58 protein-coding genes, 1 tRNA gene and 2 pseudogenes (1 of these 61 only partly in view) are annotated in these 52,419 nt (G+C 68.1%); 43 read left to right on the top strand and 18 right to left on the bottom strand.

Going from position 1 to position 52,419, the window contains the following annotated elements:
- A protein-coding gene (locus BVI061214_RS07080; RefSeq protein WP_053767797.1) for a lipocalin family protein crosses the window boundary here: on the bottom strand, positions 1–235 show its start. It extends 752 nt beyond the left edge of the window; 235 of the gene's 987 nt are visible here — the first part of the coding sequence; the start codon lies at positions 233–235; the stop codon falls past the left edge of the window.
- A gap of 64 nt (positions 236–299) precedes the next feature.
- Between BVI061214_RS07080 and BVI061214_RS07075 the strand changes: the two genes are divergently transcribed.
- Both BVI061214_RS07075 and aspS read left to right on the top strand, forming a co-directional pair.
- Positions 300–1,055: a TatD family hydrolase gene (locus BVI061214_RS07075; RefSeq protein ID WP_053767796.1), complete on the top strand. Its 756-nt coding sequence runs from the start codon at positions 300–302 to the stop codon at positions 1,053–1,055.
- A gap of 172 nt (positions 1,056–1,227) precedes the next feature.
- Positions 1,228–2,496: an aspartate--tRNA(Asn) ligase gene (aspS, locus tag BVI061214_RS07070; protein WP_053768611.1), complete on the top strand. Its 1,269-nt coding sequence runs from the start codon at positions 1,228–1,230 to the stop codon at positions 2,494–2,496.
- A gap of 127 nt (positions 2,497–2,623) precedes the next feature.
- Here aspS and BVI061214_RS07065 read toward each other — a convergent pair whose 3' ends face one another.
- From BVI061214_RS07065 to sdhC, 4 genes are read right to left on the bottom strand one after another with little or no spacing between them, the layout of a single operon-like run.
- Positions 2,624–3,322, bottom strand: coding sequence for a succinate dehydrogenase iron-sulfur subunit (locus BVI061214_RS07065; protein ID WP_003046102.1), 699 nt, complete (start codon positions 3,320–3,322; stop codon positions 2,624–2,626).
- A 17-nt stretch (positions 3,323–3,339) separates the two neighbouring features.
- Positions 3,340–5,073, bottom strand: a complete 1,734-nt coding sequence (sdhA, locus tag BVI061214_RS07060) for a succinate dehydrogenase flavoprotein subunit (RefSeq protein WP_053767795.1) — start codon at positions 5,071–5,073, stop codon at positions 3,340–3,342.
- 2 nt (positions 5,074–5,075) lie between these two features.
- Entirely contained in the window at positions 5,076–5,471 is a 396-nt protein-coding gene (locus BVI061214_RS07055; RefSeq protein WP_003046106.1) for a succinate dehydrogenase hydrophobic membrane anchor subunit, read from the bottom strand.
- Positions 5,461–5,826, bottom strand: a complete 366-nt coding sequence (gene sdhC, locus BVI061214_RS07050) for a succinate dehydrogenase, cytochrome b556 subunit (RefSeq protein WP_003046108.1) — start codon at positions 5,824–5,826, stop codon at positions 5,461–5,463. Before sdhC ends, BVI061214_RS07055 begins: the two co-directional genes overlap by 11 nt.
- 281 nt (positions 5,827–6,107) lie before the next feature.
- Here sdhC and speD point away from each other — a divergent pair, with 281 nt between their 5' ends.
- From speD to BVI061214_RS07030, 4 genes are all read left to right on the top strand, one after another.
- Entirely contained in the window at positions 6,108–6,542 is a 435-nt protein-coding gene (gene speD, locus BVI061214_RS07045; RefSeq protein WP_040684329.1) for an adenosylmethionine decarboxylase, read from the top strand.
- A gap of 84 nt (positions 6,543–6,626) precedes the next feature.
- Complete coding sequence (locus BVI061214_RS07040; RefSeq protein ID WP_053767794.1) at positions 6,627–7,772, top strand: NEW3 domain-containing protein; 1,146 nt, start codon at positions 6,627–6,629, stop codon at positions 7,770–7,772.
- 1 nt (position 7,773) lies between these two features.
- Positions 7,774–8,697 carry an ABC transporter ATP-binding protein gene (locus BVI061214_RS07035; protein WP_053767793.1) on the top strand — a complete coding sequence of 308 codons (924 nt, stop codon included), beginning with the start codon at positions 7,774–7,776 and terminating at the stop codon, positions 8,695–8,697.
- Positions 8,687–9,643, top strand: a complete 957-nt coding sequence (locus tag BVI061214_RS07030) for an ABC transporter permease (protein ID WP_053767792.1) — start codon at positions 8,687–8,689, stop codon at positions 9,641–9,643. Before BVI061214_RS07035 ends, BVI061214_RS07030 begins: the two co-directional genes overlap by 11 nt.
- Before the next feature lie 3 nt (positions 9,644–9,646).
- On the opposite strand, the gene BVI061214_RS07025 is transcribed toward BVI061214_RS07030, so the two are convergent.
- Positions 9,647–10,024 (bottom strand): cupin domain-containing protein, encoded by a 378-nt coding sequence (locus BVI061214_RS07025; protein ID WP_040684309.1) that lies wholly within the window; start codon positions 10,022–10,024, stop codon positions 9,647–9,649.
- Positions 10,012–10,638, bottom strand: coding sequence for a phosphoribosyltransferase (locus BVI061214_RS07020; RefSeq protein ID WP_003046120.1), 627 nt, complete (start codon positions 10,636–10,638; stop codon positions 10,012–10,014). Before BVI061214_RS07020 ends, BVI061214_RS07025 begins: the two co-directional genes overlap by 13 nt.
- 86 nt (positions 10,639–10,724) lie before the next feature.
- Here BVI061214_RS07020 and BVI061214_RS07015 point away from each other — a divergent pair, with 86 nt between their 5' ends.
- Positions 10,725–12,398: a long-chain-fatty-acid--CoA ligase gene (locus BVI061214_RS07015; RefSeq protein WP_053767791.1), complete on the top strand. Its 1,674-nt coding sequence runs from the start codon at positions 10,725–10,727 to the stop codon at positions 12,396–12,398.
- Positions 12,399–12,452: 54 nt separating this feature from the next.
- Here the strand turns inward: BVI061214_RS07015 and BVI061214_RS07010 are convergent, their stop codons facing one another.
- The 4 genes from BVI061214_RS07010 to BVI061214_RS06995 all read right to left on the bottom strand — a co-directional run bounded on the left by BVI061214_RS07010 (position 12,453) and on the right by BVI061214_RS06995 (position 15,671).
- Positions 12,453–13,571 carry a cysteine desulfurase family protein gene (locus BVI061214_RS07010; RefSeq protein WP_053767790.1) on the bottom strand — a complete coding sequence of 373 codons (1,119 nt, stop codon included), beginning with the start codon at positions 13,569–13,571 and terminating at the stop codon, positions 12,453–12,455.
- Between the two features lie 98 nt (positions 13,572–13,669).
- A complete protein-coding gene (locus tag BVI061214_RS07005; RefSeq protein ID WP_003046125.1) occupies positions 13,670–14,116 on the bottom strand; it encodes an RrF2 family transcriptional regulator in 447 nt (148 codons plus the stop codon).
- A 15-nt stretch (positions 14,117–14,131) separates the two neighbouring features.
- A complete protein-coding gene (locus BVI061214_RS07000; RefSeq protein ID WP_003046127.1) occupies positions 14,132–14,938 on the bottom strand; it encodes a metal ABC transporter permease in 807 nt (268 codons plus the stop codon).
- Entirely contained in the window at positions 14,931–15,671 is a 741-nt protein-coding gene (locus BVI061214_RS06995; protein ID WP_053767789.1) for a metal ABC transporter ATP-binding protein, read from the bottom strand. The genes BVI061214_RS07000 and BVI061214_RS06995 overlap by 8 nt, the downstream gene beginning before the upstream one ends.
- Positions 15,672–15,755: 84 nt before the next feature.
- Between BVI061214_RS06995 and acpP the strand changes: the two genes are divergently transcribed.
- The 6 genes from acpP (at position 15,756) to BVI061214_RS06965 (ending at position 22,059) form a co-directional block, all read left to right on the top strand.
- Complete coding sequence (gene acpP, locus BVI061214_RS06990; protein WP_003046131.1) at positions 15,756–15,998, top strand: acyl carrier protein; 243 nt, start codon at positions 15,756–15,758, stop codon at positions 15,996–15,998.
- 64 nt (positions 15,999–16,062) lie between these two features.
- Complete coding sequence (fabF, locus tag BVI061214_RS06985) at positions 16,063–17,289, top strand: beta-ketoacyl-ACP synthase II (RefSeq protein WP_053767788.1); 1,227 nt, start codon at positions 16,063–16,065, stop codon at positions 17,287–17,289.
- The gene (locus tag BVI061214_RS06980; protein WP_053767787.1) at positions 17,290–18,417 is read left to right on the top strand and encodes a deoxyguanosinetriphosphate triphosphohydrolase; all 1,128 of its coding nucleotides are present in this window, start codon (positions 17,290–17,292) and stop codon (positions 18,415–18,417) included. It abuts the gene before it with no gap.
- Positions 18,418–18,432: 15 nt separating this feature from the next.
- A complete protein-coding gene (lysN, locus tag BVI061214_RS06975; protein ID WP_053767786.1) occupies positions 18,433–19,623 on the top strand; it encodes a 2-aminoadipate transaminase in 1,191 nt (396 codons plus the stop codon).
- Positions 19,624–19,776: 153 nt separating this feature from the next.
- Entirely contained in the window at positions 19,777–20,913 is a 1,137-nt protein-coding gene (locus BVI061214_RS06970; RefSeq protein WP_053767785.1) for a phenylacetate--CoA ligase family protein, read from the top strand.
- 225 nt (positions 20,914–21,138) lie between these two features.
- Positions 21,139–22,059 carry a carbohydrate kinase family protein gene (locus BVI061214_RS06965; protein ID WP_003046142.1) on the top strand — a complete coding sequence of 307 codons (921 nt, stop codon included), beginning with the start codon at positions 21,139–21,141 and terminating at the stop codon, positions 22,057–22,059.
- On the opposite strand, the gene hisH is transcribed toward BVI061214_RS06965, so the two are convergent.
- From hisH to BVI061214_RS06950, 3 genes are read right to left on the bottom strand one after another with little or no spacing between them, the layout of a single operon-like run.
- Positions 22,030–22,626 carry an imidazole glycerol phosphate synthase subunit HisH gene (gene hisH, locus BVI061214_RS06960; protein ID WP_003046144.1) on the bottom strand — a complete coding sequence of 199 codons (597 nt, stop codon included), beginning with the start codon at positions 22,624–22,626 and terminating at the stop codon, positions 22,030–22,032. The two genes, BVI061214_RS06965 and hisH, sit on opposite strands and share 30 nt — an antisense overlap.
- A complete protein-coding gene (gene hisB, locus BVI061214_RS06955; RefSeq protein ID WP_053767784.1) occupies positions 22,623–23,207 on the bottom strand; it encodes an imidazoleglycerol-phosphate dehydratase HisB in 585 nt (194 codons plus the stop codon). Before hisB ends, hisH begins: the two co-directional genes overlap by 4 nt.
- Positions 23,200–24,243, bottom strand: a complete 1,044-nt coding sequence (locus tag BVI061214_RS06950) for a pyridoxal phosphate-dependent aminotransferase (protein WP_053767783.1) — start codon at positions 24,241–24,243, stop codon at positions 23,200–23,202. The genes hisB and BVI061214_RS06950 overlap by 8 nt, the downstream gene beginning before the upstream one ends.
- Positions 24,244–24,486: 243 nt before the next feature.
- Here BVI061214_RS06950 and BVI061214_RS13805 point away from each other — a divergent pair, with 243 nt between their 5' ends.
- The 3 genes and pseudogenes from BVI061214_RS13805 to BVI061214_RS12555 all read left to right on the top strand — a co-directional run.
- A complete protein-coding gene (locus tag BVI061214_RS13805) occupies positions 24,487–24,678 on the top strand; it encodes a hypothetical protein (protein ID WP_248841736.1) in 192 nt (63 codons plus the stop codon).
- Between the two features lie 429 nt (positions 24,679–25,107).
- Positions 25,108–25,449 (top strand): annotated as a pseudogene (locus tag BVI061214_RS13800) (IS200/IS605 family accessory protein TnpB-related protein); the annotation flags it as partial.
- A 14-nt stretch (positions 25,450–25,463) separates the two neighbouring features.
- A pseudogene (locus tag BVI061214_RS12555) lies at positions 25,464–25,817 on the top strand (nucleotidyltransferase domain-containing protein); the annotation flags it as partial.
- On the opposite strand, the gene BVI061214_RS06935 reads toward BVI061214_RS12555, so the two are convergent.
- Positions 25,809–26,750: a thiamine-phosphate kinase gene (locus tag BVI061214_RS06935; protein ID WP_053767780.1), complete on the bottom strand. Its 942-nt coding sequence runs from the start codon at positions 26,748–26,750 to the stop codon at positions 25,809–25,811. The pseudogene BVI061214_RS12555 and the gene BVI061214_RS06935 overlap by 9 nt on opposite strands.
- A gap of 27 nt (positions 26,751–26,777) precedes the next feature.
- Here BVI061214_RS06935 and BVI061214_RS06930 point away from each other — a divergent pair, with 27 nt between their 5' ends.
- The 3 genes from BVI061214_RS06930 to BVI061214_RS06920 are packed head-to-tail and all read left to right on the top strand — an operon-like array spanning position 26,778 to position 30,181.
- Complete coding sequence (locus BVI061214_RS06930; protein WP_053767779.1) at positions 26,778–27,494, top strand: 2-phosphosulfolactate phosphatase; 717 nt, start codon at positions 26,778–26,780, stop codon at positions 27,492–27,494.
- Positions 27,482–28,186: a WecB/TagA/CpsF family glycosyltransferase gene (locus BVI061214_RS06925; protein WP_053767778.1), complete on the top strand. Its 705-nt coding sequence runs from the start codon at positions 27,482–27,484 to the stop codon at positions 28,184–28,186. Before BVI061214_RS06930 ends, BVI061214_RS06925 begins: the two co-directional genes overlap by 13 nt.
- A 9-nt stretch (positions 28,187–28,195) precedes the next feature.
- The gene (locus BVI061214_RS06920) at positions 28,196–30,181 is read left to right on the top strand and encodes a tetratricopeptide repeat protein (RefSeq protein WP_248841734.1); all 1,986 of its coding nucleotides are present in this window, start codon (positions 28,196–28,198) and stop codon (positions 30,179–30,181) included.
- Between the two features lie 40 nt (positions 30,182–30,221).
- Here the strand turns inward: BVI061214_RS06920 and BVI061214_RS06915 are convergent.
- Together BVI061214_RS06915 and BVI061214_RS06910 are read right to left on the bottom strand one after the other, a co-directional pair.
- Positions 30,222–30,297, bottom strand: a tRNA-Ala gene (locus BVI061214_RS06915).
- Positions 30,298–30,334: 37 nt separating this feature from the next.
- Positions 30,335–30,673: a hypothetical protein gene (locus BVI061214_RS06910; RefSeq protein WP_053767777.1), complete on the bottom strand. Its 339-nt coding sequence runs from the start codon at positions 30,671–30,673 to the stop codon at positions 30,335–30,337.
- Positions 30,674–30,735: 62 nt separating this feature from the next.
- On the opposite strand from BVI061214_RS06910, the gene BVI061214_RS06905 reads away from it, so the two are divergent.
- The 18 genes from BVI061214_RS06905 to BVI061214_RS06820 all read left to right on the top strand — a co-directional run bounded on the left by BVI061214_RS06905 (position 30,736) and on the right by BVI061214_RS06820 (position 47,552).
- Positions 30,736–31,377: a Rad52/Rad22 family DNA repair protein gene (locus BVI061214_RS06905; protein ID WP_053767776.1), complete on the top strand. Its 642-nt coding sequence runs from the start codon at positions 30,736–30,738 to the stop codon at positions 31,375–31,377.
- Entirely contained in the window at positions 31,374–32,117 is a 744-nt protein-coding gene (locus BVI061214_RS06900; protein WP_053767775.1) for a metallophosphoesterase, read from the top strand. The genes BVI061214_RS06905 and BVI061214_RS06900 overlap by 4 nt, the downstream gene beginning before the upstream one ends.
- On the top strand, positions 32,110–32,928 hold the full coding sequence (gene rsmA / locus BVI061214_RS06895; RefSeq protein ID WP_053767774.1) for a 16S rRNA (adenine(1518)-N(6)/adenine(1519)-N(6))-dimethyltransferase RsmA: 819 nt from the start codon (positions 32,110–32,112) through the stop codon (positions 32,926–32,928). The genes BVI061214_RS06900 and rsmA overlap by 8 nt, the downstream gene beginning before the upstream one ends.
- A gap of 158 nt (positions 32,929–33,086) precedes the next feature.
- Positions 33,087–33,446 (top strand): NADH-quinone oxidoreductase subunit A, encoded by a 360-nt coding sequence (locus tag BVI061214_RS06890; RefSeq protein ID WP_053767773.1) that lies wholly within the window; start codon positions 33,087–33,089, stop codon positions 33,444–33,446.
- Positions 33,437–33,982, top strand: a complete 546-nt coding sequence (locus BVI061214_RS06885) for a NuoB/complex I 20 kDa subunit family protein (RefSeq protein WP_053767772.1) — start codon at positions 33,437–33,439, stop codon at positions 33,980–33,982. Before BVI061214_RS06890 ends, BVI061214_RS06885 begins: the two co-directional genes overlap by 10 nt.
- 3 nt (positions 33,983–33,985) lie before the next feature.
- Positions 33,986–34,606 (top strand): NADH-quinone oxidoreductase subunit C, encoded by a 621-nt coding sequence (locus BVI061214_RS06880; RefSeq protein WP_053767771.1) that lies wholly within the window; start codon positions 33,986–33,988, stop codon positions 34,604–34,606.
- Entirely contained in the window at positions 34,603–35,823 is a 1,221-nt protein-coding gene (gene nuoD, locus BVI061214_RS06875; RefSeq protein WP_053767770.1) for an NADH dehydrogenase (quinone) subunit D, read from the top strand. The genes BVI061214_RS06880 and nuoD overlap by 4 nt, the downstream gene beginning before the upstream one ends.
- A gap of 8 nt (positions 35,824–35,831) precedes the next feature.
- Positions 35,832–36,377 (top strand): NADH-quinone oxidoreductase subunit NuoE, encoded by a 546-nt coding sequence (gene nuoE, locus BVI061214_RS06870; RefSeq protein WP_053767769.1) that lies wholly within the window; start codon positions 35,832–35,834, stop codon positions 36,375–36,377.
- A complete protein-coding gene (nuoF, locus tag BVI061214_RS06865; RefSeq protein WP_053767768.1) occupies positions 36,374–37,687 on the top strand; it encodes an NADH-quinone oxidoreductase subunit NuoF in 1,314 nt (437 codons plus the stop codon). The genes nuoE and nuoF overlap by 4 nt, the downstream gene beginning before the upstream one ends.
- A gap of 2 nt (positions 37,688–37,689) precedes the next feature.
- The gene (gene nuoG, locus BVI061214_RS06860; protein ID WP_053768609.1) at positions 37,690–40,041 is read left to right on the top strand and encodes an NADH-quinone oxidoreductase subunit NuoG; all 2,352 of its coding nucleotides are present in this window, start codon (positions 37,690–37,692) and stop codon (positions 40,039–40,041) included.
- A 23-nt stretch (positions 40,042–40,064) separates the two neighbouring features.
- Complete coding sequence (nuoH, locus tag BVI061214_RS06855; RefSeq protein ID WP_156303301.1) at positions 40,065–41,129, top strand: NADH-quinone oxidoreductase subunit NuoH; 1,065 nt, start codon at positions 40,065–40,067, stop codon at positions 41,127–41,129.
- Positions 41,126–41,674, top strand: a complete 549-nt coding sequence (nuoI, locus tag BVI061214_RS06850; RefSeq protein WP_003046191.1) for an NADH-quinone oxidoreductase subunit NuoI — start codon at positions 41,126–41,128, stop codon at positions 41,672–41,674. Before nuoH ends, nuoI begins: the two co-directional genes overlap by 4 nt.
- Entirely contained in the window at positions 41,671–42,204 is a 534-nt protein-coding gene (locus BVI061214_RS06845) for an NADH-quinone oxidoreductase subunit J family protein (protein ID WP_003046194.1), read from the top strand. The genes nuoI and BVI061214_RS06845 overlap by 4 nt, the downstream gene beginning before the upstream one ends.
- Positions 42,201–42,488, top strand: a complete 288-nt coding sequence (nuoK, locus tag BVI061214_RS06840; protein ID WP_003046196.1) for an NADH-quinone oxidoreductase subunit NuoK — start codon at positions 42,201–42,203, stop codon at positions 42,486–42,488. Before BVI061214_RS06845 ends, nuoK begins: the two co-directional genes overlap by 4 nt.
- A 1-nt stretch (position 42,489) precedes the next feature.
- Entirely contained in the window at positions 42,490–44,310 is a 1,821-nt protein-coding gene (nuoL, locus tag BVI061214_RS06835) for an NADH-quinone oxidoreductase subunit L (RefSeq protein WP_053767766.1), read from the top strand.
- Positions 44,304–45,713, top strand: coding sequence for a complex I subunit 4 family protein (locus tag BVI061214_RS06830; protein WP_053767765.1), 1,410 nt, complete (start codon positions 44,304–44,306; stop codon positions 45,711–45,713). Before nuoL ends, BVI061214_RS06830 begins: the two co-directional genes overlap by 7 nt.
- Positions 45,710–46,990 (top strand): NADH-quinone oxidoreductase subunit N, encoded by a 1,281-nt coding sequence (locus tag BVI061214_RS06825; protein WP_053767764.1) that lies wholly within the window; start codon positions 45,710–45,712, stop codon positions 46,988–46,990. The genes BVI061214_RS06830 and BVI061214_RS06825 overlap by 4 nt, the downstream gene beginning before the upstream one ends.
- A 199-nt stretch (positions 46,991–47,189) precedes the next feature.
- On the top strand, positions 47,190–47,552 hold the full coding sequence (locus BVI061214_RS06820; RefSeq protein WP_053767763.1) for a hypothetical protein: 363 nt from the start codon (positions 47,190–47,192) through the stop codon (positions 47,550–47,552).
- Between the two features lie 76 nt (positions 47,553–47,628).
- Here the strand turns inward: BVI061214_RS06820 and rocF are convergent, their stop codons facing one another.
- On the bottom strand, positions 47,629–48,495 hold the full coding sequence (gene rocF / locus BVI061214_RS06815) for an arginase (protein ID WP_156303237.1): 867 nt from the start codon (positions 48,493–48,495) through the stop codon (positions 47,629–47,631).
- 87 nt (positions 48,496–48,582) lie between these two features.
- Here rocF and BVI061214_RS06810 point away from each other — a divergent pair, with 87 nt between their 5' ends.
- From BVI061214_RS06810 to BVI061214_RS06785, 6 genes are all read left to right on the top strand, one after another.
- Positions 48,583–49,119 carry a DUF177 domain-containing protein gene (locus BVI061214_RS06810; protein ID WP_053767761.1) on the top strand — a complete coding sequence of 179 codons (537 nt, stop codon included), beginning with the start codon at positions 48,583–48,585 and terminating at the stop codon, positions 49,117–49,119.
- Between the two features lie 60 nt (positions 49,120–49,179).
- Entirely contained in the window at positions 49,180–49,362 is a 183-nt protein-coding gene (gene rpmF, locus BVI061214_RS06805; RefSeq protein WP_053767760.1) for a 50S ribosomal protein L32, read from the top strand.
- A gap of 91 nt (positions 49,363–49,453) precedes the next feature.
- A complete protein-coding gene (locus tag BVI061214_RS06800; protein ID WP_053767759.1) occupies positions 49,454–50,422 on the top strand; it encodes a beta-ketoacyl-ACP synthase III in 969 nt (322 codons plus the stop codon).
- A complete protein-coding gene (gene fabD, locus BVI061214_RS06795) occupies positions 50,422–51,339 on the top strand; it encodes an ACP S-malonyltransferase (protein ID WP_053767758.1) in 918 nt (305 codons plus the stop codon). Before BVI061214_RS06800 ends, fabD begins: the two co-directional genes overlap by 1 nt.
- Positions 51,332–52,069 carry a 3-oxoacyl-[acyl-carrier-protein] reductase gene (gene fabG, locus BVI061214_RS06790; RefSeq protein ID WP_053767757.1) on the top strand — a complete coding sequence of 246 codons (738 nt, stop codon included), beginning with the start codon at positions 51,332–51,334 and terminating at the stop codon, positions 52,067–52,069. The genes fabD and fabG overlap by 8 nt, the downstream gene beginning before the upstream one ends.
- A 33-nt stretch (positions 52,070–52,102) precedes the next feature.
- On the top strand, positions 52,103–52,419 hold a 317-nt coding region (locus tag BVI061214_RS06785), incomplete at its 3' end, for an IS5 family transposase (protein WP_053767756.1).

Below are 52,419 nucleotides of genomic sequence, written 5' to 3'. Positions count from 1 at the left end.
AGGCCCCGAAGAGGCTTCCCGGTAGGCCCAGGATGCGGTAGGAGGGCGGGGCGTAGGCCTTGAAGAAGGCGAAGTGGAAGGCGTAGGGGTACGCCCACCCCGAGGCGTACCACCACTCCAGCGGGGCGGGTTTGGGGTCCCAGTCCCCGGGGTCGGGGAGGCGGGCCGGGTCCACGCCCAGAAGGGCGGGAGCGCAGGCGGCGAGGAGGAACGCCAGGAGGGAGAGGCGCTTCATACCCTGCCCTGATTCTACCCACAAGCCCCGACGCCCCTCTGGCCCCTGGGTTACAGTGAGGCCCATGACCGACACCCACGCCCACCTGGACTTCCTGGAGCCCGAGGAGCTTCTGGAGGTAGAGGCCCACCTGGGGGAGCTCAGGGCCGTCCTCACCCTGGGCGTGGACCCAGGGCGCTGGGAGAAGACCCTGGCCCTGGCCCAGGGAAACGTCCACGCCGCCATCGGCCTCCATCCCACCAGCGCCCACCTCCTCTCCCCCGAGGTGGAAGCGGCCCTCCGGCACTACGCCCGGGCGGAGAGGGTGCGGGCCATCGGGGAGACGGGCCTGGACTACCACTGGACCCCGGAGACCAAAGGCGCCCAGTTCCGGGCCCTGGACCTCCAGGCGGCGCTGGCGGAGGAGCTTGGGCTCCCTTTGGTCCTCCACGTGCGGAGCAAGGACGGGAAGGCGGAAGAGGACCTGGCGGCCTGGCTTCGCCTCCACCGGCCTAAAAAGGTGGTCCTCCACGCCTATGGCGGCCACCCGGCCCTCGAGGAGGCGGGCTTGGAGGTGGGCGCCTACTTCAGCTTCGCCGGGCCCCTCACCTACAAGAAGAACGAGGCCTTGAGGGAAGCGGCCAGGCGGCTTCCCAAGGAGAAGCTTCTGGTGGAGACCGACACCCCCTTCCTCCCCCCGGAACCCTTCCGGGGCCAAAGGAACCGCCCCCACTACGTGCGCTACACCCTGGAAAGGGTGGCCCAGGTCCTAAGCCTCCCCTTCTCTGAGGCCGAGGCCCTCACCGACGAAAACGCCAGGGCATGCTTTGGCTGGACATGAAGCCCCTTTCCCTCCCCGGGAGGCCACCGGCTCGGCTTGACCCCAGGGGGAGAAGCCCCTAAACTGAGGGCCAGCATGTGCCCGCGTTCCCGTAATAACACCTAGCAGGGGGGCCAGGGTCTAGCCCCCCCGGCGCCCTATGGCCGGGGGGGCTTCGCTTAAGGAGGAGAGGATGCGCATCTTGGTCAAGGACTTGCAAGCTCACGTGGGCGAGGAGGTGGAGCTTTTGGGGTTTCTGCACTGGCGCAGGGACCTGGGCAAGGTGCAGTTCCTCCTCCTCAGGGACCGAAGCGGCGTGGTCCAGGTGGTGACGGGGGGGATGCGGCTACCCCTGCCCGAGTCCTCCTTGAGGGTCCGGGGTCTGGTGGTGGAAAGCCCCAAGGCCCCGGGGGGCCTCGAGGTCCAGGCCAAGGAGGTGGAGGTCCTCTCCCCCGCCCTGGAGCCCACCCCGGTGGAGATCCCCAAGGAGGAGTGGCGGGCCCACCCCGACACCCTCCTGGAGTACCGCTACGTGACCTTGAGGGGGGAGAAGGCCCGGGCCCCCCTCAGGGTGCAGGCCGCCTTGGTGCGGGGCTTCCGCCGCTATCTGGACCGGCAGGACTTCACCGAGATCTTCACCCCCAAGGTGGTGCGGGCCGGGGCGGAGGGGGGGTCTGGCCTCTTCGGGGTGGACTACTTTGAGAAGCGGGCCTACCTGGCCCAGTCCCCTCAGCTTTACAAGCAGATCATGGTGGGGGTCTTTGAACGGGTCTACGAGGTGGCCCCCGTGTGGCGCATGGAGGAGCACAACACCAGCCGCCACCTGAACGAGTACCTCTCCCTGGACGTGGAGATGGGCTTCATTGGGAGCGAGGAGGACCTCATGGCGCTGGAGGAGGAGCTCCTAGGGGAGATGCTGGAGGAGGCCCTCTCCTCGGCGGGGCGGGAGATCGCCCTTCTAGAGGCAGAGTGGCCCTCCCCTCCCCACAACATCCCCCGCCTCACCCACGCCGAGGCCCGCAGGATCCTCAAGGAGGAGCTGGGCTACCCCGTGGGCCAGGACCTCTCCGAGGAGGCGGAAAGGCTTCTTGGGCAGTACGCCAGGGAACGCTGGGGGTCGGACTGGCTCTTCCTCACCCGCTACCCCAGGGCCATCCGCCCCTTTTACACCTACCCCGAGGATGACGGCACCACCCGGAGCTTTGACCTGCTCTTCCGGGGCCTGGAGATCACCTCCGGCGGCCAGCGCATCCACCGGTACGGGGACCTCTTGGAAAGCCTGAAGGCCAAGGGGATGGACCCGGAGGGCTTCCAGGGCTATTTGGAGGTCTTCAAGTACGGCATGCCCCCCCACGGGGGCTTCGCCATCGGGGCGGAGAGGCTCACCCAGAAGCTTCTCGGACTCCCCAACGTGCGCTATGCCCGGGCCTTTCCCCGGGACCGGCACCGCCTCACCCCCTAATGCCCTTGTTTCCTTCGGCCTACCATGCCTGGTAGCTTCCCCAGGAAGCTTTTACTGGGGCGCAAGCCAGCATGGGGTGGTATAAAACACCGTCCTGGCCTAGGCCAGGACAGGGACCCCAAGGTTCTCAGAACCGGTCAAAGAGGATGGCCCGCTTGACCTCCTCAATGAGCTGGGTCACGGGGATCTCCCGGGGGCAGGCCTCAGTGCAGTTGTAGGCGGTGCGGCACCGCCAGACCCCGCTCCCCGAGCCCAGGGCCTTGAAGCGCTCCCTCTTTCCCCGGTCCCGGGAGTCAAAGATGAAGCGGTGGGCCTGGACGATGGCGGCGGGGCCGATGTAGGCGCCGTTCACCCAGAAGACGGGGCAGCTGGTGGTGCAGGAGGCGCAGAGGATGCACTTGGTGCCGTGGTCAAAGCGTTCCCTTTCCTCCGGGGACTGGAGCCTCTCCCGCTGGGGCGGGGGCTCGTCGTTGATGAGGTAGGGCTTCACCGCCCGGTAGGCGGCGAAGAAGGGCTCCATGTCCACGATCAGGTCCTTCTCCACGGGAAGCCCCCGGATGGGCTCCACGGTGATGACGCTCCCCAGGTCCTTGACCAGGGTCTTGCAGGCCAGGCGGTTTCGGCCGTTGATGAGCATGGCGTCGGAACCGCAGATGCCGTGGCCGCAGCTCCGCCTAAAGGCCAGAGTGCCGTCCTGGTCCGCCTTCACCTTGTGCAGAAGGTCCAGGACTCGGTCCCAGGGCTCGGCCTCCACCTGGTAGGTCCGCCACTCGGGCTTTCCGTCCTTGTTGGGGTCAAACCGGAGCACCTTGAGGGTAACCTGCATGCCGCCTCCTCTACCTCCTAGTAGGTGCGGGCCTTGGGCTCAAAGCGGCCCAGGACCACGGGCTTGTAGCGGAAGGCCACCTTGCCGTCTTCCACCTTGTAGGCCAGGGTGTGCTTGAGCCAGTTCCGGTCGTCCCGCTCGGGGTAGTCCTCCCGGGCGTGGGCCCCTCGGGACTCCGTGCGGTTCAGGGCCGAGTGGACCAGGGCCTCGGAGACCTCGAGGAGGTACCCGAGCTCCAGGGCCTCCACGAGCTCCGTGTTGTAGGCCTCGCCCTTGTCGTCAATGGCGATGTTCTTGTAGCGGTCCATGAGCTCCTTGAGGACCTCCACCTGCTTGCTTAGGAGCTCCCCGGTGCGGAAGACGGAGGCGTTGTCCATCATGCTCTGCTGGAGCTCGGCCCGGAGGGCGGCCACCCGCTCCTTGCCCTTGGAGTTTTTGATGCGTTCAATGCGCTCCCGGCTCGGGCCCAGGTGCGCCTCGGTGAGCTCGTGGTAGTCGGCGTCCTTGGCGAAGCGGGCGGCGTGGATCCCCGCCCGGCGACCGAAGACCACCAGGTCCCCAAGAGAGTTGGTCCCCAGGCGGTTGGCCCCGTGCAGGCTCACGCAGGCGGCCTCCCCAGCGGCGTAGAGGCCGGGGACCACGGTGTTGTTCTCGTCTTGGATCACCTGGCCCCAAAGCGTGGTGGGGATCCCCCCCATGGCATAGTGGGCGGTGGGCATCACCGGAACGGGCTCCTTCAAGGGGTCCACGCCCAGGTAGATGCGGCTGAACTCGGTGATATCCGGGAGCTTCTTCTCTATGACCTCGGGGGGCAGGTGGGTGAGGTCCAGGAGGACGTGGTCCTTCTTGGGGCCGCAGCCCCGCCCCTCCCGCACCTCCAGGTACATGGCCCGGGAGACCATGTCCCTGGGGGCCAGGTCCTTGATGGTGGGGGCGTAGCGCTCCATGAAGCGCTCCCCCAGGGCGTTGCGGAGGATCCCCCCCTCGCCCCGGGCCCCCTCGGTGAGGAGGATGCCCAAGGGGTAAAGCCCGGTGGGGTGGAACTGGTAGAACTCCATGTCCTCGAGGGGAAGCCCCTTGCGGTAGAGGATGGCCTGCAGGTCCCCGGTGAGGGTGTAGGCGTTGGAGGTGATCTTGTAGATGCGGCCAAACCCGCCGGAGGCGATGACGATGGCCTTGGCCTCAAAGAGGTGGAGCTCCCCGGTGGCGAGCTCATAGGCCACCAGGCCCTTGGCCACCCCGTCCTCCAGGATCACGTCGGTGACGTGGAACTCGTTGTAGAAGGTGATGTTGTGCTTCACGCACTGCTGGTAGAGGGTCTGGAGGATCATGTGTCCGGTGCGGTCGGCGGCGTGGGCCGCCCGGTGCACCGGGGCCTTGCCCCAGTCCTTGGTGTGGCCGCCGAAGCGGCGCTGGGCGATCTTGCCGTTGGGCAGGCGGTCAAAGGGAAGGCCCATGTGCTCAAGCTCTATGACCGCCTCAATGACCTCCTTGGCGAAGACCTCGGCGGCGTCCTGGTCGGTGAGATAGTCCCCCCCCTTGACCGTATCAAACATGTGCCACTCCCAGTGGTCCTCCTCCACGTTGCCCAAAGCGGCCCCTATCCCTCCCTGGGCCGCCCCGGTGTGGCTCCGGGTGGGGTAGAGCTTGGAGCCCACCGCCACATCGGCGCCTTCCCTGGCCGCGTACAGGGCGGCGGTGAGGCCCGCCCCGCCCGCGCCCACCACGATGACCTCGTGTCTGTGCGCCATATTCACTTCACCCCGAAATCGTGGTTAAAAAGGCTGAAGCTCCCCAAGGCGAAGAGGAAGGCGATGAGGCTGTAGACCACCACCTTGGTCCAAAACCGCTTGGCCGGGTCCCGGATCCAGTCGTCCATCACGTAGCGGAGCCCGTTGGCCCCGTGCAGAAGGCCCAGGGCCAGCATGAGCCAGTCGTAGATCTTCCAGGTGGTCTGGGAGAGTCTCTGGGCCACGTAGTCGTAGTTGATCTTGTTGATGTCGGTAAGGATGGCGTTCATCCACATGTGGCCGATGACGAGAAAGACGAGGACCACCCCGGAGATGCGCATGAAGACCCACCAGTAGAGCTCCAGGTTGGTGCTGGCCTCGAGCCGGGCTTCCTGGTACCGCTTGGACTTAATCGCCATGGCCGCCTCCCAGAATCCCGCCCCCGATCTTGATCAAAAAGGGCAGGTAGAAGACCACGAAGAGGACCCAGACCCCGTACCAGAGCTGGCGCTGGTAGCGCACCCCCCACGAGGTGAAGTCCATGAGGATGATCCTGAGGCCGTTGAACCCGTGGTAGAGGACCCCGGCGATGAGCAAAAGGAGCCCCACTTGGAACACGGGCTGGTGGTAGAACTTCATGAGGGCGTTGGACACCTCCGGCCCCCACATGGCGCTGCTGATGTTGGCCACGTGGAGCATGAGGAAGACCAGGATGCCCAGGCCCGAGATCCGGTGCAGGTAAAACGCCCACTGCCCTTCTCTTCCCCTGTACATGGCACCTCCTTGCCGAGGGTCATCATACTACCCTCACCCGGGGAAAAGCGTTCCTCAAGGACCAGATGCCCCCCTTATACCCCATCCCCGTATACATCGGGCACGGGGAGGGAAAAAGCTCCAGGACCCCCCCACCCCCCTCCCCCGGGGGATGCCCCCCGGGGTGAGAGGCGGGGGATTCCCGCGCCAGGACAAGGTATTGACAGGGGGGGGAGGGGGGGGCATAATGGGGGGCGTGCCGCAGGGAATACCCCGGGGGGCACGGGAAGGAGGTGGTCACGGTGGAACTCTTCGGATTCGGTCCGCATCTGATGATTGACGGCTACGACGCCAATCCCGAGAAGCTCCGGGACGCCGAGCTGGTCCGGCGGGTTCTGGACGAGCTCCCCGAGGAGATGGAGATGACCAAGGTGCTTCCCCCCTTCGTCTACAGCTACGGCCCGGGTGGGGAAGACGGCGTGACCGGGGTGGTGATCATCGCCGAGAGTCACATCGCCATCCACACCTTCCCCAAGAAGCGCTTCCTCTCCATTGACATTTTCTCCTGCAAGGCCTTTGACATGGGCAAAGCCCTGCGGAGGCTGGCCGAGACCTTTGAGATCGGTCGCTACGAGACCCACATGATCCACCGCGGCAAGGAGTTCCCCAAGGACCCCGAGCTGGCCCGCAAGATCGTCCTGGGGGAGCGGGAGTACCTGGAAGCCCGGGTGGGCTGAGCCCGCCCCTTTAGGCCCCGGGGAGCCCGGGGTCTTTTCATGATAGGCTCATCCTTTCTTCCTAGCCTTGATGGAGGAGGCAGTATGGCGCGGAAACTCCTGGCCCTAGCCCTTATCGCTTTAGGCGTGGCCCTGGCCCAAGGCTTTCGCGGCCTCTCCCTGGGCACCCCCTACCCGGAGATGGGGGTCCAGCCCGGGGAGAGCGTGAGCCTCACCCTCACCCTGAAAAACCACGGGCTTCCCCCGGGGGTGGTGCGCCTCTCCCTGGCCGAGGTGCCCCAGGGCTGGCAGGCGAGCCTGATCGGTGGCGGGCGGCTAGTGCGGGCGGTCTACCTGGCCCCGGACGGCGAGGCCACCCTCACCCTAAGGCTCCAGCCCCCCAAGGACGTGAAGCCCGGGGCCTACCGCTTCCTGGTGCGGGCCGAGGGGCTTGGGCAGACGGCCAGCCTGCCCATAACCCTGGTCGTGGGCCAGGGCCTGCCCCAGAGGCTGGCCCTCGAGGCCGAGCTCCCCATCCTCAAGGGCCCCCCCACCAGTTCCTTCCGCTACCGGGTGACCCTCAGGAACGAGTCTGACCGGGACCTCCTGGTCTCCCTGGAGTACGAGGCCCCCCAGGGCTTCCAGGTCACCTTCACCCCCGCCTTCAGCGGCCAGCAGGTGACGAGCCTGCCCATCAAGGCCGGGGAGAGCAAGGACCTGGACGTGGAGGTCTCCCTGCCCAAGGACACCAAGGCCGACACCTACGCCCTCACCATCCGGGCGGTGGCCGGGGAGGCCAAGGCCGAGCTGGGCCTCACCCTCGAGGTCACGGGCCGCCCCGAGGTCCGCTTCACCACCAAGGAGGGGCGGCTTTCCGGCCAGGTGACGGCGGGCCGGGAGAACCCGGTGAAGCTCTTGGTGAAAAACGAGGGGAGCGCCCCCGCCAAGAACCTCGCCTTCAGCGCCTTTGAGCCCTCGGGCTGGGAGGTGAAGTTTGAGCCCGACAAGATAGACCTCCTGGAGCCCGGCAAGGAGGCCGAGGTCACCGCCCGCATCAAGCCCTCCCCCAAGGCCGTCACCGGCGACTACATGGTGACCTTCTCCCTCAGGGGGGACGACGGGCTTTCCGAGAGCCTGGACTATAGGGCCACCGTGGTGCGCTCCACCCTGTGGGGCCTCGTGGGGGTGGGCCTCATGGCCCTGGCCCTGCTCGTCCTGGGCTTCGCCGTGAACCGCTACGGCCGGAGGTAGCATGGCGGTCATCGTGACCCGGGGTCTCACCAAGCGCTACGGGCGCGTGGTGGCGGTGGAGGACCTGAACCTGGAGGTGGCGGAAGGGGAGGTCTTTGGCCTCCTGGGCCCCAACGGCTCCGGCAAGACCACCACCATCCTCATGCTCCTGGGCCTCACCGAGCCCACCTCCGGGGAAGCCCGGGTCCTGGGCCTGGACCCCATGCGGGAGCCTTTGAAGGTCAAGGCCAAAGTGGGCTACCTCCCCGACCAGGTGGGCTTCTACGGGGAGCTCACCGCCTGGGAGAACCTGCGCTACACCACGAGGCTTCTGGGCCTACCGGAGGCCGAGGCCAAAGCCCGCATTGAGGAGGTCCTGAGGCGCATGGGCCTTTGGGAGGTAAGGGACCGCCGGGTAAGCGCCTTCAGCCGGGGCATGCGCCAGCGCCTGGGCCTGGCCGAGGTCCTCCTCAAAAGGCCCAAAGTGGCCATCCTGGACGAGCCCACCCTGGGCCTGGACCCGGAGGCGGCCCGGGAGTTTCTGGACCTCATCAAGGGCCTCAAGGCCGAGGGCATCACCGTCCTCCTCTCCAGCCACCTCCTCCACCAGGTCCAGGAGATCTGCGACCGGGTGGGGCTCTTCCACAGGGGCCGCCTGGCCCTCCTCGGGCGGGTGGAGGAGCTTGCCGCCCGGGTGTTGGGCGGCGGGTACGAGATCCTAGTGGAGGCAAGCCCCGGCCTGAAGGAGGCCTTCCAGGCCGTGGAGGGGGTGGGCCGGGTGGAGGCGGAAGGGGGGCGGTACCGGGTCCTGGCCACCCGGGACGTGCGGGCCGAGCTGGCCCGGATCGCCGTGGCCCAGGGGGAGCTCCTAGCCCTCGCCCTCCGCCGCCCCAGCCTGGACGAGGTCTACGCCCACTACTTCAAGGAGGTGGCCCATGCGGCGTGAGGGTTCCCCCTGGACCGGGCTCTGGGCCGTCTTTTTCAAGGAGATGGCCGACCACCTCTCGGGGCTCAGGATGCGGATCCTCGAGGGCCTGATCCTCCTCTCCGCCCTGGCCGCCGTCTACACCGGGAGCCAGGCCCTGCGCCAAACGGTGGGAGAGGACCCCTACCTCTACCTGAAGCTCCTCACCACCGCCCAGGACCCCCTGCCCTCCTTCGTGGGCTTCCTCTCCTTCTTCGTGCCCCTGGCGGCCATCGCCCTGGCCTTTGACGCCGTGAACGGCGAGTACGCCCGGGGCACCCTCTCCCGGGTCCTCTCCCAGCCCATCTACCGGGATGCCCTCCTCTTCGGCAAGTTCCTGGCGGGGCTTGGCACCCTGGCCGTGATGCTCCTCGCCCTCCTCCTCCTGGTCCTGGGCCTCGGCGTCTTCACCCTGGGGGTCCCCCCGGGCGGCGAGGAGGTGGGCCGCATCCTCTTCTTCTTCCTGGCCACCCTGGCCTACGCCGGGGTCTGGCTGGCCCTGGGCCTCCTCTTTTCCGTCCTCTTCCGCCAGCCCGCCACCGCCGCCTTGGCCGCCATAGGGGTCTGGCTCTTCTTCGCCGTCTTCTTCCCCATCCTCACCGACCTGGCCGCCAGCGCCTTCCTCCTCCAGGCGGACCCCTTTGACCCGGAAAGCCAGCTCCGCCAGGCCAACCTGGCCCTCTGGTTCTCCCGCCTCTCCCCCAACACCCTCTTCGCCGAGGCCCTCACCGCCATCCTGAACCCGGCGGTGCGCTCCTTAGGCCCCATCCTCATCACCCAGCTGGAAGGGGCCGTTCTGGGCACCCCTCTGCCCCTGGGCCAGAGCCTCCTTCTGGTCTGGCCCCAGCTCACGGGGCTCTTCGCCCTGGCGGTCCTCCTCTTTACCCTGGCCTACGTGGCCTTCCAGCGGCAGGAGGTCAGGGCCTGAACCTCACTCCAGCCACTCCGTGGCGTAGGCGCTGGTCTTGGGGATGATGCAGAGGAACTCCACGGGCTCCTCGCCCTCGTTGACGTAGGCGTGGGGGGTCTCCGGGGGGATGAAGACGGTCTGCCCGGCCTGGACCTCCCGCACCTCGTCCCCCAGAAGCACTTTCATCCGGCCGGAGAGGACGTACTGCTCGTGCTCAATGGTGGGGTGCTTGTGCTTGGGGATGCGCCCCCCGGGCAGAAGGGTGAACTTGCGGAGGATGAAGTGGGGGGCGCCGTCCTCGGGGCCGATGAGGACCTGGATGAAGGCCTTCTCCCCCCGCTCCACCGGGCGGGCCTCGAGGCCCGCCGCCTGCTTGACCACGGGCTTCATGCCGCCCATTGTAGCAGAAGGGCCTCCACGTCCTCGTCCGTCACCTCGCCGAAGTCCATGTAGTAGGCTCCCACCGCGGCAAAGTCGGGAGGGGTAGAAAGGGCCAGAGCCTCCGCCCTCTCCTTTAGCCTCTCCACCGCATCGGGGCTGGCCACGGGCACGGCCACCACCACCCTCCTGGGCTCTTCGGCCAGGACCACGCTGAGGGCGGTCTCCATGGTGGCCCCGGTGGCTATGCCATCGTCCACCAGGACCACGTCCCGGCCCTTCAGGGAAACCTTGGGCCGGACCTTCCGGTAGCGCTCCGCCCGCTTGCGGATCACCTCCTTCTGCCTGGCCGCCTCCCTTTCCAGGTAGCTTTGGTCGGCGTACTGGAGGGCGTAGGGCTTGAGGATGAGCTCCCCCCTCTCCCCCACCGCCCCCAGGGCGAACTCCGGGTTGCCGGGGGCCCCCACCTTGCGCACCAGGACCACGTCCAGCTCCCCCCCAAGGCGCCTGGCCACCTCGTCCGCCACCACCACCCCACCCCGGGGAATCCCCAGGACCACGGGACGCTCCAAGCCCAGGGGCTTTAGGGCCTCGGAAAGAAGGGCACCGGCATGCCGACGATCGCGGAAGCGCATGGGAAACCTCCTTCCCCATGCTACACCCACGGAGGTCTTGAACTCGGTATAAGGCTCTGCTAGGGTGGAGGCCAAGGGAGGCATCTATGGTGAAGGAGAAACCCTGGCTGGCCCACTACGATCCCAGCGTGCCCCACGAGGTGGAGGTCCCCTCCATTCCCCTATGGCGTTTCCTGGAGGACAGCGCCCGCCGCTTTCCCAACAACGTAGCCCTGGAGTTTCTGGGCAAGACCCTGACCTACAAGGAGCTCTGGGACCTCTCCCTACGCTTCGCCCGGGGGCTAAAGGAACTGGGGATAAAACCCGGCGACCGGGTGGCCGTCATGCTCCCCAACACCCCCCAGTTCGTCATCGCTTTCTTTGGCACCCTCTTAGCGGGGGGCGTGGGGGTCAACGTCAACCCCCTCTACACCCCGAGGGAACTGAGGCACCAGCTCCAGGACGCCGGGGCCGAAACCCTCGTCATCCTGGACCACCTCCTGCCCCGCTTCCTGGAAGTGGAACGGGAGACCCCGGTGAAACGAGTGGTGGTCACGGGGATCAAGGACTTCCTCCCCTTCCCCAAGAACCTCCTCTACCCCCTGAAGGCCAGGAAGGACCGGCTCCCCCTGGGCTTCCCCAGGCGGGAAGGCCTCCACGCCTTTTTGGACCTCCTGAAGCGCCCCCCCGCCACCCCCCACGCCTCGGACCCCGAGGACCTGGCCCTTTTGCAGTACACCGGGGGGACCACGGGGATCTCCAAGGGCGCCATGCTGACCCACAAAAACCTGGTGGCCAACGTCCTGCAGATTGACGCCTGGGACTCCACCTCCCGGGACCTTCTGGGCAAGGGGGTCATGCTGGGGGCTTTGCCCTTCTTCCACGTCTACGGCATGACCGTGGCCATGAACTACGGCCTCTATTCCGGGTACAAGATCGTCCTCCTGCCCAGGCCCGAGATCCACGCCGTGGTGGAGGCCATTGAGAAGCACCAGGTGACCCACTTCCCCGGCGTCCCCACCCTCTACGTGGCCTTCAACAACTTCCCCGGGATTGAGAAGCGGAACGTCAAGAGCATCCGCATCTGCCTCTCGGGAGCGGCGCCCTTACCGGTGGAGGTGGCCAAGCGCTTTGAGGAGATCACCGGGGCCCGGCTCCTCGAGGGCTACGGCCTCTCCGAGGCCAGCCCCGTGACCCACTCCAACCCCGTGCTGGGGCCCATCAAGAAGGGCTCCATTGGCATGCCTCTGCCCAGCGTGGAGGCCAAGGTGGTGGACGAGGAGGGTAAGGAGGTGCCCCTGGGGGAGGTGGGCGAGCTCATCGTCAAGGGCCCCAACGTCATGAAGGGCTACTGGAACCGGCCGGAGGAAACCCAAAAGGCCCTCAAGGACGGCTGGCTCTTCACCGGCGACCTGGCCCGCATGGATGAGGACGGCTACTTCTACATCGTGGACCGCAAAAAGGACATGATCATCGCCGGCGGGTACAACATCTACCCCCGCGAGGTGGAAGAGGTCCTCTACGGGCACGAGGCCGTCCAGGAGGCCGCCGTGGTGGGCGTCCCCGACCCCTACCGCGGGGAGACCGTGGCCGCCTTCATCGTCCTCAAGGAAGCGTACCGGGGCAAGGTCACGGAAAAGGACATTGAGGCCTTCTGCCGGGCAAACCTGGCCGCCTACAAGGTCCCCCGCATCATCCAGTTCCGGGAGGGCCTCCCCAAGTCCAGCGTGGGGAAGATCCTGAGACGGGAGCTTAGGGACGAGTTCGCCAAAAAGGCCTAGAGGCTCCGACACGCTTTTGGGGCCCCCGCCGCGGCAAAAGCCACGGCGGGGTACTTAAGCCCGGGCCCGGCGCACCGCTTCCCGGAAGGCCTCTATGGCCCGGTCCACCTCCTCCAGGGTGGTGAAGCGCCCCAGGGAGAAGCGCAAGGAGGCCCGGGCCTCCTCCCGGGAGCGGCCTGTGGCCAGGAGGACGTGGGAGGGCTCCAGGCTTCCCGCTGAGCAGGCGGAGCCCGAGGAGACCGCCACCCCCAGGAGGTCCATGGCGAGGAGCAACGCCTCCCCATCCGCCCCCTTCACCGTGACGTTCACCAGCTTGGGCAGGCGCTCCTTGGGGTGGCCGTTCAGCTCCACGCCCTCCACGGAAAGAAGCCCGGCCTCGAGGCGCGCCCTCAGGGCGAGGAGCCTTTGGCTCTCCTCGGGAAGGAGCCTCAAGGCCTTCTCCAGGGCCACCGCCAGGCCGTGGGCCAGGAGGGGGCTTGGCGTCCCTCCCCGCCTCCCCCCCTCCTGCTTCCCCGGCACCAAGGGGAATAGCTCCACCCCGTGGCGCACCAAAAGGGCCCCGATCCCCTTGGGCCCGTAGAACTTGTGGGCGCTCAGGGAGACCAGGTCCGCCCCCACCTCGTCCACGCGGAAGGGCACCTGGCCTATGGCCTGCACCGCGTCGGTGTGGAAGAGGGCCCCGTGGGCGTGGGCCACCTCGGCCATGGCCCTCACCGGGTAGAGGTTCCCCAGCTCGTTGTTGGCGGCCATGACGCTCACCAAAAAGGTGTCGGGGCGGAGGGCCTCGGCCACCTGCTCCGGGTAGACCATGCCCAGGGGGTCCGGCTTCAGGTAGGTGACGGCGAAGCCAAGCCTCTCCAGAAGCCGCAAGGCCCCCAGAAGGGCAGCGTGCTCCACCGCCGTGCTGACCACGTGGCCTTTGCCCCGGGCCAGGGCCACCCCCAGGACGGCCAGGGCATCGGCCTCCGAGCCCGAGGCGGTGAAGACCACCTCCCGGGGGCGCACCCCAAGGAGGGTTGCCACCCTCTCCCTGGCCCCCTCCAGGACCCTCCTGGCCTCCTGGCCAAAGCGGTGGACGCTAGAGGGGTTGCCGAAGACCCCCTCCACCTCCCGCATGGCCTCGAGGACCTCGGGGTCAACGGGCGTGGTTGCGGCGTAGTCCAGGTAGACCATCTCCGTGCCTGCACTCCAGTTTCGCAACATGGGGTGCCCCAGTCGGGGCTAAAGGCTTTTCTGGGGCCCCCGCCGCGGCGAAAGCCGCGGTGGGGTACTTAGCTAGCGGCCTCCAGCTGGATGGGGCGCCTGGCCTCCAGAAGCCTCCTCTCCTCAATGAGGTCCTTGAGGGTAGTGCCCCCCAGGACCTGGCGCATGGCCAGGTCCACCCGCCTCCAGAGGAGCTCCGTGGAGCACTGGCCCACCTTGGCGCAGGACTCCGGGTCCTCAATGCAGGAGACCGGGGCCAGGCTCCCCTCCAGGGCCTCCACCACCTCGAGGGCCGTCACCTTCTCCGGGGGCCGGGCCAGGCGGTACCCTCCCTTGGCCCCCCGCACGGAACGGATGAAGCCGGCCCGGCGCAGCTGGGCGGCGATCTGCTCCAGGTAGTGCTGGCTGATGCCCTGGGCCTCGGCCACCTCCTTGAGGGGAACGGCCTCGGGGGCGCGGAGGCCGATCTCCACCAGAGCCCTCAGGCCGTACTGGGCCTTCGTGGAAACCCACATGCCCCCAGTATACTCCTATTTCCCGCCCGACAATCCGGTTTTTGCCAGGGCCAAGGCGAAGAGGAGGGCCTGGAAGAGGACCACGCTGGCCCCGCTGGGCCAGTCCAGAGCCAGGGAGAGGAAAAGCCCCCCCAGGGTGGAAAGGAGGGCGAGGAGGAGGGAAAGAAGGGTCATGCCGGCGAAGGTGCGGGCCAAAAGCCTCGCCGCCGCCCCGGGGATGACCAGAAAGGCCGCCACCAGGATCAGGCCCACCACCTTGACCGCCAGCACCAGGCTCACCGCCAAAAAGCCCGAGAGGAGGTAGTCGTGGAGGACGACCGGCACCCGGTCCGCCAGGGCCAGCTCCCGGTCTAAGGTGGCGTAGGCCACAGGACCCCAAAGGGGCAGGAAGAAGAGGGCGAGAAGGGCCAAGAGCCCTACGGCCAAAAGGTCCAAAGGACCCACCGCCAAGAGGGAGCCGAAAAGGTAGCCCATGGCGTCCCCCACGTAACCCCGGGCCTTGGCCAGGAAGATGGCCCCCAGGGCCACGGAGAGGGCGAAGAAGACCCCGATGGCCGTGTCCTCGGAAAGCTCGGTGCGCTCCTTGACGAAGGTGATGGCCATGGCCACCAGGAAGGTGAAGGGAAGGGCAAACCACAGGGGCTCTCCCCGGAGGAATAGCCCCAGGGCCACCCCGGCGAAGGCGGCGTGGGCCAGGCCGTCCCCCAAAAAGGAAAGCCGCCGCTGCACCACAAAGGGCGACAAGAAGCCGGAGAGGAGGGCCACCAGAAGCCCCGCCAGAAGGGCCCGCTGGAAGAAGGGGTAGCTCAGGGCCTCAGCCACGGCTTCCCTCCACGAAGAGGCCGTGGGCGTGGCCCACGTGGCCGAAGGCCTGGCGCAGGCAGGCCTCGGTGAGGGCCTTCTCGGGAGGGCCGAAGCCCACCACCTTCCGGTTCAAGACCAGGACGTGGGTCGCGTGGTGGGCCGCCTCCCAGTCGTGGGTGATCATGAAGACCGTGGCCCCGGAGGCCTTCTGGTAGTCTTCCAGGTAGCGGTAGAGGTCCACCTCCCCCACCCGGTCCACCCCGGTGGCGGGCTCGTCCAGGAGGAGGATGCGGGGTTTGCGGATGAGGGCCCGGGCCAGGTAGACCCGCTGGAGCTGGCCTCCGGAGAGCCGCCCCAAGGGCCTCTCGGCGAGGCCTTCGGCTCCCACCCGAGCCAGGGCCCTCAGGGCCTCCTCCCGCTCCTTGGGGCTCACCCGAAAAGGCCAGCTCCGCCTGAGCCCGGTCAGGACCAGCTCCAGGGCCAAGGCGGGGAAGGAGCGGTCAAAGGCCTTGATCTGGGGCACGTAGCCGAACCACATGGGGTCCACCTGGCGAAGGGGAAGGCCATAGACCCGCACCTCACCCCTAAAGGGAACCAGGCCCAGGACCGCCTTCAAGAGGGTACTCTTCCCCGCCCCGTTGGGGCCCACGATGGCCACGAAGGCCCCTTCCGGCACGGCGAGGCTCACGCCCTCCAGGGCCCAAAACTCCCCGAAGCGCACCGAAAGGTCCTTAATCTCCAGGGCCAGCACACTAAAATGGTATTGCGTTCTCAGTATCTCGTCAAGGCGAGGCCCCCTTTTTCCGTCGTGGTAAAATCCCCCCGGGAGGTTCGCATGAGCGAGCAGGAGATCTTTGAAAAGGTGAAGGCGGTTATCGCGGACAAGCTCCAGGTGGAGCCGGAGAAGGTGACCCTCGAGGCCCGCTTCGTGGAGGACCTGGGGGCCGACAGCCTGGACACCGTGGAGCTCATCATGGGCCTGGAGGACGAGTTCGGCCTGGAGATCTCCGACGAGGAGGCCGAGAAGATCCGCACCGTCAAGGACGCCGTGGCCTACATCAAGGCCAAGCTGGGCTAAACGGGGTCATTCCGGCCGGGCGGGCGCTCCGCCCGGCCTTTAGCCTTCCGGGTATACTAGCCCCATGCGGCGCGTGGTCATCACCGGCCTCGGGGCCCTCACCCCCATCGGGGTGGGGCAGGAGGCCTTCCACCAGGCCCAGCTTGCCGGCAAAAGCGGGGTGAGGCCCATCACCCGCTTTGACGCTTCCGCCCTCCCGGTGCGCATCGCCGCCGAGGTGGACGTGAACCCCGAGGACTACCTGGACAAAAAGGAGCTCCGCCGCCTGGACCGCTTCGTCCAGTACGCCCTGATCGCCGCCGAGCTGGCCCTCAAGGACTCCGGGCTGGACCTAAGCGCCCTGGACCCCGAGCGGGTGGGCACCCTGGTGGGTACAGGCATCGGCGGGATGGAGACCTGGGAGGCCCAGAGCCGGGTCTTCCTGGAAAGGGGGCCAAACCGCATCAGCCCCTTCTTCATCCCCATGATGATCGCCAACATGGCCTCGGCCCACATCGCCATGCGCTACGGCTTCCAGGGGCCCTCCTCCACCGCCGTCACCGCCTGCGCCACGGGCTCGGACGCCCTGGGAAGCGCCACGCGCATGATCCAGCTGGGGGAGGCGGAGGTGGTCCTCGCCGGGGGCACGGAGGCCGCCATCACCCCCATGGCCATCGGGGCCTTCGCCGTGATGCGGGCCCTTTCCACCAGGAACGAGGAGCCCGAGAAGGCTAGCCGCCCCTTCACCCTCTCCCGGGACGGCTTCGTCATGGGCGAGGGGGCCGGGGTACTGGTCCTGGAGGAGTACGAGCACGCCAGGAGGCGGGGGGCCAGGATCTACGCCGAGCTTGTGGGCTTTGGCCGGAGCGCCGACGCCCACCACATCACCGAGCCCCACCCCGAGGGGCGGGGGGCCGCCTTGGCCATGGAGCGGGCCCTCAAGGACGCCCGGGTGGCCCCGGAAGAGGTGGGCTACATCAACGCCCACGGCACCTCCACCCCCGTGGGGGACCGGGCCGAGGTCCTGGCCATCAAGCGGGTCTTCGGGGAGCACGCCAAGAGGCTTATGGTCTCCAGCACCAAGAGCATGATCGGCCACCTCCTGGGGGCCGCGGGGGCGGTGGAGGCCATCGCCACCGTCCAGGCCCTCTACCACGGGGTCATCCCTCCCACCATCAACCTCGAGGACCCCGACCCCGAGCTGGACCTGGACTTCGTCCCCGAGCCCAGGGAGGCCCGGGTGGACTACGCCCTCTCCAACTCCTTCGCCTTCGGCGGGCAGAACGCCGTCCTCCTCTTCAAGCGGGTCTAAATGCTCTTTGACCGGGAGAGGCTCATAGCCTTGGAGGAAGGCCGCCTGGCCCCCTACGCGCAAAAGGCCAGGGACACCCGGGGGCGGGCCCACCCGGAGCCCGAGTCCCGCTACCGCACCCCCTACCAGAAGGACCGGGACCGGATCCTCCACACCACCGCCTTCCGCCGCCTGGAGTACAAGACCCAGGTCTTCCCCAACTGGGCCGGGGACTACTACCGCACCCGCCTCACGCACACCCTGGAGGTGGTCCAGGTGGCCCGCTCCATCGCCCGGGCCCTGGGGCTCAACGAGGACCTGACCGAGGCCATCGCCCTTTCCCACGACCTGGGCCACCCCCCCTTCGGCCACACCGGGGAGAAGGTCCTGGACGAGCTCATGCGGGAGGAGGGGGGCTTTGAGCACAACGCCCAGGCCCTGAGGATCCTCACCCACCTGGAGGAGCGCTACCCGGGCTTTAGGGGCCTCAACCTCACCTACGAGGTCCTGGAGGGCATCGCCACCCACGAGACCGCCTACGCCCCCACCTTCAAGCCCCTCTACGAGGGGCAGGGGACCCTCGAGGCCCAGGTGGTGGACCTCTCGGACGCCATCGCCTACGCCGCCCACGACCTGGACGACGGCCTCCGCTCGGGCCTCCTCCGGCCGGAAGACCTGGGCGAGGTGCCCCTCCTGAAGGCTTTGGCCCTGGAGGAGGGCCTGAGCCTCTTCTCCTTGAGCGAGCTCGGGAGGCGGGTCCTGATCCGCCAGCTCTTGGGCTACCTCATCACCGACGCCACGGAGGCCACCCATAAAAAGGTGGAGGAAAGCGGCATCCAGAGCGCCGAAGCCGTGCGCCGCCACCCCGAGCGCCTGGCGGGCCTCTCCCCCGAAGGGGAAAAGTCTCTAGGGGAACTCAAGGCCTTCCTCATGGAGAGGCTTTACCGCCACCCCCGGGTCCTGGAGGAAAGGCGCAAGGCGGAGATCGTCCTCACCGAGCTCTTCCAGACCTACGCCCGCTACCCGGAGATCCTGCCCAAGGAGGTCCAGGCCCGCATGGAGGCCGAGGGTCTGCGGGCGGTCTGCGACTACCTGGCGGGGATGACGGACCGCTACGCCCTGGAGGCCTACCGCCGCCTCTACCCCTAGGCGTAGACTGGTAGGGTGAAAACCCTAGAGTGGCGTGCGCTTTTTGGCCAAGGCGCCGAGCGGATCCAGGCCTCCACCATCCGGGAGCTCCTCAAGCTCACCCAGCGCCCGGGCATCATCAGCTTCGCCGGGGGGCTTCCCGCCCCCGAGCTCTTCCCCAAGGCGGAGGCGGCGGAAAAGGCGGCGGAGATCCTCAAGGAGAAGGGCGAGGTGGCCCTCCAGTACGGGCCCACCGAGGGCTACCTCCCCCTGAGGGCCTTCGTGGCCGAGTGGCTTGGGGTGGAGGTGGAGGAGGTCCTCATCACCACGGGAAGCCAGCAGGCCCTGGACCTTTTGGGCAAGGTCTTCCTGGACGAAGGGGCCCCGGTCCTCCTCGAGGCCCCCAGCTACCTGGGGGCCATCCAGGCCTTCCGGGCCTACGGCCCCCGCTTCCTCACCGTGCCCACGGGGGAGGAGGGGCCAGACCTGGAAGCCCTGGCCGAGGGCCTGAAGGAGGGTCCCCGCTTCCTCTACCTCATCCCTTCCTTCCAGAACCCCTCGGGGGGGCTGATGCCCCTAAGGGCGCGGGAGCGGCTATTGGAGATGGTCATGGAAAAAGGCCTCTTGGTGGTGGAGGACGACGCCTACCGGGAGCTCTACTTCGGGGAAAGCCGGGTGAAGAGCCTCTTTGAGCTTGCCCGGGAGGCGGGCTACCCCGGGGTCATCTACCTCTCTAGCTTCTCCAAGATCCTGGCCCCAGGCCTCAGGGTGGCCTTCGCCGTGGCCCACCCCGAGGCCCTCCTCAAGCTGACCCAGGCCAAGCAGGGGGTGGACCTCCACACCCCGGTCCTCAACCAGATCCTGGTCCTCGAGCTCCTGAAGGAGGGCTTTAGGGAGCGGCTTGAGCGGGTCCGGCGGGTCTACCGCGACAAGGCCCAGGCCATGCTGGAGGCCCTGGAGAAGGAGATGCCCAAGGAGGTGGCCTTCACCAGGCCCAAAGGAGGGATGTTCGTCTGGATGGAGCTTCCCCAGGGGCTTTCCGCCGAAGCCCTCCTCCACAAAGCCCTGGAGGAAAAGGTGGCCTTCGTGCCCGGAGGGCCCTTCTTCGCCCTGGGGGGCGGGGAGAACACCCTGAGGCTTTCCTACGCCACCATGGACCAGGCCGCCATCGCCGAGGGGGTGCGCCGTCTGGGCCGGGCCCTCAGGGCCCTCCTCACCCCCGCCTGAGGGCAGACTGGGCCGGTACGCAGCCCTTAGGGCAAAGCAAGGCCATGCCCCTGCGGGAAGCCCGGTTTGGGGCCCCTTTTCTGCGCTTCCTAGGGCCCTAGGCGGTATGGCGGCCAGGTCTGGGGGTATAATCCTCCTCCAAGGAGGCGTGGTATGGAAAGGCTTTCGCGGCTGAGGGCGGTGCTGGAGGCGGCCAAGGGCCACCCGGTCTACCGGGAGAAGTTCAAGGACCTGGACCCAAAGGAGGTGACCCTGGAGGACCTCAAGGACCTCCCCCTCACCACCCGCGAGGAGTGGGTGGCCTTCCTCAAGGAAAACCCCAAGCCCCCCGAGGGGGCGAGCCTCATGCACCTCACCCCAAGCCCCCTGCTAGGCTGGATGCCCGAGTACCTCTCCCAGGAAGACCTCCGCTACCAGGCGGAGGCCCTGGCGGCCCACTACCGCCGCCTGGGCCTGGTGGGCAAGAAGGTGCTGGTGGCCTTCAGCTACCACGTCTTCGCCGGGGGGTGGCTTTTCCACCAGGCGCTGTGGCGGGCGGGGAACCTGGTCTTCCCCCACGGCCCCGGGGAGGCGGCCCGCATCGCCGAGCTTTCCCAGGCCTTTGGGTTTGACGTCCTGGTCACCAACCCCTCCTTCGCCCTCAAGGTGGGGCAGGCGGGGGGACGCTTCCCCCTCCTCCTGGCCGGCGGGGAGCCCTTCACCTCCGTCCCCGGCTTCCGGGAGCGGGTGGAGGCCGCCCTCGGCGGGGTGGCCCTGGACGCCTACGGCACCAGCGAGCTGGGCATCGTGGCCGGGGAGCGCCTGGAGAAGGACGGGCTTTGGGAGATTCCGGAGATGGCCATCCTCGAGGTCCTGGACCCCGAGACCTTAAGGCCCGTGGCCGACGGGGAGAAGGGGGAGCTGGTGGTCACCGCCTTAAGCCGCACCTTGATGCCCATGGTGCGCTTCCGCACCGGGGACCTGGCCATCGCCCTTAGGCGGGAAGGCCTCACCGTCCTCCCCTGGGGGGTCTTCGGCCGCACCGACACCATGGTGAAGGTGAAGGGGGTCAAGCTCTACCCCACGGAGCTAGCCCCCATCCTGGCAGGCTTCGGCCTGGACCCCAAGGGCTTCCAGGTGGTGGTGGAGCGCAAGCTGGAGGGCACCGACAAGCTCATCCTCCGCCTCAAGGCCGAGAAGGTGCCCCCCGGGCTCCCGGAGGCCATCGCCAAGGCCACGGGCCTCAGGGTGGACGAGGTGGAGCTAACGGGCGAGCTGGAAGGCGGCCTGGTGGTGGACCGGCGGTTCTAAACCCCCCGCCGTGGCAAAGGCCACGGCGGGGGCCCCAAGGCGGCCACTTGTACCACCCCATGCTGGCCCAAGCCAGCATGGGGGCCCCGGGCATACGCTCCAGCCCCCACCCTGAGGGCGGGGGCTTGTTAATCTTCTCTCATAAAGAAGGGGTATACTCCTAGCACAGGCCAAGGGCCCTTGCGGTATAGTGGGGGCAAAGCCATCTCGCCGGAAGGAGGCGCCATGCGGTTCTTTGTGCTGGGCGACGTTTCTGTGGACCTACTCTTTTTTGTGGAGCGCATCCCCGAACCCGGGGAGGAGATCCCCTCCAGGCGGGCCCTGATGAAGCCGGGCGGGGCCGGGGGGACTTTGGCGGCCCAGCTGGCCAGCCTGGGCCACCGGGTGTTTCTGGCGGGCCGGGTGGGCCAGGACCCCTTCGCCGATCTGGCCCTGAGCCGGGTGCGGGAGGTGGGCGTGGACCTCCGCCACCTGCAGGAGGACCCGGACCACACCACCAGCTCGGTCCTCATCCTGGTGGTCCCGGGCGGGGAAAGGGCCATGGTGAGCGCCGAAGGGGCGAGCCGCTATCTGGACCCCGCCCTCTTCAAGCCCCGCTACCTGGACCAGGCCGACGCCCTGGTTCTCTCCGCCTACGCCCTGGTGGGGGGGCCTTCCCGGAGCTACGCCGTGGAGGCCCTCGAGGCCGCCAGAAAGCGGGAGATGCCCATCTTCGCCGACCTGGGCACGGGGGCGGTACGGGCGGCGGGACGGGAGCTTCTCAAGCACCTCCGGGGAGTGAGCTGGCTCCTCATGAACCAGACCGAGCTTTTGGCCCTCACCGGGGCCTCTTCCCTCTCCGAGGGGGTGGCGAGGCTTAGGGAGGAGGGCTTCCAGCACCTGGCCATCAAGGTAGGCGCCATGGGCTCCATCGTGGTCACGCCGGAAGGGGAGGAGCTTTTGGAGCCTTACCCGGTGGAGGACATCGTGGACTCCACCGGGGCCGGCGACGCCTACACCGCCGCCTTCGCCCACGCCATCCTCTCGGGAAAGAGGCCGGTGGAGGCCGCCCGCCTGGCCAACCTGGCCGGGGCTTTGGCGGCCACGGGCCTGGGGGCCCAGGGGAGGCTCATCCGCCTAGAGGACCTGGAAGTGGCGGCGGGCTAGGGCCAAAAAGGCTAGGCCCGCCCGCCCGCTCTTCTCCGGGTGGAACTGGGGGGCGAGGAGGTTTTCCCTGGCCAGGAGGGCGGCGAAAGGGGTGCCCTCGTACTCCCCCACCCCCAGGGCCTCTGGGGTGAGGGGGCCAAAGAAGGAGTTGGCGAAGTAAAAGTGCCGGCCCGAAAGAGGGGCGAAGGGCCCCTCCAGGCGCACCCGGTTCCAGCCCATCTGGGGCACCCGCCCCCGGGGAAAGCGGCGCACCACCCCGGGGAAGAGGCCCAGGCCCTTCACTCCGGGGGCCTCCTCGCTTTCCTGGTAGAGGATCTGCATGCCCACGCAGATCCCCAGGAAAGGCAGGCCCTTTTGGATATGATCCAGAACCCGCTCCACAAAGCCCGAGGCCCGGAAGGCGGCCATGACCTGGCCGAAGTGGCCCTGGCCCGGCAGGACCAGGAGGCTGGCCTCCGGGCAGGCCCTGGGGTCGGAGGCAACGCTGACGGCGAAGCCGGCGGCCTCGAGGGCCTTGGCGGCGCTCCTTAGGTTCCCCGAGCCGTAGTCTATGAGGAGGGTCTTCATAGGACGCCCTTGGTGCTGGGAAGCCCCTCCCCCGTGAGCCGGGTGGCCCGGTGGAGGGCCCGGGCCAGGGCCTTGAAGCTGGCCTCCAGGACGTGGTGGGCCTCCCGCCCGGAAAGGAGCCTCAGGTGCAGGGTGAGCCTCCCGTGGTTCACCAGGCCCCGCAGGAACTCCCTGAGGTGGTAGTGGTTGACCCCGCCCGCCTCCCCCACCACGGGCCAGGCCTCGGGGCGGTATTCCAGGTGGGGCCTTCCCGAGAGGTCCAGGACGCAGAGGACCAGGGTCTCGTCCATGGGGGCGAAGGCCTCGGCGTAGCGCTCCAGGCCCCTCCCCTCGCCCAGGGCCTCCTTGAGGGCCATGCCCAGGGTGATGCCCACGTCCTCCACCAGGTGGTGGACGTCCACCTCCAGGTCCCCCCTGGCCTCCACCTCCAGGAGGAAGCGCCCGTGCCGCTGGAGCTGGAGGAGCATGTGGTCCAGGAAGGGAAGGCCCGTGGCCACCTCCCCGCCCACCGGGCCGTCCAGGCCAAGCCTGAGGCGCACCCAGGTCTCCGCCGTGGCCCTCTCCACCAAAGCCTCACGCATAGGCCACCTCAAAGGCCGCCCGCAAAAAGGCCTCCATCTCCTCCCTAAGGCCCACGGTCACCCGGATGCACCCCTTTAGGCCCGGGTAGCGGTCCTGCCGCCGCACCAGGATGCCCCCTTTGAGGAGGTGGGCGTGGGCCTGGGCGGCGTCCGGCGTGCGCACCAGGAGGAAGTTGGTGTGGCTGGGGTAGGGATGCCAGAGGGGGTGCTGGCGAAGCCTCCCATAGACCCGCTCCCGCTCCTGCCGCACGTAGGCCGCCACCTCCTGGACGTAGCCGGGGTTTTCCAGGACCACCTCCAGGATGGCCCCGGTGTGGGCGGGAAGGACAAAGGGGGGTAGGACCTCCCGCACCACCTGGGCCACCTCCGGGCTTGCCAGCAGGTACCCCGCCCGGATGCCCCCCAGGGAAAAGGCCTTGGAGAAGGTGCGCAAAAAGGCCACGTGGGGGTTGTCCCGCCCCAGCGGGGAAAAGTCTGTCCCGGAGAACTCCCGGTAGGCCTCGTCCACCACCAGGAGGCCACCCACCTCCCTGGCCCTTTCCGCCAGGACCTTCAGGGCCTCCTCGGGGAAGAGGGCCCCCGTGGGGGCGTGGGGGTTGGGAAGGAAGAGGACCCCCCCGGTGAAGGCGGCGAGGAGGGCCTCTAGGTCCAGGGCGAAGCCCTCCCCCAGGGGCACCGCCCGGTAGGGGGTCCCCGCCGCTTTGGCGGCGTGGGCGTAGTGGGGGAAGGAGGGGCTTAGGTCCAGGACCTCCTCTGCCGCCAGGCTCAAGGCCAGGATCAGGAGGTTGGACCCCGGGGAAAGGACCACCCCCTCCTCCTCCCAGTCCAGGAGGGCGGCAAGCCGGCTCCGGAGCCTCTCGGCGTGGATCTCGGGGTAGCGGTTCCAGGGAAGGCGGGCCATGCGCCTCAGGGCCTCCTCCTTGAGGGCCTCCGGCAGGTCAAAGGGGCTTTCGTTCTGGTCCAGCTTGATGGGGGCCTCCACCTTGGCGTAGGGGTAGGGGGAAAGGCCCCTAAGGTGCGCCTTAAAGGCCCGCATAGGGGCAGTATACCGGGTAGACTGGAGGGGTGAACCGGGCGAGGGACTGGGACATCCCCACCCGCTACCCCGACGCCTTCCCCGAAGGCCCTTCCGCGGAACACTACGGCCCCCTTCAGAGCCAGGAGGTGCAAACAGCTGAAAAATAGCCCACAAATCCGCACGCTTCCTCTTTCTCGTTCCCGGTTCATCCAAAAGCGCAAGACTTCACGGAGGGCGGCGAAAGAGGCGAAAGGGGGTAAAATGAACCCAAGGATGCCCGAGGCCAAAGCCCCGAAGCTCTTCCTCGGCGTCCACGCCTGCCTGGTCTTTCTCAAGAAGGTAGACGAACAGGCCGTCCTGGACCTCATGCGCCGCTTCTCCAGCGCCACGAGGTTCGCCTACCAACGCCTCCTGGAAGGGCGGGATCGGAAAGAGCTCAAGCGGCGAGGATAGTCCCCTCTGCAGGCTCTTCGGCCTCAACACCCGCTACCGTTTGGGGAAACGGCGCTTATGTCCGTGCCCTGGTCCAGACCTCCCACCCCCACCTGAAGGCGCTCCAGAGGGCCTACGCCTCCTTCCCCTACAACGTGGCCATCCGGGTCAAGGACGGCAAGGTCTACGCCCACTTCACCTGGAGCGAGGGAGTTTCCCCTCCCGTCCACACCAAGGCGAACGGGGTCCTGGAGACAGACCTGAACCGCAACCCCCACCACCCAGCCCCACCGCCCCTCTGCAGGCTCTTCGGCCTCAACACCCGCTACGCCGATGGGGCCATAGAAAAGGCCCAGGCCGCCCTGGACTCTGCCCGGGAACTGGGCCAAGACCCCCGCAAGGTGGTCTTCGGGGGCAGAAAGCTCTTTGAGCAACTCACACGGGGACCACCTCCAGGAACTCCAAAAGCTCAAAGAGGCGGAGAAGAACCCCTACCACAGGCGGAGGCTTTCCCGGGACCTGGGGAAGGCCAAGGCCGCCCTGACCCTCGTCTCAAGCCTTCAGGGCTCGCCGGGGAGCCGGAAGGGGGTAACCAAGGGAAGGAACCCCTCCGGCGCCTATCCCTGGCGGGTCCTGAGGGTAGGCCTTTTCCTTCCCCTTCTCGGGCTTGAGGTGCCCAGGGACCTTTCTCCCCTCAAGCCCATCCTGCACGGATCGTGGAAGGGGTGGAAGATAGGCTCAGGTCCTCATCCTGGTGGAGGGCCGGGGTGCGCTAACGTGCACTTTTACTGACCAGGCCCTGGACTATGCCCGTGAGGTCCTTGCGTTCGCCCGTGCTCAGATGGCCTAGCCGGGAGGAGGTGGAGGAGGCCCTAAAGGCCTGGCTCGCCCGCCACCCCATCCCGGGTCTTTTGGCCCTGGGCTACTTCGGCTCCTACGCCCGGGGGGACCACGGGGTGGGGAGCGACCTGGACCTGGTCCTGGTGGTGGAGGTCTCGGAGCTGCCCCCCTGGCAGAGGGCAGCCCCGCTCCCCCTCGAGGAGCTTCCCGTGCCCACGGAGGCCCTGGTCTACACCCTCCCCGAGTGGCGGGGCCTGGCAGAGAGGAGTCCCCGCTTCGCCCGGGTCCTCCGGGAGGAGACCCGCTGGCTCCTAGGGCCGGAAGTGGTCGTAGCCCCTCCGGGGGACGGGGCGGCTCCTCAGGTAGACCCCCTCCCCCTCCCCCACCCGCCCGGCCCGGAAGAGGGGTAGGCCCACGGCCTCCGCCCTGGCCAAGACCGCCCCCTCGGCCTCGGGGGGCACCACCAGCACCGCCTCAAACTCCTCGCCCCCGTAGAGGACCAGCTCCAAGGCCTCGTCCTCGCCGCCGGCGAAGGCCAGGACGTCGGGGTAGAGGGGGAGGGCCTCGAGGTCCACCCGCACCCCGAGCTCGGAAAGCTGCCACAGGGTCTCGGCGAGGCCGTCCGAGGAGTCCAGGCCGCCCCTAAGGAGGCCGGAAAGGGCCAAGAGCTCCAGCCTGGGCAGGGGGTAGAAGGCGGCCTGGCGAATCTCGGGAAACCCTTCCAGGGAACGCCCCCGGTAGTGGGCCAAGATGGCCGCCCCCAACCGCCCCCAGCGGTCCCCCGCCAAAAAGAGGAGGTCCCCGGGGCGCGCCCTCCGGGGAAGGGGGGCATGGCTCAGGGCGAAGCCGGAGACGGTGAGGGCCACCTCCTCCCCGGCGTTGGTGTCCCCGCCGAGGAGCGGGGCTCCAAGCCGCCCGGCGGCCTCCGCCGCCCCCCGCACCAGTCCCAGGGCGAAGGCCTCCTCCAGCTCCGGGGGCAGGAAGAGGCCCAGGGTGAAGCCCAGGGGACGGCCCATCTTCACCAGAAGATCGGAGGCCGTGGCCGCCACCCCCCTGAAGCCCACCTCAAAGGGCCCCATGCCCAAGAGGGCCACCTCCCGGTAGAGGAAGCCGTCGGTCTTGAGGAGCCAGGCCGCCTCCCCCACCCACACCCCCCCGGCGTCGTCCCCGGGGGGGAGGGGGGCCTCCAGGGGGTACCCCAAAGGGGCCAGTTTCCTCAGAAGGGCCCGCTCCCCCAGGTCCTTGAGCCGCATACGCCCAGGCTAAGGTATCATGGCGGGGTGTGCCGGGTTGACCTGTGCCTGAGGCCGGCCCTGGGGCCCCTTTTCCTGGTGGAGGTCCTCCCCGCAGGCAGCGTCCTCACCCTCCTCCTGGCCCAGGGCGCCCAGGAGGTCTGGGTGGCCCCGGGGCCCAAGGTGGCCCGCCTTCTGGCCCAGGAGCTGGGCCGGGAGGCCCTCCTTCTGGGGGAGGTGGAGGGCTTCCCCCCGGAGGGCTTCCACGGGAGGGTCTCCCTGGTGGAGCTGGAAGCCACCGAGGTAAAGGGTAAAAGGGCCATCCTGGTGGCCCCCATGCTCAACGCCAGCCTCCTGCCCGAGGAGAAGGAGGTCTATCTGGCCGGCTTCCGCAACGCCAAGGCCGCCCTGGAGCTGGCCCGAAGCCTCCCCTCCCCCACCTTCCGCCCCGCCGGGGCCCCCGAGCCCCTCCTCTCGGCCCTGGTGGCCACCGGGTTCTTCCAGAAGAAGCTTGCCCAGGAAGGCCCCCCTACCCTGGCCACCGCCCTCCTCAAGGCCTTCCCCGACCCCCAGGAGGCCCTCTTCCAAAGCCCGGAGGGCCAGGCCCTCCACCGGGAGGGGCGCACCGAGGAGCTGGCCCGGGCGAGCCTCATCGGGGTGGACCCGGTGGTGCCCAGGCTGGCCGAGACCCGCTTCTTCCCCAAGGAAGCCTTTGGCCTCACCCAGGACCGTTTCGCCCAGAGGTTCGTGCCGTGGAGCGCCTAGAGATTTTGGGCCTTCCCCTGGACCCTGTGGACATGGAGGAGGCCCTAAAGCGCATCGGGGGCTTTCTGGAGGAGACCCGGACCCACCAGGTGGTCACCCTGAACCCGGAGATGGTGGTGCGGGCCCAGGAGGACGAGGCCTTAAGAAGGGCGGTCCTCGAGGCCGAGCTCATCACCCCGGACGGCGTGGGGATCCTCTGGGCCGCAAAAAGGCTGAAGGGGGTGGCCCTCAAGGAACGGGTCACGGGGGTGGACCTCACCCTGGCCCTTTTCCGGCGCTTTCCCGGGCTCAGGGTCTACCTCCTGGGAGGGAAGCCCGGGGTGGCGGAGCGGGCCGCCAGGGAGGCGGAAAGGCTTGGGGCGGAGGTGGTGGGCGCCCACCACGGCTACTTCCAGGAAGAAGGCCCCGTGGTGGCCGAGATCCAGGAGAAGGCCCCGGACCTCCTCCTGGTGGGCATGGGGGAGAGGCAGGAGGCCTTCATCCACCGCCACAAGCCCCACCTGGGGGCCCGGGTGGCCATAGGGGTGGGCGGGACCCTGGACGTCCTGGCGGGGGAGGCTAAAAGAGCGCCTCTCTTTGCCCAGAGGCTCGGCCTGGAGTGGCTTTTGCGGGTGGGCCTGGACCCCAAGCGCTGGCGCAGGGCCCCGAGGCTTTGGCGCTTCGCTTACCTGGTCCTCAGGGAAAGCTGCTAGAATGCCTCCATGCGCTGGCTAAGTGCCCGCACTTTGGTTTCGCAACATGGGGTGCCCAAGTCTGAGCTGTGGAAGGGCTTTTCTGGGGCCCCCACCGCGGCGAAAGCCGCGGTGGGGTGCTTAGCTCCCTTCCTCTTCCTGGGCCTGGCCCTGGCCCAGGGCCTGGTCCTGCCCTTTGAGGGGCCCAGGGGGTACACCCTGGCCCAGGCCTTCGCCGAGGGCCTGAAGGCCCCACCCCCCACCCTCCTCGCCCTCCTCCTCCCCGAGCCCCCCTGGCGGGACGGGTACGAGCTCGTGGGGGGGCTTTACTCCCGGGCGGGGGCCCGGCTGGCCCGGGAGATCACCGGGGCGGACTGGGTCCTCCTGGGCCGGGAAGAAGAGAGGGGCCTCAGGCTCTTCCTGGCCGGGAAAGAGGGGGTGAAGGAAGGCCTCTTCGCCAACCTGGGGGCGGCCTGGCTCTGGCTCCAGAAGGAGGGCCTGGCCCCCAAGTTTAGCGCCCTCCCCGCGCCCAAAGGGGACGAGGCCCGCCTGCAAGCCCTGGCCCGGGGGGAGGACCCCGACCCCCTCCACCGGTCGGCCCTGGACCTGAGGGAGGGGCGGGGCGCGGGGCTTCTCCTGGGCCTCCTCCCCGAAAGGCTTCTCCTCTTCTGGCAGGGCAGGCTCCCCCGGGCCTACGGCCTCCTGCGCCTCTTCGCCGAGGGCAAGCGGGAGGAGGCCCTGAAGGAGGCCGAGGCCCTCCTCTCCGGGGACGCCCTGGAGCGCACCGCCGCCCACCTGGTCCTTAGGGCCCTCGAGGACCCCCGCTGGCCCGCCTCGGCCCGGGCCCTGAAGGAGGCCTTCCCCGAGTCCCCCCTGGCCTGGGAGGAGGTGAGCTTCGCCGCCTTCCAGGAAGGAAAGGGGGAAGAGGCCAAGGAGGCCCTCCTCCAGGCCATAAGGCTCCGCCCCGACTCCTGGCTTTACTGGACCAACCTGGGCTGGGCCCTCTACCTCACCGGGGACCTCCCCCGGGCCATCCGGGCCTCGGAGCGGGCGGTGGCCCTGAACCCCAACGCCACCGCCTACTACAACCTGGGCCTCTTCCGGGCCATCTACGGGGACTACCTGGGGGCCAAGGCCGCCTACGACCGGGCTTTGCGGCTGGACGAGGGGGAGGATTTCCAGGAGGCCCTTAAGGACCTGGAGGCGAGGGGGGAGCCCCTTGCCCTCTTCTTCCGGGCCTACGTGGCCGAGCGGGCAGGGCTCGAGGCCAAAGCCCTCTACCGGGCCTTCCTGGAGGCCCACCCCCGGCACCCGGCCGCCTTTGCCGCCCGGCGGGCCCTGGCCCGGCTGGAAGGGGGCGAGCTCCGCCTTTTCCTGGAGAAGCTCACCCTGATCCCCGGGGACCTGGAGGCGAGGCCCTTCCGCGCCGGGGAGGCGGTCTTCCCCGAGGTGCGCCTGGAAGGGCGCCCCTACCTCCTCCGGGCCCCCCTGGAAAGCCTCCTCTTCCGGGAGGGGGAGGAGGTGGGCCGGGCGGAGAAGCCTTTGGGCTTTCCTCCCCTCACCGCCGGCCTCAAGGAGGTGGCCCCCGCCCTCACCCTCCCCGAGCCCGGGCGGTACACCCTCGAGGTCCGTTACGGCGAGGCCAAGGCCCTGGTCCCCCTGGAGGTGGGCCCGCCCAGCCTGGCCCGGCGCCTCTATGCCCTAGGCCTCACGCCCAAGGACCTCTCGGGAACCCCCCTCCTCACCCCCAAGGAGGCCCTAGGCCCCGAAGGGGAAAGGCTTCTTCTGGAGAGGACCCTGGAGGCCCTGAAGGAGGCCGCCCCCCTGGCCACCTCCCCCTCCCTCACGGCACCCCTCCCCAAGGGGCCCTACCAGGGGAAAAGCGTCCAGGAGATCCTCAAGAACCCAAGCCCCGACCTGGTCCGGGCCTTCTACGAGCACGTCCTGGAAAACCCCGAGGCCCTGGGGGAAAACGACGTGGTCAACGGCTTCGTGGAGTGGCTTCTGGGCCCGTAACGGCGTAACGGCCACCCCCCGCCCTAGGGCGGGGGGCTTTTGGTGGAGCCGACGGGACTCGAACCCGTGACCTCCTGAGTGCGATTCAGGCGCGCTCCCAGCTGCGCCACGGCCCCACGCGCCCTATATGGTAGCGGGGGCCCTTGGCCTTGTCTAGTCCCCTTCTTTGAGGCGCACCTCCACCCGGCCCTTCTTGTCCTTCACCGAGAGCTTGGCCTTGGCCTTGCCCTTGCGGTACTCCGCCTTCCACTCGTCCTTCTTGACCTCGTACTTCACCCTAACCCAGCCCCTACGGCGCAGGTCCTCGTCGTGGTAGCGGAAGATGGCCTCGGCCTTGGAGGCGTTGTAGACCACCACGATCCCCTGGGGCTCGGCCACCCGTTCCACCACCACCGCCTGGGGAAAGAGGTTGAAGCTGAGGCTAGCGGAAACCTGGACCTCGAGGGCCCACGCCAGGGCGAAAAAGGGAACCAGCCAAAAAAGCCTTTTCATGCCCCAAGCCTACCCCACCCTACCCCGGCCCGGGTGAGGGAAAGCTAAAGTACACTAAAGGCATGGACGAAGTCTGGCGGAAGCTGGCCGAGCCCTTTCCCCCCGGGGAGGTCCAGTGGCGCGTTGAGGCCATTTCCAAAGACAAGCGCCGGGCCCTGGTGGTGCCCTACGTGGACGCCCGCACGGTCCTGGACCGGCTGGATAAAGTGGTGGGCCCCGAGGGCTGGCACGACAGCTACGAGGTCCTCTCCGACGAGGAAAGGAGCCTCAAAGACGAGCGGGGCGAGCGCCGGGAGCGGGTGGTGGAGGTCAAGTGCCGCCTCACCGTTTTGGGGGTCACCAAGGAGGACGTGGGGGAGGGGGACTCCCTCAAGGCCGCCTTCTCCGACGCGCTCAAGCGGGCCGCGGTCAAGTTCGGCGTGGGCCGCTACCTCTACCGCCTGGAGAAGCAGTGGGTGGACTACGACCCGGAAAAGGGCCGCTTCACCCCGCCCACCCTCCCCGAGCCCCAGGAGGCCGGGGAACCCGAGGAGGAGGAAAAGCCCGAAGCCTACCGCCTCATTGACCAGCTCCTGGAGCGCCTCAAGGAGAAGGGCCTGGGCAAGGAGGCGGCCAAGATCGTGACCAAGTACGGGGGCTACGGCAAGACCCCCGAGGAGACCCGCCGCCTCTACGGGGAACTCCGGGCCCTTCTCAAGGGATGAGGGTCATCGCCGTCGGGGACCTCCACGCCAACTTCCCCGCCCTCTGGCGGATCCTCAAGGCCGAGGGGCTGGCAGACGCCGCCCTCCGCCCCACCGAGGCCCTCCGCTCTGGGGAATCCCGGCTGGTCCTCCTGGGCGACCTGGTCCACCCCAAGACCCCAGCCGACTACGAGCGCCTCACCGGCCTTTCCCCCTACGACCCCCAAGACCCCACCCACCTGCGCCTGGCGGCGGGGGCCCAGATCCGGGAGCTATTCCGCCTCAAGGCCTTCCAAGAGGGGGCGGAAGGGCATGTGACCATCCTCCTCGGCAACCACGACGAGGCCGCCCTCAAGGGGGAGCCCATCCTGGGCAACCACTACCTGAAGCACCTGGAGTTCCACCCCGAGCACGGGGGCAAGCCCCTGCCCGAGGCCCTCAAGGCCTGGTTCGCCACCTTCCCCCGGGAGCTCAACCTCCACGGGGTCCACTTCGCCCACGTGGGCCCGGTCCCCTGGCTCCAGGAGTACAACGCGCTCTTCTACGCCCAGAGCGAGCCCAAGACCTGGTGGTTCCGCACCCCGGACTACGTGGAGCGCATGGGCTTCCGCTTCGGGGTCTACGGCCACGTGCCCATGAAGGAGGGCATCCTCCTCAAGGACCGTTTCGCCCTCATAGACGCCCTGGACCTGGGGGAGTATCTGGAGATCCACCCCGAAAGCGAGCCCCTGAAGGTGGAGGTCAGGCGCCTCCATGGCTAACCCCCTCACCTCCCCTAAGGCCGTCAGGGAGCTCCTCGCCCGGCATGGCCTCTTCGCCGACAGGCGCTTCGGACAGAACTTTCTGGTGTCCGAGGCCCACCTTCGCCGCATCGTGGAGGCGGCCAGGCCCTTCACCGGGCTGGTCTTTGAGGTGGGGCCGGGGCTTGGGGTCCTGACCCGGGCCCTCGCCGAAGCCGGCGCAGAGGTGGTGGCCATAGAAAAGGACCTCCGCCTCAAGCCCGTTCTGGAGGAAACCCTAAAGGGGCTTCCCGTGAGGCTCGTCTTCCAGGATGCCCTGGCCTACCCCTGGGAGGAGGTGCCGGAAGGGAGCCTCCTCGTGGCCAACCTCCCCTACAACATCGCCACACCCCTGGTGACCCGCCTCCTCAAGATGGGCCGCTTCGCCCGCCTGGTCTTTTTGGTGCAGAAGGAGGTGGCCGAGCGCATGACGGCCAGGCCCAAAACCCCGGCCTACGGCCTCCTCTCCCTGAGGGTGGCCCACCACGCCGAGGCGGAAAAGCTCTTGGACCTTCCCCCCGGGGCCTTCTTCCCCCCGCCCAAGGTGGTGAGCGCCCTGGTGCGCCTCCGCCCCAAGGGCGTCCCCGACGACCCCGAGCTCTTCGCCCTCATAGAGGCCGCCTTCGCCAAGAGGCGGAAGACCCTTCTGAACGCCCTGAGCGGGGCGGGCTACCCCAAAGCGCGGGTGGAGGAGGCCCTAAAGGCCCTGGGGCTTCCTCCCGCCGTCCGGGCCGAGGAGCTGGACCTCGAGGCCTTCCGCCGCCTGAAGGCCCTTCTTTACACATCCGTGTAGCCTTTTGGGCCCCATAAGCGGGGGCGCTACACCGATGGCGGTGTAGCCTCCTCCCTTTTGTCCCGGCCCTGGGGTAGTAAGATGGGCGGGGAATGAGGAGGGGCTTTGGGGGTTGGTGGGGCCCCTCCTCGTGAAGAGAGGCACGAAAGGAGGGGACCTTGGCGCCGATCGCAGAGTACGTGAACATCCTGATCTACCTGGGGGTGGCCCTCTTCATCGGGGTGGCGGCCCTGGTGGTGGGGGCCCTCCTCGGCCCCAAGAAGCCGGGGCGGGCCAAGCTCATGCCCTACGAGTCGGGGAACGACCCCGCCGGGGAGGTGAAGCGGTTTCCCGTCCACTTTTACGTGGTGGCCATGCTCTTCATCCTATTTGACGTGGAGGTGGCCTTCCTCTGGCCCTACGCCGTGAGCGCCGGGAAGCTTGGGCTTTACGGCTTCCTGGGGGTCTTGGGCTTCACCCTGCTCCTCCTCGTGGGCTTCCTCTACGAGTGGTGGAAGGGGGTGATGCGGTGGCGCTGAAAGACCTCTTTGAGCGGGACGTCCAGGAGTTGGAAAGGGAGGGCATCCTCTTCACCACCCTGGAGAAGCTGGTGGCCTGGGGGCGGAGCAACTCCTTGTGGCCCGCCACCTTTGGCCTGGCCTGCTGCGCCATTGAGATGATGGCCTCCACCGACGCCAGAAACGACCTGGCCCGCTTCGGGAGCGAGGTCTTCCGGGCCTCGCCCCGGCAGGCCGACGTGATGATCGTGGCCGGGCGGCTCTCCAAGAAGATGGCCCCGGTCATGCGCCGGGTCTGGGAGCAGATGCCCGACCCCAAGTGGGTCATCTCCATGGGGGCCTGCGCCAGCTCAGGGGGGATGTTCAACAACTACGCCATCGTCCAGAACGTGGACTCGGTGGTTCCTGTGGACGTCTACGTCCCGGGCTGCCCCCCTAGGCCCGAGGCCCTCATCTACGCCGTGATGCAGCTGCAGAAGAAGGTCCGCGGCCAGGCCTTTAACGAGCGGGGGGAGAGGCTTCCCCCCGTGGCCGCCTGGAAGCGGGCGAGGGGGTGAGGCATGCGGTTAAGTCGCGTTCTGGAAGAGGCCCGGGCCAAGGGCTACCCCGTGGAGGACAACGGCCTGGGCAACCTCTGGGTGGTCCTGCCCAGGGAGGGCTTCAAGGCGGCCATGGCCCACTACCAGGACCTGGGCTTCAACTACCTGGCCGACATCGTGGGCCTGGACTACCTGACCTACCCGGACCCCAAGCCTGAGCGCTTCGCCGTGGTCTACGAGCTGGTCTCCCTGCCGGGGTGGAAGGACGGGGACGGAAGCCGCTTCTTCGTGCGGGTCTACGTGCCGGAGAAAGACCCCCGCCTCCCCACGGTCACCGACCTCTGGGGGAGCGCAAACTTCCTGGAGAGGGAGGTCTACGACCTCTTCGGCATCGTCTTTGAGGGCCACCCCGACCTCAGGAAGATCCTGACCCCGGAGGACCTCGAGGGCCACCCCCTGCGCAAGGACTTCCCCCTGGGGGAGACCCCCACCCTCTTCCGCGAGGGGCGGTACATCATCCCCAGCGAGTTCCGGGCCGCCATTACCGGCAAGGACCCCGGCCTCACCTTCTACCGCGGGGGTAGCCGCAAGGGCTACCGCGCCCTCTGGGCCGACCTCATGAAGGCCAAGGAGGCCAAATGAAGGACTACCTGGAACTGGACGCCCCAATCCCCGAAGAACCCCGGGAGCTCCGCACCGAGGTCATGACCCTCAACGTGGGCCCCCAGCACCCCTCCACCCACGGGGTCTTGCGCCTGGTGGTGACCCTCTCCGGCGAGGAGGTCCTGGAGGTGGTCCCCCATGTGGGGTATCTCCACACGGGCTTTGAGAAGAACATGGAGAACCGGACCTACCTCCAGAACCTCACCTACACCCCCCGGATGGACTACCTCCACTCCGTGGCCCACGACCTGGCCTACGCCCTGGCGGTGGAAAAGCTGGTGGGGGCGGTGGTGCCCAAGAGGGCCGAGACCATCCGCATCATCCTGAACGAGCTCTCCCGCCTGGCTAGCCACCTGGTCTTCCTGGGGACGGGGCTTTTGGACCTCGGGGCCCTCACCCCCTTCTTCTACGCCTTCCGGGAACGGGAGGCCATCCTGGACCTCTTTGAGTGGGTCACGGGCCAGCGCTTCCACCACAACTACATCCGCATCGGCGGGGTCAAGGAGGACCTGCCCGAGGAGTTCGTCCCCGAGCTCAAAAAGCTTCTGGAGGTCCTCCCCCACCGCATTGACGAGTACGAGGCCCTCTTCGCCGAAAGCCCCATCTTCTACGAAAGGGCCCGGGGTGTGGGGGTGATCCCGCCGGAGGTGGCTATCAACCTAGGCCTCACCGGGGGCTCCTTAAGGGCCAGCGGCGTGAACTACGACGTGCGCAAGGCCTACCCCTACGGGGGCTACGAGACCTACCAGTTTGACGTGCCCCTGGGGGAGAGGGGGGACGTCTTTGACCGGATGCTCATCCGCATCCGGGAGATGCGGGAATCGGTGAAGATCCTAAAGCAGGCCCTGGAGAGGCTGGAGCCCGGGCCCATCCGCGACCCCAACCCCCAGATCACCCCGCCCCCTAGGCCCCTCCTGGAGACCTCCATGGAGGCGGTCATCTACCACTTCAAGCACTACACCGAGGGCTTCCACCCCCCCAAGGGGGAGGTCTACGTGCCCACGGAGTCGGCCCGGGGGGAGCTGGGCTACTACATCGTCTCCGACGGGGGAAGCATGCCCTACCGGGTCAAGGTGCGGGCCCCGAGCTTCGTCAACCTGCAAAGCCTCCCCTACGCCTGCAAGGGGGAGCAGGTGCCCGACATGGTGGCCATCATCGCCAGCCTGGACCCCGTGATGGGGGACGTGGACCGATAGGAGGGAAGATGGGGTTTTTTGACGACAAAAAGGAGTTCCTGGAGGCCACCTTCGCCAAGTACCCGCCCGAGGGCCGCCGAGCGGCCATCATGCCCCTTTTAAGGCGGGTGCAGCAAGAGGAGGGCTGGATCCGCCCGGAAAGGGTGGAGGAGATCGCCCGCCTGGTGGGCACCACGGCCACGGAGGTCATGGGGGTGGCGAGCTTTTACTCCTACTACCAGTTCGTGCCCACCGGCAAGTACCACCTCCAGGTCTGCGCCACCCTCTCCTGTAAGCTTGCGGGGGCGGAGGAGCTTTGGGACTACCTCACCCAAGAGCTGGGCATCGGCCCCGGGGAGGTGACCCCGGACGGCCTCTTTAGCGTGCAGAAGGTGGAGTGCCTGGGGTCCTGCCACACCGCCCCCGTGGTCCAGGTCAACGACGAGCCCTACGTGGAGTGCGTGACCAGGGCGAGGCTTAAGGCCCTTCTGGAAGGCCTCAAGGCGGGCAAGCGCCTGGAGGAGATTGAGCTTCCCGGCCGGTGCGGCCACCACGTGCACGAGGTGGAGGTATGACGGGCCCCATCGTTTCCGGACTGGACCCCCGCTTTGAGCGAACCCTCTACGCCCACGTGGGGAAGGAGGGCTCCTGGACCCTGGACTTCTACCTGGCCCAGGGAGGCTACGAGACCGCCAAGAAGGTCCTAAAGGAGAAGACCCCGGAGGAGGTCATAGAGGAGGTGAAGCGCTCGGGGCTAAGGGGCCGGGGCGGGGCGGGCTTCCCCACCGGGGTGAAGTGGAGCTTCATGCCCAAGGACGGGCAGCAGCACTACCTCATCTGCAACGCCGACGAGTCCGAGCCCGGGAGCTTCAAGGACCGCTACATCCTGGAGGACGTCCCCCACCTCCTCATTGAGGGGATGATCCTCGCCGGGTACGCCATCCGGGCCACGGTGGGCTACATCTACGTCCGGGGGGAGTATAGGCGGGCGGCGGACCGCCTCGAGGCCGCCATCGCCGAGGCCCGGGCCCGGGGGTATTTGGGCCAGAACCTCTTCGGCACCGGTTTTTCCTTTGACCTCCACGTCCACCGGGGGGCCGGAGCCTACATCTGCGGGGAGGAGACGGCCCTCATGAACTCCCTGGAGGGCCTCAGGGCCAACCCCCGCCTCAAGCCCCCCTTCCCCGCCCAGTCGGGGCTCTGGGGCAAGCCCACCACCATCAACAACGTGGAGACCCTGGCCGCGGTGGTGCCCATCCTAGAGCGGGGGGCGGACTGGTTCGCCCAGATGGGCACGGAGCAGTCCAAGGGGATGAAGCTCTACCAGGTCTCGGGGCCCGTGAAGCGCCCCGGGGTCTACGAGCTCCCCATGGGGACCACCTTCCGCGAGCTCATCTACGAGTGGGCGGGCGGGCCCCTGGAGCCCATCCAGGCCCTGATCCCCGGCGGCTCCTCCACCCCGCCCCTCCCCTTCACCGACGAGGTCCTGGACACGCCCATGAGCTACGAGCACCTGCAGGCCAAGGGCTCCATGCTGGGCACCGGGGGGGTGATCCTGATCCCGGAGCGGGTGAGCATGGTGGACGCCATGTGGAACCTGACCCGCTTCTACGCCCACGAGTCCTGCGGCAAGTGCACCCCCTGCCGGGAGGGGGTGGCGGGGTTCATGGTGAACCTCTTCGCCAAGATCGGCACGGGGGAGGGCGAGGAGAAGGACGTGGAGACCCTCGAGGCCCTCCTCCCCCTCATTGAGGGCCGGAGCTTCTGCCCCCTGGCCGACGCGGCGGTGTGGCCGGTGAAGGGGTCTTTGAAGCACTTCAAGGACCAGTACCTGGCCCTGGCGCGGGAGAAGCGGCCCGTGCCCAGGCCCAACCTCTGGAGGTGAAGGTGGTCAGGGTTAAGGTCAACGACCGCATCGTGGAGGTGCCCCCGGGAACTAGCGTCATGGACGCCGTCTTCCACGCGGGGTACGACGTGCCCCTCTTCTGCTCGGAAAAGCACCTCTCCCCCATCGGGGCCTGCCGCATGTGCCTGGTCAGGATCGGCCTCCCCAAGCGGGGGCCCGACGGCAAGCCCGTCCTGAACGAAAAGGGGGAACCGGAGATCGCCTGGCAGCCCAAGCTGGCGGCGAGCTGCGTCACCACCGTGGCCGAGGGGATGGTGGTGGACACCCTCTCGGAGGTGGTGCGGGAGGCCCAGGCGGGGATGGTGGAGTTCACCCTCCTCAACCACCCCCTGGACTGCCCCACCTGCGACAAGGGCGGGGCCTGCGAGCTCCAGGACCGCACCGTGGAGTACGGGCTCTACGAGAAGTACTACCAGAAGGACCCCCTCTCCCTCCCCGTCTACACCCGCTTTGAGTTCACCCGCCGCCACGAGGACAAGCACCACCCCCTTTCCCCCTTCGTGATCCTGGACCGGGAGCGGTGCATCCACTGCAAAAGGTGCGTGCGCTACTTTGAAGAGGTCCCCGGGGACGAGGTCCTGGACTTCATTGAAAGGGGCGTGCACACCTTCATCGGCACCATGGACTTCGGCCTGCCCTCGGGGTTTTCCGGCAACATCACCGACATCTGCCCCGTGGGGGCCCTTCTGGACCTCACCGCCCGCTTCCGCGCCCGGAACTGGGAGATGGAGGAGACCCGCACCACCTGCGCCCTCTGCCCCGTGGGCTGCGGCATCACCGCCGACACCAGGAGCGGGGAGCTCCTAAGGGTGAGGGCCCGGGAGGTGCCCGAGGTCAACGAGATCTGGATCTGCGACGCCGGCCGCTTCGGCCACGAGTGGGCGGACCAGGGCCGCCTCAAGAGCCCCCTGGTGCGCAAAGACGGGCGGCTTCAGGAGGCCACCTGGGAGGAGGCCTTTTTGGCCCTGAAGGAGGGGCTCAAGGGGGCGAGGGGCGAGGAGGTGGGGATCTACCTGGCCCACGACGCCACCCTCGAGGAGGGCCTCATGGCGGCCGAGCTCGCCAAGGCCCTCAAGACCCCCCACCTGGACTTCCAGGGCCGCACCGCCGCCCCGGCGAGCCTCTTCCCCGCCGCCACCATGGAGGACCTCCTCAAGGCCGACTTCGCCCTGGTCCTGGGAGACCCCACGGAGGAGGCCCCCATCCTGCACCTAAGGCTTTCCGAGTTCACCCGGGACCTCAAGCCCCCCTACCGCTTCGCCCACGGCACCCCCTTCGCTGACCTGCAGATCAAGGAGAGGATGCCCCGCCAAACCCACAAGCTCGCCGTCTTCGCCCCCCACCGCACCGCCCTCATGAAGTGGGCCTCGGTCCAGGGCCTCCACGCCCCCGGCGAGGAGCGGGAGATCCTCCTGGCCCTTCTGGGCGAGAAGGCGGGCGGCGAGGCGGTGGAGGCGGCCAAAGCCCTCTGGGAAAAGGCCCAAAGCCCCGTCCTCATCCTGGGGGCCGGGGTCCTGCAGGACGCGGTGGCCGCCGAGAGGGCGAGGCTTCTTTCCGAGCGCAAGGGGGCCAAGGTCCTGGCCATGACCCCGGCGGCCAACGCCCGGGGCCTCGAGGCCATGGGGGTCTGGCCCGGGGAAAAGGGGGCCGCCTGGGACGAGCCCGGAGCCCCCTACGCCTTCTATGGCTTCGTGCCCCCCGAGGAGGCCCTGAAGGGCAAGCGCTTCGTGGCCATGCACCTAAGCCACCCCCACCCCCTGGCGGAGCGCTACGCCCACGTGGTCTTCCCCGCCCCCACCTTCTACGAGAAGCGGGGCCACCTGGTGAACCTGGAGGGCCGGGTCCTCCCCCTTAGCCCCGCCCCCATAGAGAACGGGGAGGCGGAGGGAGCTCTGCAGACCCTGGCCCTTCTGGCTGAGGCCCTGGGGGTGAGGCCTCCCTTCCGGCTCCACCTGGAGGCGGAAAAGGAGCTTCGGGGGAGGAAGGTGCCCGAGGCCATGGGCCTCCTGGCCTACCGCACCAAGGCCCTCCGCCCCAGGGCCCAAACTGGCCGCCTCTACCTGAGGCCCACCATGTGGAAGGCCCACCAGGCCGTGGGCAAGGCCAAGGAGGCGGCGAGCCCCGAGCTTTGGGTCCACCCGGAAGACGCCCGGGCCGAGGCCCTCCTCGAGGGGGCAAGGGTGGCGGTGGAAACCCCCTTCGGCCCCGTGGAGGCCCGGGTGGTCCACCGGGAGGACGTGGCCAGGGGCTTCCTCTACCTGTCCGCTTTAGGCCCCATAGCCGGACTCAGGGTGGAGGGCAGGGTTCTGGTGCCCGCAGGAGGTGAAGCGTGAACTACCCCGTGGACCCTTACTGGATGGTGGCCCTGAAGGCCTTTTTGGTGGTGGTGGGCCTCCTCACCGCCTTCGCCTTCATGACCCTCATTGAAAGGCGGCTTCTCGCCCGCTTCCAGGTCCGCCTGGGCCCGAACCGGGTGGGGCCAGGGGGCCTCTTCCAGCCCATCGCTGACGCCATCAAGAGCATCTTCAAGGAGGACATCGTGGTGGAGCGGGCCGACAAGGTCCTCTTCGTCCTGGCCCCCCTGATCGGCGTGGTCTTCGCCCTCCTAGCCTTCGGGGCCATCCCCTTCGGCCCCCCGGGGAGCTTCTTCGGCTACCAGCCCTGGGTGCTGAACCTGGACCTGGGCCTCCTCTACCTCTTCGCCGTGAGCGAGATGGCCATCTACGGCATCTTCCTAGCGGGCTGGGCCTCGGGCAGCAAGTACAGCCTCCTGGGCTCCTTGCGCTCCTCGGCCAGCCTCATCTCCTACGAGCTGGGCTTGGGGATCGCCCTCCTCTCCCCCGTCCTCCTGGTGGGAAGCCTTAACCTGAACGACATCGTCAACTGGCAGAAGGAAAACGGCTGGCTCTTCCTCTACGCCTTCCCCGCCTTTTTGGTCTACGCCACCGCCGCTTTGGCCGAGGCCGCCCGCACCCCCTTTGACCTGCCCGAGGCCGAGCAGGAGCTGGTGGGGGGGTACCACACCGAGTACAGCTCCATCAAGTGGGCCCTCTTCCAGATGACGGAGTACATCCACTTCATCACCGCCAGCGCCCTCATCCCCACCCTCTTCCTGGGGGGCTGGACCATGCCCTTCCTGGAGGTGCCCTACCTCTGGATGTTCGTGAAGATCGCCTTCTTCCTCTTCCTCTTCATCTGGATCCGGGCCACCTGGTTCCGGCTCCGCTACGACCAGCTCCTCCGCTTCGGCTGGGGCTTCCTCTTCCCCGTGGCCCTGGTCTGGTTCCTGGTCACCGCCTTGGTGGTGGCCCTGGGCCTCCCCAAGACCTACCTCCTCTACCTCTCCGCCTTGAGCTTCCTGGTCCTCCTGGGGGGCCTCTTCTATAGCCCCAAGCCCGCCAGAAAAGGAGGTGGCGCATGACCCTGAAGGCCCTGGCCCAAAGCCTGGGGATCACCCTCAAGTACCTCTTTTCCAAACCGGTGACCGTCCCCTACCCCGACGCCCCCGTGGCCCTGAAGCCCCGCTTCCACGGGCGGCACGTCCTCACGAGGCACCCCAACGGCCTGGAGAAGTGCATCGGTTGCTCTCTGTGCGCCGCCGCCTGCCCCGCCTACGCCATCTACGTGGAGCCGGCGGAGAACGACCCGGAGAACCCGGTCTCGGCGGGGGAGCGGTACGCCAAGGTCTACGAGATCAACATGCTCCGGTGCATCTTCTGCGGCCTGTGCGAGGAGGCCTGCCCCACAGGGGCCATCGTCCTGGGCTACGACTTTGAGATGGCGGACTACCAGTACTCGGACCTCATCTACGGCAAGGAGGACATGCTGGTGGACGTGGTGGGCACCAAGCCCCAGCGCCGCGAGGCCAGGATCACCGGCAAGGCGGTGAAGCCCGGCTACGTGGTGCCCTACGTCCGCCCCGAGCTGGAGGGCTTCCAGGCCCCCACGGAGAGGAGGAAGCCATGAGCCCTTGGGAAGGCCTCGCCGTTCTTCTCCTTCTCCTGAGCGGGGTTCTGGTGGTCACCCTCAGGAACGCCATCCACGCCGCGCTGGCCCTCATCCTGAACTTTTTGGTGCTGGCCGGGGTCTACGTGGCCCTGGATGCCCGTTTCCTGGGTTTCATTCAGATCATCGTCTACGCCGGGGCCATCGTGGTCCTCTTCCTCTTCGTGATCATGCTCCTCTTCGCCGCCCAGGGGGAGATCGGCTTTGACCCCCTGGTGCGGGCCAGGCCCCTGGCCGCCCTCCTGGCCCTGGGCGTGGCCGCCCTCCTCCTCTCGGGCCTTTGGGGCCTGAAGCTGACCCTGGGCAAGGACCTCCAGGGAGGCCTGCCCCAGGCCCTGGGCCCCCTCCTCTACGGGGACTGGCTCTTCGTCCTGTTGGCGGTGGGCTTTCTCCTCATGGCGGCCACGGTGGTGGCCGTGGCCCTGGTCCAGCCCGCCAGGCCCCTAGACGCCCTCAAGCCCGAGGAGAAGGAAAAGGAGGTGGCGCGGTGAGCTTCCTCTTGGCCTCCGCCCTCCTTTTCGCCCTGGGGGTCTATGGGGTTCTGACCCGCAGGACGGCCATTTTGGTCTTTCTCTCCATTGAGCTTATGCTGAACGCCGCCAACCTCTCTCTGGTGGGCTTCGCCCGGGCCTATGGCCTCGAGGGCCAGGTGGCCGCCCTCATGGTGATCGCCATCGCCGCCGCCGAGGTGGCCGTGGGCCTGGGCCTCATCGTGGCCATCTTCCGCCACCGGGAGAGCACGGCCCTTGACGACCTTTCCGAGCTTAGGGGGTAGTATGACGCTTCTATTCGTGATTCTCCTTCCCCTCCTGGGGTTTGCCCTCCTGGGCCTCTTCGGCAAGAGGATGCGAGAGCCCTGGCCCGGGGTTCTGGCCTCGGGGCTCGTCCTCCTCTCCCTCCTCCTGGGGGTGGGCCTCCTCCTAGGGGGCGGGGCCCGCTTCCAGGCGGAGTGGCTTCCCGGCATCCCCTTCAGCCTCCTTCTGGACAACCTCTCCGGCTTCATGCTCATCATCGTGGCGGGCGTGGGCTTCCTCATCCACGTCTACGCCATCGGGTACATGGCGGGCGACCCCGGGTATAGCCGCTTCTTCGCCTACTTCAACCTCTTCATCGCCATGATGCTCCTCCTGGTCCTGGCCGACAGCTACCCGGTGATGTTCATCGGCTGGGAAGGGGTGGGCCTGGCCAGCTTCCTCCTCATCGGCTTCTGGTACAAAAACGCCCAGTACGCCGACAGCGCCCGCAAGGCCTTCATCGTGAACCGCATCGGCGACCTGGGCTTCATGCTGGGCATGGCCATCCTCTTTGCGCTCTACGGCACCCTCTCCATCAGCGAGCTAAGGGAGGCCCTGGAAGGCCCCCTGAAGAACCCGAGCCTTCTTGCCCTGGCGGGCTTTCTCCTCTTCGTGGGGGCCATCGGCAAAAGCGCCCAGGTGCCCCTCATGGTCTGGCTTCCCGACGCCATGGCCGGCCCCACCCCCGTCTCCGCCCTCATCCACGCGGCCACCATGGTGACGGCGGGGGTCTACCTCATCGCCCGGAGCTCCTTCCTCTACGCCGCCTTGCCCGACGTCTCCTACACCATCGCCGTCATCGGCCTCCTCACCGCCTTCTACGGGGCCCTTTCCGCCTTCGGCCAGACGGACATCAAAAAGATCGTGGCCTATTCCACCATCAGCCAGCTGGGCTACATGTTCCTGGCGGCGGGGGTGGGGGCCTACTGGGTGGCCCTCTTCCACGTCTTCACCCACGCCTTCTTCAAGGCCCTCCTCTTCCTGGCCTCGGGGAGCGTGATCCACGCCCTGGGCGGGGAGCAGGACGTGCGCAAGATGGGCGGCCTCTGGCAGCACCTGCCCCTGACCCGCTGGCACGGCCTGATCGGGGCCCTGGCCCTGGGTGGGCTTCCCCTCCTCTCCGGCTTCTGGTCCAAGGACGCCATCCTCACCGCCACCCTCACCTACCCCTTCGGGGGCTTTGGCTTCTACCTGGGGGCCCTTTTGGTGGCGGTCCTGACCGCCATGTACGCCATGCGCTGGTTCGTCCTGGTCTTCCTCGGCGAGGCGAGGGGCCACCACCACCCCCACGAGGCCCCGCCCGTCATGCTCTGGCCCAACCACCTGCTGGCCTTAGGCTCGGTCCTGGCGAGCTACCTGGCCCTGCCCCACCCCCTTCCCAACGTCCTGGAGCCCTTCCTGAAGCCCGCTCTGGCGGAGGTGGAGGCCCACCACCTCTCCCTTTTAGCGGAGTGGGGCCTGATCGCCCTCTCCGCCCTGGTGGCCCTTTTGGGGCTCTGGCTGGGCTACACCTTCTTCCAGCGGAAGGCCCTTCCCGCCTGGTACCAGACCTTTGAGGCCTGGAGCCGGGAAGCCTTCTACGTGGACCAGGTCTACAACGCCCTCATCGTCAACCCCTTGAAGGCCCTGGCGGAGGCCCTCTTCTACGGGGACCGGAGCCTTCTCGGCGGCTACTTGGGACTGGGGAGCCTGGTGCGGGCGGGGGGCGGCGCGGTGGCCCGGGCCCAGGTGGGCTACCTAAGGGTCTACGCCCTCCTCTTCGTCCTGGGGGCGCTTATCCTCTTGGGGGTGATGCGGTGGTAATCCTGGCCATTCTCCTACCCATCCTCTTCGGCGGGCTTCTCCTCCTGGGGCTTCCCCGAACCCTGGGGGTCCTGGGGGCGGGCCTCGCCTTTATCCTCAACCTCTTCCTCTTCCTGAACCACCCCGGTGGCGTGGCCTACGGCGTGGAGGCCCCCCTTCTGCCCCAGGCGGGGGTCTACTGGGCCTTCGGCCTGGACGGGCTTTCCGCCCTCTTCTTCCTCACCATCGCCCTCACCGTCTTCCTGGGGGCTCTGGTGGCCCGGGTGGAGGGGCGCTTTCTGGGCCTCGCCCTCCTCATGGAGGGGCTCCTCCTCGCCCTCTTCGCCGCCCGGGACCTGGTGGTCTTCTACCTCTTCTTTGAGGCGGCCCTGGTCCCCGCCCTCCTCATGCTCCTCTTCTACGGGGGCGAGGGGCGCGTAAAGGCCCTTTACACCTTCCTCCTCTTCACCCTGGCGGGCTCTTTGCCCATGCTGGCGGCCATCCTGGCGGTGAAGGCCTTAGGGGGTAGCCCCACCTTCCTCCTCCAGGACCTCCTGGCCCACCCGGTGAGGGGCCAGGCGGCCTTCTGGGTCTTTTTGGGCTTCGCCCTGGCCTTCGCCATCAAGACCCCCCTCTTTCCCCTCCACGCCTGGCTTCCCCTCTTCCACCAGGAGAACCACCCCTCGGGCCTGGCCGACGCCCTGGGGACCCTCTACAAGGTGGGGGTCTTCGCCTTCTTCCGCTTCGCCATCCCCCTGGCCCCGGAGGGCTTCGCCGAGGTGCAGGGGCTTCTCCTCTTCCTTGCCGCCATCTCCGCCCTCTACGGGGCCTGGCTGGCCTTCGCCGCCAGGGACTTTAAGACCCTCCTGGCCTACGCCGGCCTGGCCCACATGGGGGTGGCCGCCTTAGGGGTCTTCTCCGGCACGGCGGAGGGGGCTTTGGGTGGGCTTTACCTCCTGGCGGCGAGCGGGGTCTACACCGGGGGGCTGTTCCTCCTCTTCGGGCGGCTTTACGAGAGGACCCACACCCTGGAGATCGGCCGCTACCGGGGCCTGGCGCAAAGCGCTCCCGGGATGGCCGCTTTGGCCCTCTTCCTCTTCCTGGCCATGGTGGGCCTGCCCGGGCTTTCCGGCTTCCCCGGGGAGTTTCTGACCCTCCTCGGGGCCTACAGGGCGAGTCCCTGGCTGGCCGCCCTGGCCTTCCTCTCCGTCATCGCCTCCGCGGCCTACGCCCTCACCGCCTTCCAGAAGACCTTCTGGGAGGAGGAAAACCGGAGCGTGGAGGACCTGAAGGGGGCGGAGTGGGGCTTCGCCGCCCTTAGCGTTCTCACCTTGGTCCTCATGGGCGTCTTCCCCGGCTTCTTCCTCAGGGGCCTGAAGCCCCTGGCGGAGGCCTTCGCGCGGATCCTGGGAGGTGGCGCATGACCCTGGCCCTTTTCGCCCTCTTCTCCGTGGTCCTCACCCTTCTTGGCTTCTTCGTCCCCGTGCCCGTCTTCAAGCGGCTGGTGATCCTGGGCCTCTCCTTGGTCCTCCTCTCCCTCCTTTTCACCTGGGGGAAGCCCTTTGCCTTCGGGCCCTACGAGGTGGACGGGGTTTCCCGGGTCTTCACCCTCTTGGCCCTGATCGGGGCCTTGTGGACGGTGGGCCTGGTGCGCACGGGGCGGTTTGAGTTTTACCTTCTGGTGCTTTACGCCGCCTTCGGCATGCACCTTCTCGCCTCCACCAAGAACCTCATCCTGATGCTGGTGGCCCTCGAGGCCCTCTCCCTCCCCCTCTACGCCCTGGCCACCTGGCGGAGGGGCGAGGGGCTGGAGGCCGCCCTCAAGTACTTCCTCCTGGGGGCCTTGGCCGCCGCCTTCTTCCTCTACGGCGCCGCCCTCCACTACGGGGCCACGGGGAGCCTGGTGGCGGGCACCCCCGGAGAGGGCCCCCTCTACGCCCTGGCCCTGGGCCTCCTCCTGGTGGGCCTGGGCTTCAAGGTGGCCCTGGCCCCCTTCCACTTCTGGACCCCGGACGTCTACGCGGGAAGCCCCACCCCGGTGGTCCTCTTCATGGCCACGGGGGTGAAGGCGGCCGCCTTCGCCGCCCTCCTGCGGGTGGTGGCCCCCGGGGGCCTCGAGGGCCTGGCCCTCCTCATCGCCCTCTCGGTGGTGGTGGGGAACCTGGCCGCCTTGGCGCAGAAGGAGGCCAAAAGGCTTCTCGCCTATAGCTCCATCGCCCACGCCGGCTACATGGCCCTGGCCCTCTACACCGGAAACGCCGGGGCCCTGGCTTTCTACCTCCTCACCTACGTCCTGGGGACGGGCCTGGCCTTCGCCGTCCTTTCGGAGATCTCCCCGGGCCGCGTGCCCCTGGAGCGCCTCAAGGGCCTATTCCACAAAGACCCCCTCCTGGGCCTCGCCCTCTTCATCTCCTCCCTCTCCCTCCTGGGCCTGCCGCCTTTGGCGGGCTTCTGGGGGAAGTACCTGGTTTTCACCGAGGCCGCCAGGGCGGGGGCCTGGGGGCTATTGGTCCTAGCCCTGGTCACCAGCGCCATAAGCGCCTACTACTACCTGGCCCTGGGGCTCGCCGTCTTCCAGAAGGGGGAGGCGGAGGCCAGGGTGAAGCCCCTCTCCCGGGGCGTGGCCCTTCTGGTGGCCCTCTTCCTCCTCCTCCTGGGCCTCTTCCCTGGGGCGCTCCTGCCTGCTTTGGCAGCGGGCTAAAAGGCTTTTCTGGGGCCCCCACCGCGGCTTTCGCCGCGGTGGGGCACTTAAATACCCCGCCGTGGCAAGAGCCACGGCGGGGGCCCCAAAGAAGCCTATCCGGGGCGGCCGCTTAAACGCGCAAGAGGCATTCTGCCCCTTGCCCCTTTTTTCGCCCCCCGCCTAAACTGAAGGGCGAAGCTAGACTGAAGGGCGAAGCATGGAAGACCTCAAGGCCCTCTTAAAGAACCCCCTGGCCTACGTGGCCAGGAGGGCGGAGGCCTGGGCCAAGCCCCTCAGGGGCGCCTGGCTTCTGGGGGTGGCCAGCGGCTTCCTCTGGCCGGAGGCCCCGCCCCCCAAGGACGCCGCCGCCCTCTTTCGCCGCCTCGAGGGGGCCTGGCGGGAGTCCGAGGCCTACTTCTTGGACACGGGCCTGGACTTCCCCCTTCTGGTGAGCGAGTGGGCCCGGGAGGCCCTGGAGGCCAGGGAGGCCCGGAAAACCCCCATCCCCTACCAGGAGATGAGAGGGGCCTTCCAGCAGGGCCAAGAGGTGGGCCGCCTCCTAAGAAGGCGCCTAGGCTAAGCGACCGCCCATTGCTTTAGAGCCTGGGATGTTCCCTTTTGGGGCCCCCGCCGTGGCTCCCGCCACGGCGGGGTACCTAGAGGATCCGCTTGCCGAGGAGGCTAAGGGCAAGCCCCACCATCATGAGGGCGGTGCGGTTTTTCTCGTCTAAAATGGGGTTCACCTCCACCAGGTCCAGGCTCCTCACTCGCCCGGAAAGGGCCAGGATCTCCATGAGGAGGTGGGCCTCGCGGTAGCTAAGCCCCCCGGGGACCGGGGTCCCCACCCCCGGGGCCAGGGTGGGGTCCAGGACGTCGGCGTCCAAGGACACGTGGAGGGGAAGCCCCTCCAGGTAACTCAGGGCCTCCTCGGCGATGGGGGCTATGCCCAAGCGGTCCACCTCGTGCATGGTGTAGACCCTGACCCCCATCTCCTTGAGGAGCCGGGCCTCCCCCGGGTCCACGCTTCTGACCCCTATGAGGACCACGTCCTTAGGGTCCACCGCTTGGAAGACTTCGGTGAGCCTGGGGTGCCCCAGCCCGCAGAGCACCGCCAGGGGCATGCCGTGGATGTTGCCGGAGGGGCTGGTCTCAGGCGTGTTGAAGTCGGCGTGGGCGTCCACCCAGATGACCCCCACCCGCCCCCGGGCCACCCCGGAGACCGAGCCCATGGCCAGGGAGTGGTCCCCCCCGAGGACGATGGGAAAAACCTCCTCGGGCAGGTTCATGAGCCTTTCCTTGAGCTCCAAGGCCGCTTGGCGGATCTCCTCCAGGTAGGGGCCCTTTCTGCCCCTCAGGGTCTCCGCCAGGGGCACCCGGACGTTCCCCAGGTCCTCCACGGCGAGGCCCAAAGCCTCCAGCTCCTCCAGAAGCCTGGCGTAGCGGAGGGCAGAAGGACCCATGTCCACCCCGCGCCGCCCCGCCCCCAGGTCCATGGGCACGCCCACCACGGCCACGCGTTCCATGGGCCTGAGGGTAGCAAAAAGCCCTATGCGTTGCTCGGGAAGTTTATGCCCTAGGAAAAGGGGCAAGGTTGCGCTATACTTGGAAGGATGGATTACCGCGAGGTGGCCAGCATCAACCTAGCCCGCCTCCTGAAGGAAGGAGGCGTAGCCCGCGCTTCCGGCGCAGTGCAGGAAGCGTTCCACGTGGGCGAGGAGCGCTTTCCCCTCCAGGGCGAGGCCCTTTGGAAGGTGAGCGTCTCCTCGGTGGGGGGGCACGAGTACTGGCTCTCCGGCGAGGTGGAGGGGGTGGTCCTCATGGAGTGCCGCCGCTGCCTCAAGCCCACCCCTACCCCCATCCACGCCCACTTCCAGCACATGCTCCGCTACGAGCCGGGGCTTAAAGAGGTGGTCTTCCACGAGGAGGCCGAGGACGAGTACTACGCCTTCGGAGAGCCGGACCTGGACCTCCTCCCCTTCCTCACCGAGGCCTTTGTGAGCGAGATGCCCTTCACCGTCCTCTGCGAGGAGGGGTGCAAGGGCCTCTGCCCGGTGTGCGGGGCGGACCGCAACCTGGTGGACTGCGGCCACGAGGTGGAGGCCCACCACCCCTTCCTGGGTCTTAAAGACCTCCTTCCCGAACTCTAGGGCTTCTGCTATACTACCAGGGGTTTAGCGGGGGCCTTTGCCCCCCACGGAGGACTGGAGATGGCCAAGCACCCTGTACCCAAGAAGAAGACCTCTAAGGCGCGGCGCGATGCCCGTAGGAGCCACCACGCCCTCACCCCCCCCACCCTGGTCTCCTGCCCCGAGTGCAAGGCCATGCGCCCTCCCCACACCGTCTGCCCCCAGTGCGGCTACTACGACGGGCGCAAGGTTCTGGAAGTCTAGACCCGGTCAAGGAAACATGGCCCCGCATGGCGGGGCCTCAACTTTTTACGGGTCCGCCGGGTATAGTGAGGCCCATGACGGGAGGTCAGACATGAGCGGCATCCTGGCCCTGGGGGCCTACACGCCCCAGAGGGTGATGAAAAACGAGGACTTTGAGGCCTACCTGGACACCTCCGACGAGTGGATCGTGACCCGCACGGGAATCCGGGAACGGCGCATCGCCGCCCCCGACGAGTACACCTCGGACCTGGCCTTCAAGGCGGTGGAGGACCTCCTAAGGCGGCACCCGGGGGCCCTCGAGGGCGTGGACGGGGTCATCGTGGCCACCAACACCCCGGACGCCCTCTTTCCCGACACCGCCGCCCTGGTCCAGGCCCGCTTCGGCCTAAACGCCTTCGCCTACGACCTCCTGGCGGGCTGCCCGGGGTGGATCTACGCCCTGGCCCAGGCCCACGCCCTGGTGGAGGCGGGGCTGGCCCGCAAGGTCCTCGCCATCGGGGCCGAGGCGCTATCCAAGATCCTGGACTGGAACGACCGGGCCACCGCCGTTCTCTTCGGGGACGCCGGCGGAGCGGCGGTGGTGGGGAAGGTGCGGGAGGGGTTCGGCTTCCGCTCCTTCGTCCTGGGTTCAGACGGCACGGGGGCCAAGGAGCTCTTCCACGCCTGCGTGGCCCCCAGACTCCCCGACGGCACCCCCATGGAAAAGCGCCTTCGCATGAACGGGCGGGAGGTCTTCAAGTTCGCCGTGCGGGTCATGAACACCGCCACCCTCGAGGCCATAGAAAAGGCGGGCCTAACGCCCGAGGACATCAAGGTCTTCGTCCCCCACCAGGCCAACCTGCGCATCATTGACGCCGCCCGGGAGCGCCTGGGCCTCCCCTGGGAGCGGGTGGTGGTCAACGTGGACCGCTACGGCAACACCTCCACCGCCTCCATCCCCCTAGCCCTCAAGGAGGCGGTGGACGAGGGCCGGATCAGGGAGGGGGACCACGTGCTCCTGGTCTCCTTCGGGGCCGGGCTCACCTGGGCCGCCGCCGTCCTCACCTGGGGGGGTACCTGATGTACGCCGCCCTCTTCCCCGGCCAAGGCTCGCAGAAGCTGGGCATGGGCCAGGCCCTCTACCAGGCCTTCCCCGCCGCCAAAGAGGTCCTGGACCGGGCCGAGGCCGCCCTTCCCGGCCTCCTCAAGCTCATGTGGGAGGGGCCGGAGGAGGCCCTCACCCTCACGGAAAACCAGCAGCCCGCCCTCCTTTGCGTGGGCTACGCCGCCTACCGGGCCTTCCTGGAGGCGGGGGGCAAGGAGCCCGCCCTGGCCGCCGGGCACTCCCTGGGAGAGTGGACGGCCCACGTGGCGGCGGGGACTTTGGAGCTGGAGGAGGCCCTCCATCTGGTGCGCCTCAGGGGGCGGTACATGCAGGAGGCCGTCCCTCCGGGGGAAGGGGCCATGGCCGCCATCCTGAAGCTTCCCAAGGAGGAGATCGCCGAGGCCCTGAAGGGCCTGGAAGGGGTAGAGACCGCCAACCTCAACGCCCCCGAGCAGACGGTGATCTCCGGCAAGAAGGAGGCGGTGGAGAAGGCGGCTGAGGTCCTAAAGGCGAAAAGGGCCCGGGTGGTCTTCCTACCCGTCTCCGCGCCCTTCCACTCCTCCCTCATGCGTAGCGCCCAAGAGCGCCTGGCCCAGGACCTGGCCCGGGTGGCCTTTAAGAGGCCCCGCTTCCCCGTCTACTCCAACGTGACCGCAAGCCCCGAGGAAGACCCCGAGCGCATCAAGGCCCTGCTCCTCGCCCAGATCACCGCCCCGGTGCGCTGGGTGGATATTCTTTTGGACATGGAAAGGCGGGGGCTTAGGCGCTTCCTGGAGTTCGGAAGCGGGGAGGTCCTGAAGGGCCTGGTGGCGAGGACGCTGAAAGAGGCCGAGGCCCTGAGCGTCGTGGACCCCGAAAGCCTGAGAAAAGCCCTGGAGGTGGCGCATGCGTAAAGCCCTGATCACCGGCGCAAGCCGCGGCATCGGCCGGGCCATCGCCCTGAGGCTGGCGGAGGACGGCTTCGCCCTGGCCATCCACTATGGCCATAACCGGGAGAAGGCCCTGGAGGTGGCCGAGGAGGCCAAGAGGCGGGGAAGCCCCCTGGTGGCGGTCCTGGAGGCCAACCTCCTCGAGGCCCAGGCGGCCACGACCCTGGTCCACCAAGCGGCGGAGGCCCTAGGCGGGCTGGACACACTGGTCAACAACGCCGGCATCACCCGGGACACCCTCCTGGTGCGCATGAAGGACGAGGACTGGGAGGCCGTTTTGGAAGCCAACCTCTCCGCCGCCTTCCGCACCACCCGGGAGGCGGTCAAGCTCATGATGAAGGCCCGCTTCGGCCGCATCGTCAACATCACCAGCGTGGTGGGCCTCCTGGGGAACCCGGGCCAGGCCAACTACGTGGCCTCCAAGGCGGGCCTCATCGGCTTCACCCGGGCGGTGGCCAAGGAGTACGCGGGGAGGGGCATCACCGCGAACGCCGTGGCTCCCGGCTTCATAGAAACCGAGATGACGGAAAGGCTCCCCGAGGAGGTGAAGAAGGCCTACCTGGCCCAGATTCCCGCCGGGCGCTTCGGCCGCCCCGAGGAGGTGGCCGAGGCCGTGGCCTTTCTGGTCTCTGAGCGGGCGGCCTACATTAACGGCCAGACCCTCTGCGTGGACGGGGGGCTCACCCCGCACTAAGAGGCTGTCGTAAAAGGGTGGTATCCTTGAAGGGTGCCTCTTAGACGATGTTACCCCAGCGACCTAACCGACGAGGAGTGGGGCCTCCTGGAGCCCCTCATCCCCGCCCCCAAGCCCGGCGGCCGGCCCGCCAAGGTGTCCAGAAGAGAGATCATGAACGCCATCCTTTACGTCCTGAAGAACGGCATTCCCTGGCGAGCCATGCCCCATGACCTGCCCCACTGGTCCACCGTCTACCACTACTTTCGCCGGTGGCAGAAGGAGGGGGTGTGGGAGAAAGCGGTGCAAGCCCTGGTCCGCCGGGACCGGGAGCGAGAAGGGAGACCCGCTTCCCCCAGCGCCCTGGTCAT

This window comes from Thermus aquaticus, from assembly GCF_001280255.1.
In the GTDB taxonomy this organism is placed as follows: domain Bacteria; phylum Deinococcota; class Deinococci; order Deinococcales; family Thermaceae; genus Thermus; species Thermus aquaticus.
The sequence above is the reverse complement of the archived record's forward strand: the minus strand, read 5'-3'. Positions and strand labels throughout refer to the sequence as shown.

Excerpts from the sequence above, each read along its gene's own strand:
- rpmF (WP_053767760.1), top strand. The coding sequence starts at position 49,180 with ATGGCCAAGCACCCTGTACCCAAGAAGAAGACCTCTAAGGCGCGGCGC.
- BVI061214_RS06905 (WP_053767776.1), top strand. The coding sequence starts at position 30,736 with ATGGACGAAGTCTGGCGGAAGCTGGCCGAGCCCTTTCCCCCCGGGGAG.
- BVI061214_RS06935 (WP_053767780.1), bottom strand. The coding sequence starts at position 26,750 with ATGCGGCTCAAGGACCTGGGGGAGCGGGCCCTTCTGAGGAAACTGGCC.
- hisB (WP_053767784.1), bottom strand. The coding sequence starts at position 23,207 with ATGCGTGAGGCTTTGGTGGAGAGGGCCACGGCGGAGACCTGGGTGCGC.
- rocF (WP_156303237.1), bottom strand. The coding sequence starts at position 48,495 with ATGGAACGCGTGGCCGTGGTGGGCGTGCCCATGGACCTGGGGGCGGGG.
- nuoF (WP_053767768.1), top strand. The coding sequence starts at position 36,374 with ATGACGGGCCCCATCGTTTCCGGACTGGACCCCCGCTTTGAGCGAACC.
- BVI061214_RS07040 (WP_053767794.1), top strand. The coding sequence starts at position 6,627 with ATGGCGCGGAAACTCCTGGCCCTAGCCCTTATCGCTTTAGGCGTGGCC.
- BVI061214_RS07015 (WP_053767791.1), top strand. The coding sequence starts at position 10,725 with ATGGTGAAGGAGAAACCCTGGCTGGCCCACTACGATCCCAGCGTGCCC.
- BVI061214_RS07010 (WP_053767790.1), bottom strand. The coding sequence starts at position 13,571 with ATGGTCTACCTGGACTACGCCGCAACCACGCCCGTTGACCCCGAGGTC.
- acpP (WP_003046131.1), top strand. The coding sequence starts at position 15,756 with ATGAGCGAGCAGGAGATCTTTGAAAAGGTGAAGGCGGTTATCGCGGAC.
- nuoD (WP_053767770.1), top strand. The coding sequence starts at position 34,603 with ATGAAGGACTACCTGGAACTGGACGCCCCAATCCCCGAAGAACCCCGG.
- sdhA (WP_053767795.1), bottom strand. The coding sequence starts at position 5,073 with ATGGCGCACAGACACGAGGTCATCGTGGTGGGCGCGGGCGGGGCGGGC.
- BVI061214_RS07030 (WP_053767792.1), top strand. The coding sequence starts at position 8,687 with ATGCGGCGTGAGGGTTCCCCCTGGACCGGGCTCTGGGCCGTCTTTTTC.
- fabF (WP_053767788.1), top strand. The coding sequence starts at position 16,063 with ATGCGGCGCGTGGTCATCACCGGCCTCGGGGCCCTCACCCCCATCGGG.
- BVI061214_RS06845 (WP_003046194.1), top strand. The coding sequence starts at position 41,671 with ATGAGCCCTTGGGAAGGCCTCGCCGTTCTTCTCCTTCTCCTGAGCGGG.
- BVI061214_RS07025 (WP_040684309.1), bottom strand. The coding sequence starts at position 10,024 with ATGGGCGGCATGAAGCCCGTGGTCAAGCAGGCGGCGGGCCTCGAGGCC.
- BVI061214_RS06880 (WP_053767771.1), top strand. The coding sequence starts at position 33,986 with ATGCGGTTAAGTCGCGTTCTGGAAGAGGCCCGGGCCAAGGGCTACCCC.
- BVI061214_RS06810 (WP_053767761.1), top strand. The coding sequence starts at position 48,583 with ATGGATTACCGCGAGGTGGCCAGCATCAACCTAGCCCGCCTCCTGAAG.
- BVI061214_RS06800 (WP_053767759.1), top strand. The coding sequence starts at position 49,454 with ATGAGCGGCATCCTGGCCCTGGGGGCCTACACGCCCCAGAGGGTGATG.
- nuoE (WP_053767769.1), top strand. The coding sequence starts at position 35,832 with ATGGGGTTTTTTGACGACAAAAAGGAGTTCCTGGAGGCCACCTTCGCC.
- BVI061214_RS07005 (WP_003046125.1), bottom strand. The coding sequence starts at position 14,116 with ATGTGGGTTTCCACGAAGGCCCAGTACGGCCTGAGGGCTCTGGTGGAG.
- BVI061214_RS06950 (WP_053767783.1), bottom strand. The coding sequence starts at position 24,243 with ATGCGGGCCTTTAAGGCGCACCTTAGGGGCCTTTCCCCCTACCCCTAC.
- fabD (WP_053767758.1), top strand. The coding sequence starts at position 50,422 with ATGTACGCCGCCCTCTTCCCCGGCCAAGGCTCGCAGAAGCTGGGCATG.
- BVI061214_RS06825 (WP_053767764.1), top strand. The coding sequence starts at position 45,710 with ATGACCCTGGCCCTTTTCGCCCTCTTCTCCGTGGTCCTCACCCTTCTT.
- BVI061214_RS06965 (WP_003046142.1), top strand. The coding sequence starts at position 21,139 with ATGCGGTTCTTTGTGCTGGGCGACGTTTCTGTGGACCTACTCTTTTTT.
- BVI061214_RS06980 (WP_053767787.1), top strand. The coding sequence starts at position 17,290 with ATGCTCTTTGACCGGGAGAGGCTCATAGCCTTGGAGGAAGGCCGCCTG.
- nuoH (WP_156303301.1), top strand. The coding sequence starts at position 40,065 with ATGGTGGCCCTGAAGGCCTTTTTGGTGGTGGTGGGCCTCCTCACCGCC.
- BVI061214_RS06910 (WP_053767777.1), bottom strand. The coding sequence starts at position 30,673 with ATGAAAAGGCTTTTTTGGCTGGTTCCCTTTTTCGCCCTGGCGTGGGCC.
- BVI061214_RS07020 (WP_003046120.1), bottom strand. The coding sequence starts at position 10,638 with ATGCGCTTCCGCGATCGTCGGCATGCCGGTGCCCTTCTTTCCGAGGCC.
- BVI061214_RS06920 (WP_248841734.1), top strand. The coding sequence starts at position 28,196 with ATGCGCTGGCTAAGTGCCCGCACTTTGGTTTCGCAACATGGGGTGCCC.
- sdhC (WP_003046108.1), bottom strand. The coding sequence starts at position 5,826 with ATGTACAGGGGAAGAGAAGGGCAGTGGGCGTTTTACCTGCACCGGATC.
- BVI061214_RS06900 (WP_053767775.1), top strand. The coding sequence starts at position 31,374 with ATGAGGGTCATCGCCGTCGGGGACCTCCACGCCAACTTCCCCGCCCTC.
- BVI061214_RS13805 (WP_248841736.1), top strand. The coding sequence starts at position 24,487 with ATGAACCCAAGGATGCCCGAGGCCAAAGCCCCGAAGCTCTTCCTCGGC.
- BVI061214_RS06970 (WP_053767785.1), top strand. The coding sequence starts at position 19,777 with ATGGAAAGGCTTTCGCGGCTGAGGGCGGTGCTGGAGGCGGCCAAGGGC.
- BVI061214_RS07055 (WP_003046106.1), bottom strand. The coding sequence starts at position 5,471 with ATGGCGATTAAGTCCAAGCGGTACCAGGAAGCCCGGCTCGAGGCCAGC.
- nuoI (WP_003046191.1), top strand. The coding sequence starts at position 41,126 with ATGACCCTGAAGGCCCTGGCCCAAAGCCTGGGGATCACCCTCAAGTAC.
- BVI061214_RS06820 (WP_053767763.1), top strand. The coding sequence starts at position 47,190 with ATGGAAGACCTCAAGGCCCTCTTAAAGAACCCCCTGGCCTACGTGGCC.
- rsmA (WP_053767774.1), top strand. The coding sequence starts at position 32,110 with ATGGCTAACCCCCTCACCTCCCCTAAGGCCGTCAGGGAGCTCCTCGCC.
- nuoL (WP_053767766.1), top strand. The coding sequence starts at position 42,490 with ATGACGCTTCTATTCGTGATTCTCCTTCCCCTCCTGGGGTTTGCCCTC.
- BVI061214_RS07065 (WP_003046102.1), bottom strand. The coding sequence starts at position 3,322 with ATGCAGGTTACCCTCAAGGTGCTCCGGTTTGACCCCAACAAGGACGGA.
- BVI061214_RS07075 (WP_053767796.1), top strand. The coding sequence starts at position 300 with ATGACCGACACCCACGCCCACCTGGACTTCCTGGAGCCCGAGGAGCTT.
- hisH (WP_003046144.1), bottom strand. The coding sequence starts at position 22,626 with ATGAAGACCCTCCTCATAGACTACGGCTCGGGGAACCTAAGGAGCGCC.
- BVI061214_RS07035 (WP_053767793.1), top strand. The coding sequence starts at position 7,774 with ATGGCGGTCATCGTGACCCGGGGTCTCACCAAGCGCTACGGGCGCGTG.
- aspS (WP_053768611.1), top strand. The coding sequence starts at position 1,228 with ATGCGCATCTTGGTCAAGGACTTGCAAGCTCACGTGGGCGAGGAGGTG.
- fabG (WP_053767757.1), top strand. The coding sequence starts at position 51,332 with ATGCGTAAAGCCCTGATCACCGGCGCAAGCCGCGGCATCGGCCGGGCC.